Here is a 56949-nt window from a genome sequence, read left to right as displayed (position 1 = left end):
GTACTGCTGGAACGCATCGCGGGCACGGGCGTTGAACAGGGCCGACTTGGCCCAGCCTTCACCGGCACCCAGCACGTCGCCGTAGCTGAAGCCACCGCAAGCCACCAGGCCCTTGAACTCGTTCAGGTCGACGCGGCCGGCGAGGATATCGCTCATGTGCACGTCGATGGCGTTGAAGCCGGCGCGGTCGAAGGCTGCCGCCATTTCCACCTGGCCGTTGACGCCCTGCTCACGCAGCACAGCCACTTGAGGGCGAACACCGGTCTTGATGTACGGGGCGCTGATGTTGTCGTTGACGTCGAAGCCCAGCTTGACGCTAAGGCCCGGGTTGTCTTCTTCCAGCAGGGTATCGAACTCCTGATCGGCGCATTCGGCGTTGTCGCGCAGGCGCTGGATCTGGTAGCTGGTTTCAGCCCACTGGCGTTGCATCAAGCGGCGATCGCCTTCGAACAGCAGCTCGCCGTTGAAGCTGATGTTCACGTGGCCATTGTTGACCGGCTGGCCGATCACGGCCACACAGTCACCCAGGCCGGCGGCGCTGAATTGGGCGAGGATGTCGGCGGTGGCGTCCTGGCGAATCTGGATCACGGCGCCCAGCTCTTCGTTGAAGAGAATGGCGTTGATCTCGTCCTGGCTGTGGGCCAGGGTATCCAATTGCAGGTCCAGACCGCAGTGGCCGGCAAAGGCCATTTCCACTACGCTGGCCAGCAGGCCGCCGTCGGAACGGTCATGGTAGGCCAGCAGGTGGCCGTCGGCGTTCAGCCCCTGGATCACGGCGAAGAAAGCTTTCAGGTCTTCGGCATCGTCCACGTCCGGCGCGGCCTTGGCCAGCTTGGCGTGCGCCTGGGCCAGGATGGAGGCGCCCATGCGATTCTGGCCACGGCCCAGGTCGATCAGCACCAGGTCGGTAAGGCCCTTGTCCATGCGCAGTTGCGGGGTCAGGGTCTTGCGGATGTCCAGCACCGGGGCGAAGCCGGTGATGATCAGCGACATCGGCGAGGTCACGCTCTTCTCGGCGCCCTCGTCGCTCCAGCGGGTTTTCATGGACATGGAGTCCTTGCCCACCGGAATGGTGATGCCCAGCTCAGGGCACAGTTCCATGCCCACGGCTTTCACCGCGTCGTACAGACGTGCGTCTTCGCCTGGGTGGCCGGCAGCGGACATCCAGTTGGCCGACAGCTTGATGTCGGACATTTTGCCGATGGACGAAGCGGCGATGTTGGTCAGGGTCTCGCCCACTGCCATGCGCGCCGATGCCGGGGCATCGAGCAGGGCCAGCGGTGTGCGTTCGCCCATGGCCATGGCTTCACCGGTGTACACATCGAAGCTGGTGGCGGTGACGGCTACGTCGGCCACCGGTACCTGCCACGGGCCTACCATCTGGTCACGGTTGACTAGGCCAGTGATGGTGCGGTCGCCGATGGTGATCAGGAAACTCTTGCTGGCCACCGCTGGGTGGTGCAGCACGCGCTCGATGGAGTCGGCCAGGTCCAGCTGGGCCGGGTCGAAATCATCACCCAGTTCGCTTTCGCGCACAGCCGAGCGGTGCATGCGCGGGGCCTTGCCCAGCAGTACTTCCAGCGGCATGTCGACGGCGTTGTTGCCGAAGTGGCTGTCGGTCACGGTCAGTTGTGGCTCGGCAGTCGCCTCGCCTACGACCGCGAACGGGCAGCGCTCGCGCTCGCAGATGGCCTGGAAACGCTCGAAGTCGGCAGCGTCCACTGCCAGCACGTAGCGTTCCTGGGATTCGTTGCTCCAGATTTCCAGCGGGGCCATGCCCGGCTCGTCGTTGGGCACGTTGCGCAGCTCGAAACGGCCGCCGCGGCCACCGTCGTTCACCAGTTCCGGGAAGGCGTTGGACAAGCCGCCCGCACCCACGTCGTGGATGAAGCTGATCGGGTTCTTGTCCCCCAACTGCCAGCAGCGGTCGATGACTTCCTGGCAGCGGCGTTCCATTTCCGGGTTTTCGCGCTGTACCGAGGCAAAGTCCAAGTCAGCCGAGCTGGTGCCGGTGGCCATGGAGGAAGCCGCGCCGCCGCCCAGGCCGATGAGCATGGCCGGGCCGCCGAGCACGATCAGCTTGGAGCCAACGGTGATCTCGCCTTTCTGCACGTGTTCGGCACGGATGTTGCCCATGCCGCCCGCCAGCATGATCGGCTTGTGGTAACCACGTACTTCTTCACCGTGCAGGGTATCGATGGCCTGCTCAAAGGTGCGGAAGTAGCCGGTCAGTGCCGGGCGACCGAATTCGTTGTTGAACGCGGCGCCGCCCAGCGGGCCGTCGATCATGATGTCCAGCGCAGTGACGATGCGCTCGGGCTTGCCGTAGGGCTTTTCCCAAGGCTGTCCGAAGCCCGGGATGTTCAGGTTCGACACGGTGAAACCGGTCAGGCCCGCTTTCGGCTTGGCGCCACGGCCGGTAGCGCCTTCGTCGCGGATCTCGCCACCGGAGCCGGTGGAGGCGCCCGGGAATGGTGCGATGGCGGTCGGGTGGTTGTGGGTTTCCACCTTCATCAAGATGTGCACCGGCTCCTGCACCGCGCCGTATTGGCGGGTTTCAGGGTTCGGGAAGAAACGCCCGGCCACGCTGCCGACGATCACCGAGGCGTTGTCCTTGTAAGCGGACAACACGCCTTCGCTGTGCATCTGGTAGGTGTTCTTGATCATGCCGAACAGGCTTTTTTCCTGGCTCTGGCCGTCAATGTCCCAACTGGCGTTGAAGATCTTGTGGCGGCAGTGCTCGGAGTTGGCCTGGGCAAACATCATCAGTTCGATGTCGTGGGGGTTGCGCCCCAGGCCTTCGAAACTGGTCACCAGGTAGTCGATTTCGTCTTCGGCCAGGGCCAGGCCCAGCTCGACGTTGGCTTTTTCCAGCGCGCCACGGCCGCCGCCCAGCACGTCGATGGCGGTCAGCGGTTTGGGCTCGGCATGGCTGAACAGGCCGGCGGCCTCTTCCAGCTTGCTCAGCACCACCTGGGTCATGCGGTCGTGCAGCAGGCCGGCAACGACCTGCGCCTGGGCTTCGCTCAACTCGCCGGTAACATAGAAGGCAATGCCGCGTTCCAGGCGCTGGACGTTGCCCAGGCCACAGTTATGGGCAATATCGCTGGCCTTGCTCGACCATGGCGAAATGGTGCCGAAGCGCGGCATGACCAGGAACAGGCGGCCCGCAGGCTCCTGCACTGGCACGCTCGGGCCGTACTTGAGAAGACGAGCAAGGACTTGCTGCTCATCGGCGGTCAGTTCGCCAGCGACTTCGGCGAAGTGGGCAAATTCAGCGTACAAGCCACTTACAGCGGGGACTTTCTGGCTCAGTTGCTCGAGTAATTTACCGTGGCGAAAGGCAGAAAGGGCAGGAGCGCCGCGCAGGATCAACATCTTCGGGACAGCCTCAGAAAGGGGTGTGCTTAGAGGCCGTGCATTCTAGCCTAAACCGCCGCCGCAGGCACCCAAAACGGAACTGATGGCGCTGGGCGGCCACCAAAAGGCATATCCTGTCTTTTGAGTCAAATATTTCCATGTGGGCACTGGCTTGCCCGCGAGCTTTTTCGCGCCTCCAAAAGCGCGCTGGCAAGCCAGCTCGCACATCGCCCCCATCGCCTAGCAGACTCGCGCGATGCTGTCGAGATATGGCGCCCACCCGGCTTTGCGTATACTGCGCGGATGCATTCAAAGATTGCTTCACGCCCGCGATTCGCCAAATGGTTGATCGCTACCGGTCTCCTCCTGATGCTCAGCGGCTGCGTCGACAAACCCAGCACGCTTGAGAAAATCAAGGAGGATGGCGTGTTGCGCGTGATTACCCGCAACAGCCCGGCCACCTACTTCCAAGATCGCAACGGCGAAACCGGTTTCGAGTACGAATTGGTCAAGCGTTTCGCCGACGATCTCGGCGTAGAGCTCAAGATCGAGACTGCCGACAACCTCGACGATCTGTTCAACCAGGTGGGCAAACCCAACGGCCCGGTACTGGCCGCCGCCGGCCTGGTCAGCAACGATCAGCGCAAGAACCAGGTGCGTTTTTCCCATCAGTACCTGGAGGTGACCCCGCAGGTCATCTACCGCAACGGCCAATCGCGCCCCACCGACGCCGCCGATCTGGTGGGCAAAAAGATCATGGTGCTCAAGGGCAGCAGCCATGCGGCGCAACTGGCCGAGCTTAAAAAGCAGTATCCCGGCATTCAATACGAAGAATCCGACGCCGTGGAGGTTGTTGACCTACTGCGTATGGTGGACGAAGGTCAGATCGATCTGACACTGGTGGACTCCAACGAAGTCGCCATGAACCAGGTTTATTTTCCAAATGTAAGGGTGGCCTTCGACCTTGGCGATGCCCAGCAGCAACGTTGGGCCGTAGCGGCCGGCGAAGACAACAGCCTGCTCAACGAGATCAACAGCTTCCTCGACAAGGTGCAGAAGAACGGCACTCTGCAGCGCCTGAAAGACCGTTACTACGGCCATGTGGACGTGCTCGGCTATGTGGGCGCCTATACCTTTGCCCAGCACCTGCAGCAACGCCTGCCGCATTTCGAGAAACACTTCCACGCAGCGTCCAAGGACGAACAGGTGGACTGGCGCCTGCTGGCGGCCATCGGTTATCAGGAGTCCATGTGGCAGGCCGACGTGACCAGCAAGACCGGCGTGCGCGGCCTGATGATGCTGACCCAGAACACGGCCCAGGCCATGGGTGTGTCCAACCGCCTGGACCCCAAGCAGAGCATCGAGGGCGGCGCCAAGTACTTCGCCTACGTGCGCGACCAACTCGACGACAAGATCACCGAGCCGGACCGCACCTGGTTCGCCCTGGCGGCCTACAACGTGGGCAGCGGCCATCTGGAAGACGCCCGCACACTGGCCAGGAACGAGGGGCTGGACCCCAACAAATGGCTGGACGTGAAGAAAATGCTGCCGCGCCTGGCGCAGAAGCAGTGGTACAGCAAGACTCGCTACGGCTATGCGCGCGGTGGTGAGCCGGTGCATTTCGTGGCCAACATCCGCCGTTACTACGACATCCTCACATGGGTGACGCAGCCGCAGATGGAAGGCGGCCAGGTGGCCGAGAGCAACCTGCATGTGCCAGGGGTCAACAAGGACAAGCCGGCGCAGGACAATCCTTCCCTCTGATTTGCCCGTGACGCAGTTGGCGCCGCTGCTGCAACGTCACGCACTTGTGTAGCAGCGGCCGTCAGGACGCGTCAGGCGGCCAACGCAATCTGCCATCAGCCCTTGGCGCGGCGGCCCTTGAAGAACTCGCTCAATATCGCCCCGCACTCCTCGGCCAGCACTCCGCCCTCGATCAACACCCGATGGTTGAGAAAGCCTTGGGCAAAGAACTGCCCCTGGCTTTGCGCCACGCCCGCCTTGGGCTCCAGCGCCCCGAACACCACGCGATTGATACGCGAATGCACGATAAGCCCTGCGCACATACTGCACGGCTCAAGCGTCACATAGAGCGTGCTGCCCGGCAGCCGGTAATTGCTGACCGCCTGGGCCGCATGACGGATAGCGACCATTTCCGCATGGGCGCTGGGGTCGCTGCCGCTGATAGGGCAGTTGAAACCACGGCCGACGATCTCGCCGCCCTGCACCAGCACCGCGCCCACCGGCACCTCGCCCAATGCCGCACCTTGGGCCGCCAAGGCCAGGGCCTCGCGCATGAAGTACTGGTCGCGGCTGCGATCAATAATCTGTGGCTGACGCATTCACACCACCTCGATCGCGGCCATCAGGCCGGTTTCCATGTGGTCCACCACATGGCAATGAAACATCCACACCCCCGGATTGTCGGCCACCAGCGCCACCCGGGCACGCTCGTGCTTGCCCAGCAGGTAGGTGTCGGTGAAATACGGCTCAAGGGTATGACGGCTCGAAGCAATCACCTTGAAGGTCATGCCGTGCAGGTGAATCGGATGCTGGTACTGGGTCATGTTCTTCAATTCGAAAATATAGCTTTTGCCCCGGGCCAGCCGGGCGATGGGTCGGTCGGCGCAAGTCTTGTCGTTGATGTCCCAGGCCTTGCCGTTGATCTGCCACAGGCTGGGTGGCTGGCCATTATCGCCGCCAACCGACGTGGAGCCTACCCATTCGACATTGAAGGTGAGTTTTTCTGCGTTGCCCAGGTTCGGTTCGGCCACCGGGTTGGCAGGTAAACCAGGCGGCCAGTCGCCGGCCATGCCTTCTCCGGCTACCGCACGCAAGGTACCCAGGCGCACCGAACCATCGCGCAACGCCACTTCCTCGCCGGCCGCCGGCATGCGTACCGCCAGGCACATGCGCATGCCCGGCCCCAGCCAGTACTCCTTGCCCAGCGGGCGCGGCTGAATGGGGTTACCGTCCAGCGCATAAATTCGCGAATCATCGGCGCCCCGAAGGTTGAGGCGGTAGGTCACGGTATTGTCGACATTGAGCAGGCGCACCCGCACCACCTGCCCGGCCGGCGCCTCGATCACCGCCTGGGGCACGCCATTGACGGTGGATAAACGCCCCGCCGTGCCCACCCGCGCCGCTTCTCGCGCCACGCTGAACGGCAGGAAGCCCCCCTGCTCGTCCACATGCCAGGTCTTCAGGCTCAGCGTCCGCTCATGGGCGAAACCGGTAGGCTCGCGCTCCTCGACGATCAGCGGCCCCACCAGGCCCCTGCCCAACTGCTCGGCACTGGCGACATGGGGGTGGTACCAGAAGCTGCCGGCGTCGGGCACGCGAAAGCGATAATCGAAATACTCGCCCGGCAACACCGGCAGTTGCGAGACATAGGGCACGCCGTCCATTTCCAGCGGCAGGCGAATGCCGTGCCAGTGAAGGGTGGTGGGCACGGGCAAATGGTTGATGAAACGCACGCGCAGCCAATCACCCTGCCGCGCGCGCAGCTCCATGCCTGGCACTGAGCCACCGAAGGCCCAGGCAGGCGTGGTTCGATCGCTGACCAGCTCCACGTCCAGCGGCGCGGCGATCAATTGGTAATCGTGCCCTTTGCCGGCCTGGCTGCGCCCCAGCCAATAGCGAGCAGCGCCTGCGCCACCGGCTCCCACCATTGCCAGGCCGGCCAGGCCAACAAAAATTTGCCGACGGGTGAAGGACATGGTCGCGGGCACCTTAGGGGGTCTTGAGTAAAAGGCCCGCCACCATACACCCGCAACCGGGGGAATTTGCCCTGCGAAACATTTTGCCAAACAGTTGCAATGCCTTCTCAAGCCTGGTGCCCTTGGGGTGGTGCATTTCCATGACTCGTCGCACCAGCACTGGCCCACACCTCACGTTCTTGCACGGCAAGGAAGCCCACCATGCCCCCCCACAGACCATCAGACGCTAATCCACATCGCCCGCGAACTGATCACACGCCCTCGCCAGCGCAAGCGCCTCAAGCGTTCACCACCGCATACATTTACGTCCACACCAGGAATATTTCCATGAAGCCATAAAAAAATGGTCCAGCCCCGTCGCGCTAACTATGCACCGCACGCCGAACAGGATCCGACCCACACTGGCTGCCCACGCTCAGACAAGGACGTCAGCCATGACCCAAGACACACCACAACCCACCGCCGCCGACCGCCAGCACCTGATTGACATCGCTGCACGCCTGGCCAACAACCTGCCCGATATGCGCCAGAAGGCCAGGGACACCGCCAACCTGATCCTCAAACGCCACACCGGCGCCTACGGCGAGCCCGACCACATCTGGTGGCATCGCTGGGATTCGGCCAATAGCACGCCACGTTCCTTCACCGGCTGGGAGCACTGGGGCAAGCCCATCGAGTCCATGACGTTTCCGCAACTGGTGATGGCCCGCTTCAAGGCTACCGACCAAGACAATGCCGACCTGCTGCACCAAATGGGCGGGTTCTATACCCGGGGCCCCAATGAGCGGGTGTACAACGAAAAAAACGAAGTGCGGCTTGAGCCTCAGGACGTGCTCAATGACTTCTGGGGGCTGAACTTTGCCTCTGAGTTTTCCGATGAGATGGTCCGGTTCTGGACCACCCACCGTGATGATTTCCGCATCATGGCCAAGGCCAATTTCATTTCAAAAGCCCTGGAGGACCGCGAAGCCAGGCGCATTTCCGACCGCCAGTTCAAGATACTGCTCAAGGCGGTGGCCGGCGACGTGCCCTGGCCCATTAGCCTGAGGTCCTTGCGCAATCAAATCCGTCCCTCCCCACACCTGAAGGTGTACCCCTTCGCAGTGGGCGGCTGCGTGGCCACCGACATCCTGCGCATCGTCGACCTGGATGGCTGGCAATACCTGTACATGCCCGGTGCGGTCAATACCTTCCACGCCTTTGAAACCCGGGAGGACCTGTACTGGTGGGTAATGCAGGAAACCAACATGGCCGCAAATCGTGCTCGTTTCATGAGCCATTGGCCCGTGATCGACAACGACAACAATGCCCTGCATGACAAGTTCGACCAACTGTTCCACAACTGGGGGCGCGACACCTCGACGCTGATAGACCCCCACCAGCAGCCCCTGCAGCAAGACCCCTTCGCCTTCCTGGCCGATTCTGCCGAACGGCGCATGCACGCGGACCTGGCCTTGCTGGGGCACACCAATGACGAACTGCGCAAGCAGATGTGGGTGGGCTACCTGCGCGCCTTCGGCCAGACCTTTGGCGGCATGGCGGCGCTGGATTGGCCCATAGCCTTGGCCGTGATCGGCGCCGGCATCGCAGAACTGGGCTTGCACATCGACGAAGCCATCAACGGCCACACCACCGCCAAGCGCAAGGAAGCGGTGATTGCCGCGATCGGTAGCGCGGTCGACGTGCTGTTCAACGCCACATTTTTTTGGCCAAGCCTGGACGAAGGCCTGGGTAGCGAGTTTCACGTGGCCCAGACACGCTTCACGGTGGACGACATTCAGCCACACTTGCCCGCTCCCTTGGCACCGAGGGAAACCGCCCAGTGGCTGGCACGACTGGAAACCAATGAAGTGTTGGACGGTTTCGCCGCCGGCAAGGTGGGCAAGATGCGCGGAGTCCATCTGAATGAAGCAGGCCAGCCGCACATCGACTTGGAGGGAATCGCCTATCAGGTCGGTTGGGTCAAGGATCAAAACCACTGGGCCATTGTCGACCCGGCCAACCCGTATTCCTTCTATGGCAGCGTGCCGGTGCGCCTCAATGCCGATGAACTGTGGGAGCCGGTTGGCAGCATTGGCCTCAAGGGCGGTGGCAAATTCTTCGGTAGTAAGCCCTGGGGTAACCCGGTGGCAGGCCCCAGCACCGCCCTGACTCCCACGTTCCGCTACGACCTGCCGCCGGCGCTCAGGGAGGGCTTGCAGGATGCGGCCATGGGCCACGAAGACAAGCTGCTCAGTGGCGAACGTGACAACATTTTCAAACCGGGGCAAACCAGCGACAAATACATGGAGTTTCGCGCACTGCGTGAGCGCCTTCGCGCCGATGCAGAGGATTTCATTGCCAACCCCGCCCTACCCGCACGCCCGCAGCTCCCGCAACTTGCGCCGCACGCTCGACAACCGGCGATAATCACAGGTATCTACGCCCAGACCGATGGCATGGTGATCGGTGAAGCCCACTCCAGCGTCGCCAGCAAGAAATTCCTCATCGACAACATGGAGCTGCTGGCCAGGCAAAAGGTGCGCACGCTGTTCCTGGAACACTTGCTCACCGATTTTCATCAGGTTCACCTGGACGCGTTCGCCCGCACCGGCAAGATGCCCGCTGAGCTGGAGCTGTATCTGGACAGCCTGGACAAGGGGTTCCACACCGACTTCCAAGGGCGCTACACCTTCATGGAACTGGTGAAGACCGCCCACAACAACCACATCCGCGTGCAAGCGCTGGACTGCATGGTCAGCTACCGACAAGCAGGCCTGCATGACGCCAACCATAACCTGCGACAAAAAATGATGAACTACTTCGCCCACACAGTGATTGCGTCCGACCTCAACATCCGTGGCAAGGCCAGGTGGGTAGCACTGGTAGGCAACACGCACGCCAATACATACAACGGGGTAGCAGGCATGGCCGAGCTGGAGGGCGCGATAGGCCTGCGTATCGATGACGTGCGCATGCCTAGCCAACACGGCCTTGAGGTGGACCCGGGCGCGCACCTGCCCGGCGCACCGGGTCAGCCCGACGGTTTTGTCAAAAGCGACCTGCACTACGCGCTGTCCACGCTTTACAAGGCCAACGACCTGGAACAGGAGCTACCGCGCCCCGGCATGTTCACCCTTGACCATGTCAGTACCAAGAAAGTGCTGGTGCACCGCGCAGGGAATGGTGAGCTGGTGTACACGCCGATCAGGAAGGACGGCAATTTCATCTACATCGAGCGCCCGAAATGGACCACCGTACACAACCGGCGCTTCGACAATACCCGTGAGTTGATTACCGCGCTGAGCCTGATGGGCATGAAGAACGTCGGGTGAGCACCCGAAGCGCTTGTTCAAAGCCTCGATGCGGTCTTTGGTAAGGTTGCGGCCGCGACCGCTCAGAATCTCGAAACCAGCGATTTACGCGCGACCTCCGGCAGGCCCGGCACCCCGAGATGAGGCTGTTCGATGACCCACCCTTTGTCCCGATAGAAGAAACTGTCCAGCGGCTGTTGCTGTCAGCGTTTGATCGTGGCCCCGTTAAGCGCCAGCGCCGAGTGGAGGCACGCCGGAGGGCGGCCTGATATTGGCAATGGGTGGTGCCCATAAAAAACCGCCTGGAACCGAAGTGCCAGGCGGTCTTTTTATTCAGCCAATCGACCGTGACGGCGAAGCATCATTCCCACTCTATTATCGATAGAATATTAAATCACAATTAGATTAACTACTTATAAATAAATCAATTCAGACACCAGGAAATATACCATTCAGTGTATGAATGATGCTCGCATGTCTGCAAATCACAAACGCCGGTCGATTGGCAAGGCTCATGATCACCCTTCAACGTCCGATAGCCCAAGCACATGTCGGGCTGGCAATTCGAGCTGAAATTCAGTTAGTGTTCTGACCTGAATTTTTGAAAAGCAGGGAGCTAAGCATGTCATTTGATGCATTTATGAAGGTTGATGAGGTTGAGGGTGAGTCGCTGGACGATGATCACAAAGGTTGGATTGAGCTGCTTTCCTATCACTACGACGCCATGCAGTCCATCAATCAGACAGCCAGTTCCAGTGGTGGCGCTTCCGCTGGAGGTGTTTCCCTCGGGGATTTTCAGATCAGCAAGTACATTGATCGCGCCACCCCTAAGCTATTTGAGCTTTGCTGCAGAGGCTCGCATATCAAAACCGTGACGATTCGAGTCCATCGTGCGGGAACTGAAAAATTCAAGTATTTGGACATCGTGCTTGAAGAGGTGCTGATCGCATTGGTCAGCGGACAGGGTGCAGAACAATCCGGCTTCCCTGTCGAAGTTGTAACGCTGAATTACGGGCGCATTAAATTCGAATACACGCAGCAAAGACGTTCAGATGGCGGCAGTGCCGGTATCGTCTCGGGCGGTTGGGACCGGACCGCTAAAAAGCCTTTTGCGTAAGGAAACGCGTCATGTCTGACTTTGAGGATGGAGATTTTCGCGTTGCCCTCAGCTTCGCACAACTAGCTGCTATCTTAACGCAAGAGTCGCTTACGCCTGCGGAGATAAGGTCAAATCGTATATTTGGAAGCCTTCGGCTGGTCGGCGGAATCATTGAGCTTGCTGGTTCTGGCGTATTATGTGCATTACCTGAGCCAACGATGATTTCAAAAGTCGGGTGCGTGGCCATGGGCGTTCATGCATCTGACCAGCTTTCGGCAGCTACCACGCAAATCGTTACGGGCAGGCAAACCGATTCATATGCATTCAAAGCCGGGGCAACTGTTGCAGAGGTATTGGGGGCTTCAAGAACAACTGGTCAGGTAATTGGCTTGGCCACCGAATTTGCGGTTCCTCTTACCACTGCTTCGCTTTATAACGCTTTTCGAGCTTCATCAGTAAGAGCAGGACGCATATCCGTTATTACCAGTGAAAAACCACTTCAAGCGCCTAAAAAACTGGGCGGCGGGCATACAATTTTAAAGCACGTCGATAAAAATATAGAAAATTTGAAAACACGATTTGCATCAAAAAAAGTTCAAGTCTCATCTACATTTTATGATCTAGAAACGGCAGAATGGGCGGTAAGCCAAGTCCTACAAAGAAACAGACTTAAAATATTAATGCAATCTAAAGCCAGGCTTATCCTTAAAGAAAAGCGAATTGAGCTTTCGACAACTTTGGAAAAACCAATTGGCTGGGGTATAAAAAGAGAAGCGCCCAACACTACAATAAACATGTCAAAAGTAACAGTAGTGATTAAATTTGTTGAGTACAACCATATGCCATACTTCATAGTAACTGCCTTTCCATCAATATGAGACTAGAGTTATGGCATACGGGTTAATAATTGACTTCATTTATGATGTGGGTGAGGGTGTCGGGGAGTTCCTACCAGATGATGAGAAGGCGCAGTTTACGCCTTTGAGCCTGGACCAAATAGTTAAGAGCTACATTGATGAACGCAACCTGCTTAATGTCTTCTTCCTAAAGAGACAAATCAAAAGATATATCAAAAATCACATGACCTCGGAAGGTTTGGAATATGTAGACCCCCCGTTCGGGCAAGAAACATCTTTCGTTGAAGATTATTTTGATGGAGATCTGCATGTATTTTTAACGAATGTTGTAAGTTTGCTTGATAAAGAATACGAAGTCCGCGTACAAAACTTTTTATCAAAATTTACAAGGGAGGGTTGAGAAAGTGTTCCATACCGGCAATTCAGCTCCTGACCACATCTGCAAAATTAACACTCCATACCATGCCGGCATTACTAATTCCGAACATGGTATCGAGGCACTTCTCTGCTGATACCAACCATGCGCACCATGAAAAACGACATTGATGACCTAGTAAGCATCACTATCTAGTTTTATTTTTCACAAAAAATCAAATAGATGACAATAATCCCTACTCCACTCTATTATCAATCAACCGTATCAACCCAATAGAATAACGGCGAAAATGCCATGCCCCTGACCAATACCATGAAATATACCATTCTAAATTATTTAGATGATGGATTACCCTTTGCGTTGGTGAGGCTTTTAACCCCGACCTGACGGGAATTCTTAGCCAACTGCCTCAGTAGGATGGCCAGCTCGGCTGGGTCATTACTAAGCCGTACCTCAGCCAGTAGCTCGGCCGCATAGTCCGGATCGAGCTGAAACTGCTCGGCCGTGGCCTCGTCGTGGGAACGATCTTTCATCTGTCATCATCCTTTCGGGTCAGCAGGGAATGGCCGAAGAGGGGTGCTTCGAATGGGCAGGAGTGGAACGCTAATGTAATCTCTTCAACAACCAAAATAGTTATGATTTTGTAATGGCTATGCGCATGCTGGACGGTTCGTGATTTTGAGCCTGTTGCTCCTCCATTGATCAGGGTATGGAATTGAATAGAAACTCCCAGAAAACGCCAGCGTGGGGAAGGTATAAAAAGCGAATTTCCTGGGCTGCAGTCCTCGTCTTTACCGTCATCGTGGCGTGGTAGCCATAGCGGGCTTACAAAATCGTGGCATGCATGTTGAGGCAGAATCAAACCACATCAGTGTCACACTTGAACCGACTAAGCAGTCTACGCCACCTCTCTCCACCTACAGCGAGTCCTCACCCATTGTGATCGCGCCCGACGCGCGTGTCTCAACCAGTGTGAAGGGGCCAGCGAAACCAACTCACTCGGAACCCCCTCTCATGTCTGGAATGTCCACCAGAGGATCGGCTTCTCCAATCGTTACCGGACAAGGCGCGGTAGTGACATCAACAGTAGATAATCGACCATGATGGGGGATCGCATACGAGGGACGATGATAGGTTTTTCATTGCTATTCTTTTCCCCAATAACCCATGCCCAATCCACGAGTATGCAAACGATGGATCAGTGCTCGTCCATCGTCACGGGCGCAGGGGCATCAGTGAATAGTTACTGCATAGGGATTCGCTGAAATTGATTTCGTTCCAGGTAGCGTTGGTCAATTCACTTTTACGAACCATGGTCAGCAACAACAGCTTAGCGGCGACTCTCACGGATGAGGCGGTGCCGATGCGGTCCAGGTATTGATACATCAACGCGATTTCGTCAGGTCCTAAAGCGCGGTCACGTGGCTCGAATTTAGCGATGCTTGCAGGACGTACCAGATCCGCCGGGTTCTCGACCTTCTGGCCACGCTCTATCGCCCATCGGAACACCTGCATCACAATCTCGCGGGAGTGCACAGCCGTGGCTGGAGCTCCACGCTCCACAATTGCATCAGTTAGCGTTCGCAGATCCTCATGATTGATTTCCACCAGTTTCTGATTACCGAAGTGCGGCTTTAGCTCGCGCTCGTAAACCGACCGGCGCATGTCACGCGTCGAGTCAGCCATCTGATACCCACGCAGCCATTTCTCAGCCCACGCATCAAATGTCTCTGCCCCTTTGGTGCGTGCCTTGGCACGGGCTTTCTCTTTGGCAGGTGACTTACCCGCCGAAACCATCTTTTTAGCCTCGCCCAGGCGCTCTCTGGCTTCCGCAAGTGTGATGCCACCCACGCCATAACGACCGAACGTGATGGTCTCCTGACGGCCATTGATTGAGTAGTTGTAACGAAATGAGATGGAACCGGCAGCAGTGACGGCCACGTACAGCCCGTCGCGGTCGTTCACCTTGTAGAGTTTTTCTTGCGGTTTGAGGTTACGCAGCTTGGTATCGGTCAGCATGGCAGTTACGGATCCCATGGAAAAAATACCATGCTCAGAAAAACACTCATGCACCAGGATAAAACCCAATGAAACCGGGCTGATGATGAGATTTGATACCATGCCCTTCCCTACTAGGGCGACATGATATCGAGCACCGAACATGGCATTTGGCTCAGTCAATGCCCTGTACCATGCCATACAAACACGGTGCTTGGCGATGCACAAAGCTGCCAGAATTTGCCAGACCCAAAAAGCCAAAAGCCCGCAGTTACGCGGGCTCCAGGGCATTTCTTGCTAGTTGGTGCCGGACAATGCCGGACGTCCCATCATTCCCACTCGATAGTCGCAGGCGGCTTGCTCGACACGTCATAAGTGACGCGCGAAATGCCTTCGATCTCGTTGATGATGCGGCCGCTGACGGTTTCCAGCAGTTCGTAAGGCAGGTGAGCCCAACGCGCTGTCATGAAGTCGACAGTCTCCACCGCACGCAGGGCAACGACCCAGGCGTAGCGACGGCCATCACCTACGACGCCTACCGATTTCACCGGCTGGAACACCACGAACGCCTGGCTGACCTTGTGGTACCAGTCGGCCTTGCGCAGTTCTTCGATGAAGATGTGGTCGGCACGACGCAGCAGGTCGGCGTATTCCTTCTTCACTTCACCCAGGATGCGCACGCCCAGGCCTGGGCCTGGGAACGGGTGGCGGTAGACCATGTCGTACGGCAGGCCCAGTTCCAGGCCAAGACGACGTACTTCGTCCTTGAACAGCTCACGCAGCGGCTCGACCAGCTTGAGGTTCATTTCCTCAGGCAGGCCACCCACGTTGTGGTGGGACTTGATCACGTGGGCTTTGCCGCTTTTGGCGCCAGCCGACTCGATCACGTCAGGGTAGATGGTGCCCTGGGCCAGGTACTTGATGTTGTCCAGCTTGCAGGACTCGGCATCGAACACGTCGATGAAGGTACGGCCGATGATCTTGCGCTTCTTCTCCGGGTCGGATTCGCCGGCCAGGTTGTTCAGGAACTGGTCTTCGGCGTTGGCGCGGATCACCTTGACGCCCATGTTCTCGGCGAACATGGCCATCACTTGCTCGCCTTCGTGCAGGCGCAGCAGGCCGTTGTCGACGAACACGCAAGTCAGTTGGTCGCCGATAGCCTTGTGCAGCAGGGCCGCAACCACGGACGAGTCGACGCCGCCGGACAGGCCCAGCAGCACGTTGTCGGTACCCACCTGGGCGCGAATGGTGGCGATGGCGTCTTCAGCGATCTTCGACGGCGTCCACAAAGCTTCGCAGCCGCAGATGTCGAGGATGAAGCGCGACAGGATGCGGCCACCCTGCTTGGTGTGGGTCACTTCCGGGTGGAACTGCACGCCGTAGTAGCCACGGGCGTCGTCGACCATGCCGGCGATCGGGCAGCTCGGGGTGCTGGCCAATACGTGGAAGCCTTCAGGGATCTTGGTGACCTTGTCACCGTGGCTCATCCACACGTCCAGGCCGAACACGCCGTCGGCGTCGACGTGGTCTTCGATGCCGTCGAGGATGCGGCTCTTGCCAACCACGTCAACGCGGGCATAGCCGAATTCACGCAGTTGGGAACCTTCAACCTTGCCGCCCAGTTGCTCGGCCATGGTCTGCATGCCGTAGCAGATGCCGAACACTGGCACGCCCAGGTCCCACACCGCTTGCGGTGCACGCGGGCTGTTGGCTTCGTGCACGGATTCCGGGCCGCCGGCCAGGATGATGCCGCGCGGGGCGAATTCGCGGATCGCTTCGTCGTCCATGTCGAAGGGGTGCAGCTCGCAGTACACGCCAATTTCGCGAACGCGACGGGCGATCAGCTGGGTGTACTGGGAACCGAAGTCCAGAATCAGGATTCGGTGGGCGTGAATGTCGAGGGCCATGACTAGTTCTCGTCAGTGGTAATCGGAAACAACACGGGGCTGCAATGAACAGCCCCGCCTTTAAATTCAGCAAGCGCCCGGGCCAGCGGCCACGGGCGCCTGGGGTCAACCTACGCGATAGTTCGGCGCTTCCTTGGTGATCTGCACGTCGTGGACGTGAGATTCGGCCATGCCGGCACCGGTGATACGCACGAATTCAGGCTTGGTGCGCATTTCTTCGATGTTGGCGCTGCCGGTGTAACCCATGGAGGAACGCAGGCCACCCATCAGTTGGTGGATGATGGCGGTCAGGCTGCCCTTGTACGGCACGCGGCCTTCGATGCCTTCGGGTACCAGCTTCTCGGCGCCAGCGGCCGAATCCTGGAAGTAACGGTCGGACGAGCCCTGGGCCTGGGACATGGCGCCCAGCGACCCCATGCCGCGGTAAGCCTTGTACGAACGGCCCTGGAACAGTTCGATCTCGCCCGGTGCCTCTTCGGTACCGGCGAACATCGAACCCATCATCACGCAGGAAGCACCGGCGACGATGGCCTTGGACAGGTCACCGGAGAAGCGGATGCCACCGTCGGCGATCAATGGCACGCCCGAGCCTTCGAGGGCTGCGGCAACGTTGGCGATGGCGCTGATTTGCGGCACGCCCACACCGGCGACGATACGGGTGGTGCAGATGGAGCCAGGGCCGATACCGACCTTGACGGCGTCGGCGCCCGCTTCAACCAGGGCCTTGGCCGCAGCGCCAGTGGCGATGTTGCCACCAATGACCTGGACGTGCGGGTAGTTGTCCTTGACCCAGCGAACGCGATCGATCACGCCCTTGGAGTGGCCGTGGGCAGTGTCCACCACGACAACGTCGACACCGGCGGCTACCAGGGCGGCAACGCGCTCGCCGGTGTCCTTGCCGGTACCGACCGCAGCACCGACGCGCAGGCGGGCCTGGTCGTCCTTGCTGGCCAGTGGGTAGGCCTTGGCCTTCTCGATGTCCTTGACGGTCATCATGCCCTTGAGCTGGAACTTGTCGTCCACGATCAGGACTTTTTCCAGGCGATGCTTGTGCAGCAGTTCGCGCACTTCGTTCTTGTCGGCGCCTTCGCGCACGGTGACCAGGCGCTCTTTGGGCGTCATCACTTCGCGAACGGTGGCTTCCAGGCGTGTTTCGAAACGCACGTCACGGGAAGTGACGATACCGACCAGGTCGCCATCATGCAGCACCGGCACGCCGGAGATGTTGTGCAGGCGGGTCAGCTCGAACAGGTCGCGAACGGTAGCGCCGGCCTCGATGGTGATCGGGTCCTTGACTACGCCGGCCTCGAACTTCTTGACCTTGCGCACTTCGGCAGCCTGCTGCTCGATGGTCATGTTCTTGTGGATGATGCCGATGCCGCCTTCCTGGGCCATGGCAATGGCCAGACGGGCTTCGGTCACGGTATCCATGGCGGCGGAAACCAGGGGAATATTCAGCTCGATGCCACGGGTCAAACGAGTCTTGAGGCTGACTTCGTTGGGCAGTACTTCGGAATAACCGGGTACGAGGAGAATGTCGTCGAAGGTCAGTGCTTCTTGGCTGATACGCAGCATCGCGGGGGCTCCCGAGCGGGAAAATTGGAAGCGCGCCATTATACCCATACATGCCCCGATGCTCAATGTAAACATCTGGGCAATTGCATCGCACCCTACAGGTCGACTCGCACCAGGCGCACCTTGCGTTCCAGACGCTCGCCAAACTCGAACAGGAATTCGCGCTTGAACTGCGCGTCGGCCCAACCGTTGAAGATGAAACCCAGGTTGGAGAACGCGCACGGCTGCAGAAACAGGAAGCCGTTTATATCGTCTTCATGCCGGCATTCCGGGCACATGAAGTTGTCGGTGTGGCCTGGCATCCAGTCTTCCAGGCTGTCGAACAGCGCCTCGCCGATTTCCTGGCGGCACTCGGGGCAGCCGGCTTCTTCCTTGAAACCCTGGGTGGGGGTGAAGATGCAGCGCTTGGTCACCAACTCCAGACCGTTTATCGGCTGGCCATAGGGAAGACGCTCGGGGTGCTCCACCACCGCACGCGCGCCAGGGCCAATGGCGTAGCCCATGCCATTGCCGGTACGACCGCAGGTGGTCAGTTCTTCCTCGATGATGTTCTTCTGCCAAAGCCAGCGCAGCACGCGCCGGGCCTTGCCTTCGCGCCCGGGGAAACTGGAGATCAACGGGACAATGATGCTTTGCGAACTCATGGCAAGGGACCTGCGTGGGCGTGTAAATGCGCGCAGCATAATCGCGTGAGCGCACAGGTCAAGCACCCAGGTAGCGACCAATCAGCGCGACACCGCTGGCCAGTACCAGCCAGTTCACCAAGCGCACGAACTGCTCGCGGGACATGTTCAGGGTCAGGCGCCGGCCCGCCAACAGGCCCACGGCCATGGCCGGCAACAGTGTCGCCGCCAGTAACAGCAGGTGGCCGTCGGCATAGACGCCGGCAATGATGAACAGGCTCAGGCGCACCACGGTGCTGCAACTGATCAACGCGCTCTGGGTGGCGCGGGCCGGCTCCTTGTCCAGCCGCGCATTCAGGTAGATGGCATATAGAAAGCCGCCGCTGCCAAACAGCGCGCCAAACAATCCGCCGGTCACCCCCATAGGCAACGCCCACAAGGCCCGCAAGCTACCGGGCCTGATTTTCACCAGCAAGCTGTAGAGCGCATAGGCGCTGATGAACAGCCCCATCAGCAACAGCAACAATTGCGAATGCACGTTGAGCAGGAACATCACCCCCAGGGTGCAGCCCACCGCCATGCACGGCAGCAGCCGCTTGAGTTCAGGCCCCGACACCGCCTTGCGCGAGGGCAGCAGGTTGCCAAACGCGGCGATGAAGTCGAGCACCACCAGCAAGGGGATGATGCGCGCCAAGGGCATGAAACAGATCAGCGCAGGCCCTGCGACCAGCGCCGTGCCGAAACCGGCGATGCCGAACACCACGTAGGCGGCGGCGACGCACAGCACCATGCAGGTCCAGCCCAGGGCAGTGAAGTGCAAGGCATTGAGCAGGTCCATCAGCGCATCCTCCAGGGCAAGTGCAGCCACTATAGCCACGCCGCGCCCATGCCGACTAATATGCAATTAGCCCACCAGCCATCTCGAAACGGCATACCATGATCTCCACCCGACAATTGCATTATTTCGTGGAAATCGCCGACAGCGGCAGTTTCAGCGCCGCGTCCGAGCGCCTGTTCATTGCCCAATCGGCGCTGAGCCGCCAGGTAAAGGAATTGGAGGGCGCACTGGGCACCCTGTTGTTCGAGCGCACGGCGCGCCAGCCACGCTTGACGGCTGCCGGTACCGCGTTCCTACCGCGCGCCAGGGCCATGCTGGCCGAACTGGACAAAGCCAGCACCGCAGCCCGCGAGATTGGCCGGGGCCAGCGTGGACTCATGCGCTTGAGCCACTCCAGCACCGTGCCGCTGAGCGGTTCGCTGCTGGCCACCATCAAGGCTTACCTGGGCGAGCATCCCGGGGTCAGCCTGGACATTGCCCAGCAATCGTCCGAAGCCCAGTTGCAGGACATTCATGAACAGCGCCTGGACGTCGGCCTGTTACGCCTGCCGGTGCTGCGCCAACGCGACGGCATTGTGCTGCGGCCATTGTTAACCGAAGCATTGAAACTGGCAGTGGCAGCCGAACACCGGCTGGCCGGGCGCGAACGGGTCAGCCTTACGCAATTGCGCGACGAACCGTTCATCTCCATTCCCCATCGCCAGCGCGGCGGCTTGAGCTATCTGTCTGCCGAGCTTTGCATGACGGCGGGTTTCTTCCCGAAAGCGGCCCAGGTGGTGTCGCGCAAAACCACGCAGTTGCAGTTGATTCAGGCAGGGTTCGGCGTGGCGTTGTTGCCGGTGAGCATGGCGGCGCTGGCCCCGGAGGGCGTCCGGCTGATTGAGCTGGAGGAGAACTGCCAAAGCACCGTGGCATTGGCGTACCGCAAGGATGACTCCCCCCTTATCAGCGAGTTCTGCAACGCATTTCCCCGCCTCGCATAACCATCGCAGCCTGGGCGGCAGCGGTTACACGGTGCAGCAGTGATTGGCTGAGGATGGGTGGCCGCATGGGCGTATTCCCCTTATGATGCGCCCCATGAACAAAGACCCCTTTGCCGTACTCGGCCTGGACCGCGAAGTCCTCACCGTCAGCCAGCTCAACGGCCGCGCCCGCGTGCTGCTCGAAGACGTCTTCAGCAATATCTGGGTGGAAGGCGAAATCTCCAACCTCGCCCGCCCGGCGTCCGGCCACGTGTACTTCACCCTCAAGGACAGCGGCGCCCAAGTGCGGTGCGCGCTGTTTCGGCAGAACGCCCAGCGCGTGCGCCAGGCGCTACGCGATGGCTTGGCGGTAAAAGTACGCGGCAAGGTCTCACTGTTCGAAGGCCGCGGCGACTACCAGTTGATCCTCGACACCGTGGAACCGGCCGGTGACGGGGCCCTGCGCCTGGCGTTCGACGCGCTGAAGGAAAAGCTCAGCGCCGAAGGCCTGTTCAGCACCGAACGCAAAGTAGCCCTGCCCGCCCACCCGCAGCGCATCGGCATTGTCAGCTCACCCACGGGCGCGGTGATCCGCGACATCATCAGCGTGTTCCGCCGCCGCGCGCCGCAGGTTGAACTGACCCTGATCCCCACCGCCGTGCAGGGTCGCGAGGCCATCAACCAGATCGTGCGCGGCATCAAGCTGGCCGACGCCGGTGGTTTCGACGCCATCATCCTGGCCCGTGGCGGCGGCTCGCTGGAAGACCTGTGGTGCTTCAACGAGGAGGCCGTGGCCCGCGCCGTGGCCGCCTGCGTAACGCCGATCGTCAGCGCCGTGGGCCATGAAACCGACGTATCGATCAGCGATTTCGTCGCCGACGTGCGCGCGCCCACGCCGTCCGCTGCCGCCGAACTGCTGGCGCCCGACGCCAGCGAACTGCAACGGCGCCTGGAAACCCTGCAACGGCGCCTGCTGATGCGCATGCAGAACCGCCTGGCCCACGACCGCCTGCGCCTGGAAGGCCTGACCAAACGCCTGCGCCACCCCGGCGAGCGCTTGCGCCAGCAGGCCCAGCGCCTGGACGACCTGGACATGCGCCTGCGCCGCGCCTTCGAGCAGCGCCTGAACCTGCGCAAGCACCGCCTGGCACAGCTGGAAACGCGCCTGGCCGGCCAGCACCCGGGGCGCACCCTGGCCATGCTGCGCCAGCGGGTCGAGGGCCTGGCCGAACGCCTGCCCCGCGCCATGCGCGAAGGGCTGAAAGCGCGCCGGGTGCAGTTGACCAACCAGATGCAGACCCTGCACATCGTCAGCCCCCTGGCGACCCTGAGCCGCGGCTACAGCATCCTGCTGGACGAACGTGGCCAGGCCATCCGCAGCGCCGAGCAGACCCGCACCGGCCAGCGCCTGACCGCCAAACTGGGCGAAGGCGAGCTGCAAGTGCGGGTGGAAGACAACCACCTGACTCCGGTCACCCTCTCGCTACTGGACTGACCCCATGCCGCGCCTGCTGCCCGCCCTGCTTGTGTTGTGCCTGGCCTTCAACGCCCAGGCCGACAGCTACATCACCCGCCTGCTGAACAAACCGGTACCCGGCGGCGTGGCCGTGATCGACCTGGGCACCGGCGCCCAGCCGCCCAAGGTGTTCTTCGACGGCAAGCCGGTGCTGGTGGTGCGCGAACAGGACACCTGGCGCGCCATCGTCGGCCTGCCCCTGACGCAGAAGCCGGGCGCGGCGCAGATCACCACGGCCGACAAACGCAGCCTGGGTTTTGTGGTGGGCAGCAAGCATTACCCGCAACAGCACATCACCCTGAAGAACAACCGCCAGGTCAATCCTGACCCCGCAGACCTGAAACGCTTTGAAGTGGAACTGGCCGAACAGTTGAAGGCCTACCGAAGCTTCAGCCCGGGCACGCCCAGCAACCTGCTGCTGGACAAACCGGTCAACGGCCCGCTGTCGAGCCGCTTCGGCGTGCGCCGGTTCTTCAATGGCGAAGAGCGCAACCCGCACGCTGGCCTGGACTTCGCCGTGCCGGCGGGTACGCCCATCAAGACCCCGGCAGCCGGCAAGGTCATCCTGATCGGCAACTACTTCTTCAACGGCAACACCGTGTTCGTCGACCATGGCCAGGGCTTTATCAGCATGTTCTGCCACCTGTCGAAGATCGACGTGAAAGTAGGCCAGGACCTTGCGCGCGGCGCGGTTGTAGGACGCGTAGGAATGACGGGCCGAGCGACGGGGCCGCACATGCACTGGAACGTCAGCCTCAACGATGCCCGCGTGGACCCCGCCATCTTCATCGGCGCATTCCAACCCTGACGGCGCAGTATAGGCGGGAGCGGGTGGTACCCGCGAAGAGAGCTACGCGGTGTTTCAGATTCTCTGTGGTGTCCTTTTCGCGGGTAGAACCCGCCCCCACAAAGACGGCACCAGCGAATTGCGCTACAGCACAGCACCAAACAATAAAAACTTGAAAAACTACCAACATGAGAAATAAAACCTCAAAAAACAATCAAGACAAAGAACTTATCTCAAAGTTTTACAGATGCTTGCCATCCCCTGCCGCAATGGTTAGGGTTGAGGCATGAAAACTCTTCACACCCTCATCCTCCTTCGTCAACACCGCTGCCTAAGCCTGGTCAGTGCACGACTGCCAAGCTGAATCGCGTCGCCTCGCCCTTCTCTTTCTGTTTTAGCCGGCAGGCCCTTTTCAAGGCCGCACATCAAGGATTGCCCATCATGACCATGCTCAAAGACCCGTCGTCCAAATACCGCGCCTTCGCCCAGGTGAACCTGCCTGACCGCACCTGGCCGAACCAGACCATCACCACTGCGCCTATCTGGTGCAGCTCCGACCTGCGGGACGGCAACCAGTCGCTGATCGAGCCCATGGATGCGGTGAAGAAGCTGCGTTTCTGGAAGACCCTGGTCAGCGTGGGCGTGAAAGAGATCGAGGCCTCGTTCCCGTCGGCTTCGCAAACCGACTTCGACTTCGTTCGCACCCTGATCGAAGACAATCACATCCCGGAAGACACCACCATCCAGGTGCTGACCCAGGCCCGTGAAGACCTGATCGCGCGTACTTTCGAATCGCTGAAAGGCGCCAAGAAGGCCATCGTGCACCTGTACAACGCCACCTCGCCATCCTTCCGCAAGATTGTCTTCAACCAGGACAAGCAAGGCGTGAAAGACATCGCGGTCAACGCTGCCAAGCTGTTCGTCAAATACGCCGCCCAGCAGCCGGAAACCCAGTGGACCTTCCAGTACTCGCCGGAAACCTTCAGCGCCACCGAACTTGAGTTCGCCAAGGAAGTCTGCGACGCGGTGATCGAGGTATGGAACCCGACGCCTGAGCACAAGATCATCCTCAACCTGCCGGCCACGGTGGAAGTCAGCACCCCGAACATCTATGCCGACCAGATCGAGTGGTTCGGCCGCAACGTATCGCGCCGTGACAGCGTGATCATCAGCCTGCACACCCACAACGACCGTGGCACTGGCGTTGCCGCCACCGAGCTGGGCCTGATGGCCGGCGCCGATCGCGTGGAAGGCTGCCTGTTCGGCAACGGCGAGCGCACCGGCAACGTAGACCTGGTGACCCTGGCCCTGAACCTGTACACCCAGGGCGTGAACCCCGAGCTGGACTTCTCCGACATCGACGGCGTGCGCAAAGTCGTCGAAGAGTGCAACCAGATCCCGGTTCACCCACGCCACCCGTATGTGGGCGACCTGGTTCACACCGCGTTCTCCGGCTCGCACCAGGACGCTATCCGCAAGGGCTTCACCCAGCAGAAAGACGACACCCTGTGGGAAGTGCCTTACCTGCCGATCGACCCGGCCGACATCGGCCGTAGCTACGAAGCGGTCATCCGCGTCAACAGCCAGTCGGGCAAGGGTGGCATCACCTACCTGCTGGAACAGGAATACGGCATCAGCCTGCCGCGCCGCATGCAGATCGAGTTCAGCCAGGTGGTACAGGGTGAAACCGACCGCCTGGGCCTGGAAATGACCGCCCAGCAGATTTACGCGCTGCTGCACAAGGAATACCTGCAAGCCAACACTCCGTACGCGCTGGTCAGCCACCGCCTGCAGGAAGAGAACGGCAACAGCAAGGTCGATGTGGAAGTGCACAGCGACGGCGAAACCGTGCACTGGCGCGGCAAGGGCAACGGCGCCTTGGAAGCCCTGGCCTCGGCCATGCCGGTACCGGTGGAAATCATGGACTACAACGAACACGCCATTGGCGCGGGCACCCATGCCAAGGCAGCCGCCTACATTGAACTGCGCGTAGCTGGCGGCCGTGCCGTACACGGCGTGGGTGTGGACGAGAACATCACCACCGCCAGCTTCAAAGCCCTGTTCAGCGCCCTGAACCGCTCGCTGAGCCAGCAGGAAGCCAAGGCGGCGTAAGCCTTCGCAACCCACAAAAAAACCGGCCCACGTGGCCGGTTTTTTATGCAAGCACCCCGCACAGCCTCGTAACCTGGCGGCAGCGGCTACAGCGGGTCAGTGGAGCTCGAAGGTGTCGGCATCCAAATGCGCCGGGAAGCGCGTGCGGTACGCGGCCAGTTCGGCGGCGCTGAGGGAAACGTGGAATACGCCATCCGCCTCCCCTGCGCTCAACAGGCTCTCGCCCTGAAAATCCAGCACCTGGCTGTCGCCGGTGTAGGCAAAGCCTTTGCCATCGGTGCCCACACGGTTCACCGCCGCGACATAGCAGAGGTTTTCGATGGCCCGCGCCGGCAGCAGGCGGTTCCAGTGCAACCGGCGCGCACCGGGCCAGTTGGCGGTGTACAGCAGCAGGTCGGTGTCACTCGCGTCACGGCTCCACACCGGGAAACGCAGGTCGTAGCAGATCAGCGGGCGCACTCGCCAGCCATTGACCTCGAACTGCACCTGACGCTCGCCCGGGGTGTAGTGCTCGTGCTCGCCGGCCATGCGGAACAGGTGGCGCTTGTCATAGTGCAGCAGTTCACCATCCGGGCGCGCCCACAGCAGGCGGTTGCGGTGGCTGCCATCGGCGGCCTGGATAATCACGCTACCGGTAACCACCGCGTTCAAGCGCGCGGCCTGGGCACGCAGCCACTTGCTGGCAGGGCCGTTCTCAGGCTCGCACAGGGTGGCCGAGTCCATGGAGAAGCCGGTGGTGAACATCTCCGGCAGGATAATCAGGTCCGCACCCCGGGCCTGCTCCAGCAGGGCCTCGAAGTGTTCAAAATTGGCCGTGCGGTCATGCCAGGCCAGGGTGGTTTGCACCAGGGCCAGGTTCAGGTTCGCCAGCGTACTCAAATCACGCATAGTTTCTTCGCCGCTTCCCGCAGCGTCTCCTCGCGTTTGGCGAAGCACAGGCGTATCAGGCGCTGTTCCGGAATGGGTGTCTGGTAGAACACCGACACCGGAATGGTCGCCACGCCGTGCTCGCGGGTCATCCACAGAGCCATGTCGACGTCGTTGAGGTCGGGGCGGATCTGCGAGTAATCCACCAGCTGGAAATAAGTGCCTGCTACCCGGCTGAAACTGAACCGCGACGGCGTCAGCAAATCGCAGAACAGGTCACGCTTGGCCTGGTAAAAGCCCGGCAGTTGCTCAACGTGTTCGGGACAGGCCGCCATGTAGTCCGCCAGCGCCCACTGCAGCGGCGTGACACCGCAGAAATTGACGTACTGGTGAACCTTGCGCAGTTCCGCGCTCAAGGCCGGTGGAGCAATCACGTAACCGGTTTTCCAGCCGGTGACATGGTAGGTCTTGCCAAACGAGCTGACCACGAAAGCCTTGGAGTAGAGTGCTTCGTTGGCCAGCACACTGGCATGTCTGACCCCATCGTAGACCAGGTGTTCATACACTTCATCACTGATCAGGTAGATATCGCGACCTTCGATCAGTTGTGCCAGTTGCTCAAGGTCTGCCGAGCTGATCAGAGCGCCGCTGGGGTTGTGCGGGCTGTTGAGAATGATCATGCGCGTGCGCGGGGTCAGGGCGTCGGCCAGCTTTTGCCAATCGATGGAAAAGTTGCGGGCATCAAGCTGCACATGCACACAACGACCGCCGGCCAGCTCTACAGACGGCTCATAGCTGTCGTAGCTGGGGTCGAACACGATGACCTCGTCACCGGTGCGCACCACGGCCTGCACGGCGCAGAAAATGGCTTCAGTGGCGCCTGGCGTGATGGTCACTTCACTGTTGGCATCCACGCGGGCGCCGTATTGCCGTGCCACCTTGGCCGCCACCTGTTCGCGCAACGCCGGCAAGCCGGTCATGGGGGCGTACTGGTTGTGGCCGCTGTTGATATGGCGCACCACGGCGTCGCGCAAGCCTTGGGGGCCGTCGAAGTCGGGGAAGCCTTGGGAGAGGTTGAGCGCACCTGTCTCGGCAGCGAGCTGGGACATGGTGGTGAAGATGGTCGTGCCGACATTCGGCAGCTTGCTGGTGATCATCGGGCCTATCCCTGACAGCTGGGGAGCTCAGCAGAATAGCCCAAGGAACCGAGGGAAAACCAGTGCACATCAAACCTGTGGGGGCGGGCTCCGCCCGCGAAGGGCGCACCGCGTAAATCCAGCGATTACGCGGTGAACTCTTCGCAGGCAGAGCCCGCTCCTACAGAAGGCAACTGCACCCACAGGGTATTGCAGCAGCCGGGGATCAGCGCTTGTCGCGGCGCTTCTTGTCGGCCTTCTTGTGGTGCGACATCAATCGACGCTTCTTGTTGACCTGGCGGTCGGTCAGCGTGTTCTTGTTGCCTTCATACGGGTTCTCGCCACCCTTGAACTCGATGCGGATCGGCGTACCGACCAGCTTGAGCACACGGCGGTAGGTGTTTTCCAGGTAGCGAACGTAGGAGTTCGGCACCTTTTCCACCTGGTTGCCGTGGATCACGATCAGCGGCGGGTTGGCACCACCCAGGTGGGCATAGCGCAGCTTGATGCGGCGGCTGTTGACCATCGGCGGCTGGTGCTCTTGCACCGCGTCTTCGAGGATCTGGGTGAGGCGGCTGGTTGGCCAGCGCGTGATCGCCGACTTGAACGAAGCCTGCACCGAACCGTACAGGTTGCCCACGCCGGTGCCGTGCAGCGCCGAGATGAAGTGGATGTCGGCGAAGTCGACGAAGAACAGCCGGCGTTCCAGCTCGGTCTTCACGTAGTCGCGCTCGCTCGGCTGCATGCCGTCCCACTTGTTCAGGGCAATGACGATGGCACGACCGGATTCCAGGGCGAAGCCCAGCAGGTTCAGGTCATGGTCCACCACGCCTTCACGGGCGTCCATGACGAAGATCACGACGTTGGCGTCCTTGATGGCCTGCAGCGTCTTGACCACCGAGAACTTCTCCACTTCCTCGTGGATCTTGCCGCGCTTGCGCACGCCGGCGGTGTCGATGAAGGTGTACTTCTCGTCATTGCGCTCGAACGGGATGTAGATACTGTCGCGGGTGGTGCCCGGCTCATCATAGACGATGACGCGGTCTTCACCGAGCATGCGGTTGACCAGGGTCGACTTGCCCACGTTCGGGCGGCCGATGATGGCGATCTTGATGCCATCCTTCTCGCTCGGGCCCGGGATACGTACCTGCTCTTCGCCTTCGGCAACGCCTGCGGCCAGGTCTTCCTCTTCCACATCACGCGGGAATTCGCCCAGGGCGGCTTCCAGCAAGGTGTTCACGCCACGGCCTTGTGCACCGGCAACGCCAATGGCGTGGCCCATGCCCAATGGGGCGAATTCGGCGCGGGCCATTTCCGGATCGATGTTGTCGATCTTGTTGGCCACCAGGATAGAGCGCTTGTTGCGCTTGCGCAGGTGCTCGGCAATCATCTGGTCGGCGGCGGTAAAACCGGCACGGGCATCGACCAGGAACAGCACGACATCGGCTTCTTCAATGGCCAGCAGCGACTGCTCGGCCATTTTTTCGTCCATGCCGTGTTCGTCACCGGAAATACCACCGGTGTCGACCAAAATGTAGGAACGCCCTTGCCAGCGCGCCTCTCCGTATTGGCGATCACGGGTAAGACCAGACAGGTCGCCAACGATGGCGTCGCGGCTTTTGGTCAGGCGGTTGAACATGGTGGACTTGCCGACGTTCGGTCGGCCCACCAGGGCGATTACGGGAACCATTAGGCTCTCCACTGCGTTATTTCAGAAAATACAAAGGCCGCTGCAGGCAGCGGCCGGAGTTCGTGGCGGCATTGTACACATGCCGCAGGCCCAAGCAGTGCCGGGCCGCCGGAGGGCATCGCTGCCCTCCAGCATAGTCAAAGCCTTACTTGATGGTGAGGGCTTCGAGCTTGCCGCTGTTGCCGAACACGTAAATCATGTTCCCGGCCACCAGCGGACGGGCGCGCAGGCCGTCGCCGTCGATTTTCTCGCGGCCAACGAAACGACCGTCGACCTGGCTCAGCAGGTGCAGGTAACCGGCGTAGTCACCCACGGCCACGTAGCTGGAGAACACTTCCGGTGCCGACAGCTGGCGACGTGCCAGTTTGTCGTTGCTCCACAGTGCGGTAGTGGTGCGCTCGTCCACGCCTTCCACGGTACCGTTGGCCAGCGCTACATAAACGCTGCCAAAGCCCTGGGCCACACCTGCGTAGCTGGAAGCATCACGCTGCCACAGCACGCGACCGCTTTCCAGGTCCAGGCCCGCCATGCGGCCCTGATAGCTGGAGACGTACAGGGTACCACCGGACAGCAGCAGGCCGCCGTCGATGTCGACCACACGCTCAAGCTCGGAGCGACCTTGCGGCACGGCAACGCGCTGTTCCCACACCGGTACACCATTGCTGATGTCCACGGCCACAACCTTGCCGGTCGACAGGCCGGCCACGGCCAGGTGGTTGGTGACCAGCGGGGCGCCGGTGCCACGCAGGGTGAGCACCGCCGGGGTGCTGTCATACACCCAGCGCTGGTTGCCGGTAGCGGCGTCCAGGCCTACCAGACGGTCGTCCTGGGTTTGCACGACCACAACGTCACCGTTGTTGGCCGGCGGTGCCAGCACTTCGCTGTTGACCTTGGCGCGCCATTTCACTTCACCGTTGGTGGAGTCCAGGGCAATGACTTCGCCGCTGATGGTACCCAGCATCACCAGGCCGTAACCCACACCCACCGCGCCGGAAACCGATGCGTTGAGGTCTTTCTTCCAGATCACGTCGCCGTTCAGGCGATTGAGATCCATGACCACGCCGGTTACGTCAGCGGCGTAGATGCTGTCGTTCTCGATCGCTGGAACAAGCATGTTGTAGGTCTCGCCCTGACCGTCACCGATCGAGCGACTCCATTCCTTGTGCAACACGACTTCTTCTTTGAAGTCGGTCAGCTCGGCCGGAGGCAATTCCTTCTTGCTGTTGCTGCTGCAACCCGCGGCCAAAATGGCCAGAGCCAGCAATGCTGCATGTTTCCAACGGATCACATCACGCATCTTTTTTCGCCAGGTCGTCGAGTTTGATTTGCAAGCCGCCTACCGCTGCCTCGTCGGACAGCGATGCCTTGGCCTTCTGGTAAGCCGCGTACGCATCATCGGTACGACCCAGCTGCACCAGCAGGTCGCCCTTGAGTTCTTCACGGCTGGCCAGGAATGCCTTGTCGGCATCGCCTTCCAGCAGTTTCAGCGCGTCTTCGGCCTTGTTCTGTGCGGCCAGGACCTGCGCCAGGCGCTGACGGGCGATTTCACCCAGCATGGCGTCCTTGGGCTTGTCGACCACCGGCTTGAGCTCGGCGGCGGCGTCGTCCAGCTTGCCGCTGTCTACGGCCACCTTGGCCACAAACAGGCTGCCGTACTGCGCGTACTCGCTGTTGCCGTACTCGGTCTTGAGCTTGTTGGCCAGGTCGGCGACCTGCGCGGTGTCCGGCTTGCCGGTTGGGTTCAGCGCGGTTTCCAGCAGTTGCTGGTACAGGCTGGACGCGCCTTGCGACTGGTTGGCCTGATAGCGATGCCAGGCTTGCCAGCCGAACACTACCACCAGGGCCAGCAGCACGCCGGTGACCAGAGGCTTGCCGTTACGCTGCCAAAAGTCCTTCAACTCGGCGAGTTGTTCATCTTCGGTACTCGACACCCCAATACTCCTATTTCGCAAATTCGGCCTTGAAGCCTGCCTCAACCCTGCACGACGCAAGTCGCCAGATGCTCACCCAGAGCATCCCAGGCAATGTTTTGTTGCTCGCCCTGGCCACGCAGGGGTTTGAAACCTACCACTTGTTGCGCCAGTTCGTCGTCCCCCAGGATCAAGGCGTAGAGCGCACCGCTCTTGTCCGCCTTCTTGAACTGGCTCTTGAAGCTGCCGGCACCGGCATTGACCAGCACGCGCAGCCCAGGCACCTGGTCGCGCAGGCGCTCGGTCAGGGCCAGGCCAGCCAGTTCGGCTTGCTCGCCAAAGGCGCACAGGTAAACGTCTACGGTACGAGCAATGGATTCAGGCACCTGGCCAAGGGTTTCGAGCAGCAAAATCAGGCGCTCGATGCCCATGGCAAAACCAACGCCGGGGGTCGGCTTGCCGCCCATCTGCTCGACCAGGCCGTCGTAGCGGCCGCCAGCGCACACGGTGCCCTGGGCGCCGAGCTTGTCGGTGACCCACTCGAACACGGTCTTGCTGTAGTAGTCCAGGCCACGCACCAGCTTGGGGTTGATCACGTAGGGAATGCCCACGGCGTCCAGGCGGGCCTTGAGGCCTTCGAAATGCACGCGCGACTCTTCGTCCAGGTAATCGGCCAGCTTCGGCGCGTTGACCAATACCGCCTGGGTTTCCGGGTGCTTGGTGTCCAGCACGCGCAGCGGGTTGGTTTTCAGGCGACGCTGGCTGTCTTCGTCGATCTGGTCCAGGTGCTGGGTAAGGAACGCCACCAGCGCTTCGCGGTAGCGAGCACGAGCTTCGCTGGTGCCCAGGCTGTTCAGTTCCAGGGTCACTGCGTCGCGGATGCCCAGGGCCTTCCACAGGCGCCAGGTCAGCACGATCAGTTCGGCGTCGATGTCCGGGCCGTCCAGGTTGAACACTTCCAGGCCTATCTGGTGGAACTGGCGATAACGGCCTTTCTGCGGACGTTCGTGACGGAACATCGGGCCCATGTACCAGAGCTTCTGCACCTGGCCACCACCGATGATGCCGTGCTCCAGCACCGCACGCACGCAGGCCGCCGTGCCTTCGGGGCGCAGGGTCAGCGAGTCGCCGTTACGGTCCTCGAAGGTGTACATCTCTTTCTCGACGATGTCGGTCACTTCACCGATCGAGCGCTTGAACAGGTCGGTGAACTCGACGATCGGCATGCGTATCTGCCGATAGCCGTAGCCATCCAGCAGGCCTGCCACGGTGCCTTCGAAGTAGCGCCACAGGGGCGTCTGGTCGGGCAGGATGTCGTTCATGCCACGGATGGCTTGCAGCGTCTTACTCACGAGAAATCCTTAGTGTTCTTTTTATCAGCCGCGGGCGATCAGCGCCGCGTCGGCTTCGACTTTTTCGGCCGCCTTTTGGCGAATCAGCTTCTCGAGCTCTTCCACCAGGTTGTCGTTGGTGAGCTTCTGCGCCGGCTTGCCGTCGATGTAGATCAGGTTCGGCGTGCCACCGGTGAGGCCCACATGGGCTTCCTTGGCTTCGCCAGGACCGTTCACCACACAACCGATCACCGCAACGTCCAGCGGCACCAGCAGGTCTTCCAGACGCCCTTCCAGCTCGTTCATGGTCTTGACCACATCGAAGTTCTGCCGCGAGCAGCTCGGGCAGGCGATGAAGTTGATGCCACGCGAGCGCAGGCGCAGGGACTTGAGGATGTCGTAACCGACCTTGACCTCTTCGACCGGGTCGGCCGCCAGCGAAATGCGGATGGTGTCGCCGATGCCATCGGCCAGCAGCATACCTAGGCCCACGGCGGATTTCACCGTGCCCGAGCGCAAACCGCCGGCTTCGGTGATGCCCAGGTGCAGCGGCTGCACGATCTGGGTGGCCAGCAGGCGGTAGGCTTCGACGGCCATGAACACGTCGGAGGCCTTCACACTGACCTTGAAGTCCTTGAAATTCAAGCGTTCCAGGTGCTCCACGTGGCGCAGCGCCGACTCTACCAGCGCAGCCGGGGTGGGTTCGCCGTACTTTTTTTGCAGGTCCTTTTCCAGGGAACCGGCGTTCACGCCGATACGGATCGGGATACCACGGTCACGGGCGGCATCGACCACGGCGCGCACACGGTCTTCGCGACCGATGTTGCCCGGGTTGATGCGCAGGCAGTCCACACCCAGTTCGGCCACGCGCAGGGCGATCTTGTAGTCGAAGTGAATGTCGGCCACCAGCGGCACGCGGACCTGCTGCTTGATCTTGCCGAAGGCTTCGGCGGCGTCCATGTCGGGTACCGAGACCCGCACGATGTCGGCGCCGGCGTCTTCCAGGCGACGGATCTGCGCCACGGTGGCGGCCACGTCGTTGGTGTCGGTGTTGGTCATGCTCTGCACCGCGATGGGGGCATCGCCGCCCACCGGTACATTGCCGACCCAGATTTTACGGGATTCGCGACGTTTGATCGGGGATTCGCCGTGCATCGTTATTGTCCCACTTTCATGCGAGCAGTCTCGCCGGAGGTGAAAGGCGCCACGTCCACGGGCTGGCCGTTGTAGGCCACTTGCGCACCACGGGCATAGCCCAGGCGCACCGCGAACGGCGGCTTGCCGTTCAGGTCAATGGTGTCACCCTTGCGCTTGAGGCCGCTGAGCAGCACCTTGCCGTTGCCGTCGGTCACCTGGGTCCAGCAGTCGGCAGTGAACTGCACGTGCAACTGGCCGGCGCCGGCCACGGCTTCCTGGGCCACTGGCGCTGCCGGGGCAACGGGGGCCGCAGGGGCGACTGGCGCAGCAGACTGATGAGCGACAACCGGCACGCTCGGCGCAACCGGGGCTGGCGCAGTGACTGCAGGCGTTGGGGCAACGGTAGGCGCGGCGGCCTGAACGCCGGCTGTCGCCGGTGCGGCTGGGGCAACGGTGGCAGGGTCGGCAGGAGCCACTTGAGCCTCGGCCGGTTTCTGCGCTTCGGTCACGGCCTGGTCTTCAGGCTCGTCGATGGGGTGGATCTGGGTGGTGCCGTCGGCGCTTTCGACTTCGACGTGCTCCATGGCCAGGCCCGACTGGTCCTTGCCACGCTGACCGGTCTGGTCCTGCCACCAGAAGAAGCCACCACCGATCACCGCCACCAACAACAGCAGGCTCACGCCACGCAGGATGTTGTGGGACAGGCGTACCGGTTCTTCGATGCGACCCAGCGCATGCACTTCGCTGCCCTGGGCGTGGCTGCCGGTAGCCTGGTCGAAGGCCTGCACCAGCGGGGCCTGGTCCATGCCCAGCAGCTTGGCGTAGGCACGGATATAACCGCGGGCAAAAGTATGCCCCGGCAACTTGTCGAAGGCGCCGGCTTCCAGGTTGCCCAGAGAAGTGGTGGTCAGGTTGAGCTTGACCGCTACATCGGACAGCGACCAGCCTTTGCTCTCGCGGGCCTGGCGCAGGGTCTCACCAGGGTTCACGCGAGTCGCTGCTACAACTTCGGGATGCGCCGCTTTCATCATTGCTCCGACAGGTATTGCTGATATTCCGGCGTACCGGGATAGAGTCTTCTAAGTTGCAGGCCGTAACTGGCGGCCCTGTTCTTGTCCTGGAAAATCCGTGCCAGGCGCGTTCCCAGCAACAGGCTGCGCGCATTCTGCTCGCTCAGCTTGCTGAAGCGGTCGTAATAGTCGCGCGACGGCACATAATGCCTGTCTTCGTAAGACAACTCAGCCATTTCCAGCAATGCCTGCGGCTGATCGGCGCGAAGACGCAGCGCCCTGTCGAACAATTGCACCGCCAGGGGCTTGTTGCCCATGGCGCGCGCGGTCAGGCCCATGTTTTCGAACACCCGCGAGCGCTCAGGATACAGGGGATCGTCGGCAGCTTTCTGAAACGTTTCGTAAGCTTCCGGATACCGCTTTTGCTCGTACAGGAAACCGCCGTAATTGTTGAGGGTACGCGCGTCTTTCGGGCTGCTGGACAAGGCTTTCTTGAAATACTGTTCGGCAAGCTTGGGCTCAAGCTCAGCCTGGAACACCAGGCCAAGGGCACCGTTGGCATCGGGGTCGGAGCTGTCCAGGTCCAGGGCTTGCTTGAGCGGGATCTTGGCCTGCTCGGCCTGGCCGGTCTGCAGGTAGCCGATACCCAGCTGAACAAGCGCCTTGCGCGCGTCGTCGCGCCCCTTGCTGGTGTCCATCGGGTTGACTTTACCCGTGGAGACGCAGCCAACCAACAGGTTGAAACACAAAAGCAGGAGCGCGGCGCGCACGGTCATGGAGATCCTCTCTCAGGGCCGGGTGTCGGCGTTGAGCGGCATATCGGCGTCGGTAGCCAGCTGGCGTACGGCGATATAGCGTTCGCTACGGCGGGTGCGGTCCATCACCTGCCCAACCAATTGACCACAGGCGGCGTCGATGTCTTCGCCACGGGTGGTGCGCACCGTGACATTGAAACCGGCCTGGTGCAAATGATCCTGGAAACGACGGATGGCATTGTTGCTCGGCCGCTCGTAACCGGAGTGAGGAAACGGGTTGAACGGGATCAGGTTGACCTTGCACGGTACGTTCTTGAGCAGTTCAACCATTTCCACCGCGTGCTCGAGCTTGTCGTTGACGTCCTTGAGCAGGGTGTACTCGATGGTCAGCACGCGCTTTTCGCCCAGCTGGGACATATAGCGCTGGCACGACTCGAGAAGCATCTTGAGCGGGTACTTCTTGTTGATCGGTACCAGCTGGTTGCGCAGCGCATCGTTGGGCGCGTGCAGCGACAGGGCCAGGGACACGTCGATGTGATCGGCGAGCACGTCGATCATCGGTACCACGCCCGAGGTAGACAGGGTGACCCGGCGTTTGGAGATGCCATAGCCCAGGTCATCCATCATCAGCCGCATGGCGGCGATGACGTTGTCGAAGTTCAGCAGTGGCTCGCCCATGCCCATCATCACCACGTTGGTGATGGCGCGGTCGATGGTAGCCGGGACACTGCCGAAGGATTTGTTGGCAATCCACACCTGGCCGATGACTTCGGCGGCGGTGAGGTTGCTGTTGAAGCCTTGCTTGCCGGTGGAGCAGAAACTGCAGTCCAGGGCACAGCCCGCCTGGGACGAAACGCACAAGGTGCCACGTTTGCCCTGGGGAATGTAAACGGTCTCGACGCAGCTGCCGGACGCCACGCGCACCACCCATTTACGGGTGCCGTCGGTGGAGATGTCCTCGCTGACCACTTCCGGACCACGAATTTCGGCACAGGCCTTGAGCTTTTCGCGCAAGGCCTTGCCGACGTTCGTCATGGCGTCGAAATCATCGACGCCAAAATGGTGAATCCACTTCATGACCTGACCGGCACGAAAGCGCTTCTCCCCGATCGAGTCGAAGAACTGTTCCATCTCCGGTTGGGTCAAGCCCAGGAGGTTTGTCTTGCCAGTCATTACGGTCATGGTTTCACCTTCACTCGTTGGCCGTGGCTTAGCGAGTGGTTACTTCGGTAGCAGCGAAGAAGTACGAGATTTCACGGGCAGCAGCGGCTTCGGAATCCGAACCGTGTACGGCGTTGGCGTCGATGGAGTCAGCGAAGTCAGCGCGGATGGTGCCGGCAGCAGCTTCTTTAGGGTTGGTGGCACCCATCAGCTCGCGGTTCAGGGCGATGGCGTTTTCGCCTTCCAGAACCTGGACAACCACTGGACCGGAGATCATGAAGGCAACCAGTTCACCGAAGAAACCACGGGCGCTGTGCTCAGCGTAGAAACCTTCAGCTTCGGCCTTGGACAGTTGCTTCAGCTTCGAGGCAACGACGCGCAGACCGGCTTTTTCGAAACGAGTGGTGATCTCGCCGATTACGTTTTTAGCAACGGCGTCAGGCTTGATGATGGAGAAAGTACGTTGAACAGCCATGGTGAAACTCCAGAAACGGTGATTGTTGCGAAAAATTAAACCCGCGAATTATACGCGGGTTCTGGGGTATTGCCTAACCTGCAAAGATGATCAGTCTATTTCGTCGGCCCAAAGGGTCTGTACCGCTTCCAGCACCTTCTCGCCTACTCGGCCAGAAGCGGGGTCGAAACCAGGCAGTTCCTTGATCCATTGCTGCAGATCGACGAAGTTGACCGAATAAGGGTTAACCCCCGGCTTGGCCTCGGCCAACTCTTCTGCAATACGCTGTACATCATTCCAGCCGTAAGTCATGACAGTCTCTCGATCAGTGCGGCGCTTCGGCGGCATGGTTGAGCGAATATTTCGGAATCTCGACCGTCAGGTCCTCGGTGCCCACCAGCGCCTGGCATGCCAGACGCGACTGCGGCTCCAGGCCCCAGGCCTTGTCCAGGTAATCCTCTTCCAGTTCGTCGGCTTCTTCCAGTGAATTGAAGCCTTCACGGATGATGCAGTGACAGGTGGTGCAGGCGCACACACCGCCGCAGGCGCTTTCGATCTCGATGTGATGATCGTGAGCCAGCTCAAGAATCGACGTGCCGGTCGCGGCTTCGACTACCAGGCCCTCGGGGCAAAACTTCTCGTGGGGCAGAAAAATGACCTGCGGCATCGTTATTCCTCAATCTCATTCAGGTTGCGCCCGGCCAACGCGGCTTTCACCGTCGAGTCGAGGCGGCGGGCCGCGAAAGCGTCGGTGACCTGCGACAGACGCTTGGTCTGTTGCTCGATGGCCGCGCCGTCGGTACCGCTCATCAGTTCACGCAGTTCAGTCACCTGCAGCTCGATCACCCTGCGCTCTTCGGCGTCCAGCAGGCGATCCCCATCGGCCTCGATTGCAGCCTGCACGGCTTCGATCAGGCGCTCGGCGTCAACCTGGTGCTCGCGCAACTGGCGCGCCACCTTGTCGTCGCCGGCGTACTGGAACGAGTCCTTGAGCATGCGGGCGATCTCGCCGTCGGTCAGGCCGTAGGACGGCTTGACCTGGATGCTGGCTTCAACGCCCGAACCCTGCTCGCGCGCCGAAACGCTGAGCAGGCCGTCGGCATCGACTTGGAAGGTGACGCGAATCTTCGCGGCACCGGCGACCATGGCCGGAATGCCACGCAACTCGAAACGCGCCAGGGAACGGCAATCACTAATCAATTCACGCTCGCCTTGCAGGACGTGAATCATCATGGCCGACTGACCGTCTTTATAAGTGGTGAAATCCTGGGCACGAGCAACGGGGATGGTGGTGTTGCGCGCAATCACCTTCTCCATAAGCCCGCCCATGGTTTCCAGGCCCAGGGACAACGGGATCACGTCCAGCAGCAACAATTCGCCGCCGTCACGCTTGTTGCCGGCCAGGGTGTCGGCCTGGATGGCGGCACCAATGGCCACCACCTGATCCGGGTCGATTTCGGTCAGCGGCTGGCGGCCGAACAGCTCGCCAACAGCCTCGCGCACACGCGGCACCCGAGTGGACCCGCCGACCATGACCACTGCGGCCACTTCGTCCATTTCCACACCCGAGTCACGCACGGCACGCCGGCAAGCCTTCAGGCTGCGGGCGACCATGGGCTCGACCAGGGCATTGAAGGCGTCGCGGCTCAACGGCGCCGTCCAGTCGCCGTACGCCACTTCCACCGACTCGGCGTCGGTCAGGGCTTCCTTGGCGGCACAGGCGGTTTGCAACAGTTGACGTTGGGCACCCGGCGCCAGGTCGGCGGAAATACCAGCCTGCCGCACGATCCAGTTGGCAATGGCGTGGTCGAAGTCATCGCCGCCCAGGGCGCTGTCGCCACCGGTGGCCAGCACTTCGAATACACCGCCAGTCAGGCGCAGGATGGAAATATCGAAGGTACCGCCACCCAGGTCATAGATGGCCACCAGGCCTTCGGCATGTTGATCCAGGCCATAGGCCACGGCTGCCGCAGTAGGCTCGTTGAGCAGACGCAGCACGTTCAGGCCGGCCAACTTGGCGGCATCCTTGGTGGCCTGGCGCTGGGCGTCGTCGAAGTAGGCCGGCACGGTAATCACCGCCCCTACCAACTCGCCACCCAAAGTGGCCTCGGCGCGCAAGCGCAACACCCTGAGGATGTCGGCGGACACTTCCACCGGGCTCTTGGCGCCCTGCACGGTGTCGATGAACGGCATGTGCGACTCGCCACCGACAAAGCGGTAGGGCAATTGCTCGCCCAACTGCTTGACGTCAGCAAGACCACGCCCCATCAGGCGCTTGACCGACACGATAGTGTTGAACGGATCAGTGGCAGCGGCTGCCTTGGCAGCAGCACCCACTTCGACGCGATCGGCATGGTAGCGAACGGCAGACGGCAGAATGACCTGCCCCTGCTCGTCGGCCAGCGGTTCGGACAGACCACTGCGCAAGGCAGCGACCAGCGAATTGGTAGTGCCAAGGTCGATACCCACAGCCAGGCGACGCTGGTGCGGTTGAGGACTCTGGCCGGGTTCGGCGATCTGCAGTAGGGCCATGCTTATCTGAATATCAGGCGTGCAGCCGTAGCAACACTGGGTTAATCGTCGAGGCGCTCTTCTAGCTGGCGCACTTCGTAGGAGAGCTTGTCGAGGAACTGCATGCGCCGCATCAGGCGTTCGGCCTGTTCGCGTTGCGCTGCATCATCCCAACAGCTGGCGAAGCTTTCGTTCAGTTGCTCCTGCGCTACCTTTACCTGCCGCTTGAAGCGCGCTACACCGTCAAGATCGGCACTGTCGTGCAGGTCTTCGAGGTCTTCGCGCAGCTGCATCTGCTGCATCAGGAACTCTGGGTCATGGACCGTGACTTCCTGGGGCACTTCATGGCCACCAATGGCCAACAGGTAACGAGCCCGCTTGGGCGCGCTCTTGAGCGTCTGGTAGGCCTCGTTGAGGCCAGCGGACTGCTCCAGTGCCAGGCGCTGCTGACGCTCGGAAGCATCGGCAAAGCGGTCCGGGTGCACGGCGCGCGCCAATTCACGGTAGCGCGCCGCCAACTGATCGAGGTCCAGCCGAAAGCTTGGCTGCAGGTCGAACAAGGCAAAATGACAAGGAGTACCCACGGATAGCCTCAAACGTTGAAGCTTTCGCCGCAGCCACATTCACCGCGTACGTTGGGGTTGTTGAACTTGAAGCCTTCGTTCAACCCTTCCTTGACGAAATCCAGCTCGGTGCCGTCAAGGTACGCCAGGCTCTTGGGGTCGATGATCACTTTCTCGCCGTGACTCTCGAACACCTGGTCGTCTTCGCCCGTGGCGTCCACGAACTCCAGCACATAGGCCAGGCCCGAACAGCCAGTGGTACGAACACCCAGGCGGATACCCTCGCCCTTGCCACGACCGTCCAGCGAACGGCGGATATGCTTGGCGGCGGCTTCTGTCATGCTGATAGCCATCGAGACTCCTTACATCGTGCGATGTGTACTGTTAGAGCAGACCTTTCTTCTGCTTGTAGTCCTGAACGGCAGCCTTGATGGCGTCTTCAGCGAGTACGGAGCAGTGAATTTTCACCGGCGGCAACGCCAGCTCTTCAGCCAGCTGGGTGTTGCTGATGGTGACGGCTTCGTCCAGCGACTTGCCCTTCATCCACTCGGTGGCCAGGGAGCTGGAAGCGATGGCAGAGCCACAGCCGTAGGTCTTGAACTTGGCGTCTTCGATGATGCCCTGCTCGTTGACCTTGATTTGCAGGCGCATGACGTCGCCGCACGCCGGGGCGCCGACCATGCCAGTGCCGACATCCGGGTCTTCGGCATCCATCTTGCCGACGTTGCGCGGGTTTTCGTAGTGGTCGATGACCTTTTCGCTGTAAGCCATGATTCTCAATCCTCACTCATCAGGGCCGCTCTGAAGGCCCTGCAGATACGCCAGCGTTTCATCGCCACGTCTCTACAGGATCTGGATGGTGGCGGCTTCTTTGTTTAGTGTGCCGCCCACTCGATCTTCGAGATGTCGACGCCGTCTTTGTACATGTCCCACAGCGGCGACAGTGCGCGCAGCTTGGTGACGGCCTCGCAGACTTTCTGCGCGGCGTAGTCGATTTCTTCTTCGGTGCTGAAGCGGCCAAAGGTGAAACGAATCGAGCTGTGAGCCAGCTCGTCGTTGCGGCCCAGGGCGCGCAGCACGTAGGACGGCTCCAGTGAGGCCGAGGTGCAGGCCGAACCGGACGAAACGGCCAGGTCCTTGAGCGCCATGATCAGCGACTCGCCTTCGACGTAGTTGAAGCTCAGGTTCAGGTTGTGCGGAACGCGGGCGGTCATGCTGCCGTTCACGTACAACTCTTCCAGGTGCTCGACCTGCTTGAAGAAGCGGTCGCTCAGGGCCTTGATGCGCACGTTCTCGCTGGCCATTTCCTGCTTGGCAATGGCGAAGGCTTCGCCCATGCCGACGATCTGGTGGGTAGCCAGGGTACCCGAACGCATGCCGCGCTCATGACCGCCGCCGTGCATGGTGGCTTCCAGGCGCACGCGAGGCTTGCGGCTGACGTACAGCGCGCCGATACCTTTGGGGCCGTAGGTCTTGTGCGCCGAGAACGACATCAGGTCGACCTTAAGCTTGGTCACGTCGATCTCGACCTTGCCGGTGGACTGGGCCGCGTCGACGTGGAACATCACACCGCGCGAGCGGGTCAGCTCGCCAATGGCGGCGATGTCGTTGACGGTGCCGATTTCGTTGTTCACGTGCATCACCGACACCAGAATGGTGTCGTCGCGCAGTGCCGCTTCGATCATGGCCGGAGTGATCAGGCCGTCTTCCTGAGGGTCGAGGTAGGTCACCTCGAAGCCTTCACGCTCCAGTTGGCGCATGGTGTCCAGGACCGCCTTGTGCTCGATCTTGGAGGTGATCAGGTGCTTGCCCTTGGTGTGGTAGAAGTGCGCGACACCCTTGATGGCCAGGTTGTCGGACTCGGTGGCACCGCTGGTCCAGACGATTTCACGCGGGTCGGCGCTGACCAGGTCAGCCACCTGGCGACGAGCATTCTCAACCGCTTCTTCGGCCTTCCAGCCAAAGACGTGGGAGCGGGACGCCGGGTTGCCGAAGTTTCCGTCAACCAGCAGGCAGTCGCTCATCTTTTGCGCTACACGCGGGTCGACCGGCGTGGTGGCGGAGTAATCGAGGTAAATCGGCAACTTCATTGAAATTCTCCTATCAGGCGGGCTAGCCATAGTCCCGACGTCATTCGACGAAGGACGTTTCGATCTTGTCCAGGCGCTGGCTCTTGGTGGTGTTGCAACGGCGCAGGTCCTGGCGCTGGGCGACCTCTTGCACTTCACGGCGAGTGACAAGGTCAGCCAGACTGATACCGCTCAAAAACTCATGGATTTGCTGGCTCAGGTCGCACCACAGGTGGTGGGTGAGACAAGTGTCGCCAGCATGGCAATCGCCCAGTCCCTGGCAACGTGTTGCGTCGACCGATTCGTTGACCGCATCAATGACCTGGGCCACCTGAATGCCTTCCATCTCGCGAGACAGCTGATAGCCACCGCCTGGCCCGCGCACGCTGGACACCAGGTTGCTGCGACGCAGCTTGGCGAACAGTTGCTCCAGGTACGACAGGGAGATGCCTTGGCGCTCGGAGATATCGGCCAATGAGACCGGCCCATGCTGCGCATGCAACGCCAGGTCAAGCATGGCGGTCACGGCGTATCGGCCTTTAGTTGTCAGTCGCATGGCGAGTACCACGAAAAAAGGGAGTAGCGGATTGCTTGCAAGTATGCAATTCCCGAGTATTTAAGTCAACTATAAGACCTACCACTTTAGTCGGGAATAGAGGTAAATCGGGCGGCGCACTATAGCACGGCTTTGATACCACGGCGCACCCTGCAGGAGCGGACCGTGTCCGCGAACGGAGCGACGCGCAATGCCCAAGGCTGCGCAGCGCCTGGTTCGCGGGCACGGCCCGCTCCTGCAGGATTGCGTTAGCGAGCTTCCACGGCAGGCCGTTCGACGTCACCCTTCACGCACTTGAAGTCTTCGTCATTGAGCTGCGGCAAGTCCTTGGCGCAGTAGTCACTGCCCATCCGCGTCATCGCCCCACACATATCCTCCAACCGCCCATCAACGGCGTGCAAATGGTCGAGCAACTGCCCGATGGCGCGAGCTACCGGGTCGGGCATGTCTTCGGTGACGCCGTAGGCATCAAAACCGATCTTCTCGGCCATGGCCTTGCGCTTGGCGTCCACGGCGTCATCGCTCTTGACGATGATGCGCCCTGGAATGCCCACCGCCGTGGCGCCGGCCGGCACCGCCTTGGTGACCACGGCATTGGAGCCGATCTTGGCACCGGCGCCCACGGTGAACGGCCCCAGCACCTTGGCGCCCGCCCCCACCACCACGCCGTCTTCCAGCGTGGGGTGGCGCTTACCCTTGTTCCAACTGGTGCCGCCCAGCGTCACGCCCTGGTAGAGGGTGACGTCGTTGCCGATCTCGGCGGTTTCGCCAATGACGATGCCCATGCCGTGATCGATGAAGAAACGTCGACCGATCTTGGCGCCTGGGTGAATCTCGATGCCGGTCATCCAGCGGCCGAAGTTCGACACCATGCGTGCCAGCCACTTGAAATCAGCCTTCCACAGCTTGTGCGCACCGCGGTGCAGCCAGATGGCGTGCATGCCCGGGTAGCTGGTCAGCACCTCGAAGGCATTGCGCGCCGCAGGGTCGCGATGGAATACGCTTTGAATATCTTCACGCAGACGTTCGAACATGGTCAGTCCTTCCGCTTATGCAGCTCACCACGGGCCGACTTTTGGGTTTCCGTGAGGATGCCGCGCAATATGTTCATTTCCGCCCGGTTGACCGAGCTGCGACCGTACAGGCGACGCAAGCGCGCCATCAGGTGCCGGGGGCTTTGCGGGTCGAGGAAGCCGATGTCCACCAGGGTGTGCTCCAAGTGTTCATAAAACCGCTCCATCTCGTCGCTGGTCGAGAGCTCTGCGCTCTTGACCGACGCCACTTCGACCTTTTCGGTCTTGGACGCCTGCCCTTCGGCTGCCAGCCAGGCCATACGCACTTCGTAAGCCAGCACCTGCACTGCCGCGCCCAGGTTCAGCGAACTGAAATCGGGGTTCGACGGGATATGCACGTGGAAATGACATCGCTGCAGCTCTTCGTTGGTCAGCCCTGCATGCTCGCGACCAAACACCAGGGCTATCTCGCCACCCTGGGCGGCTTCTTCAGTGCTTTTGGCGCCGCATTCGCGCGGATCCAGCAGCGGCCAGGGAATGCGCCGGTCGCGGGCACTGGTGCCCAGCACCATGGTGGTACCCACAAGAGCCTCTTCCAGGGTGGCGACTACCTGGGCGTTGGCCAGCACGTCATCGGCGCCCGAGGCACGGGCACTGGCCTCGTGAGAGGGGAAATCCAGCGGATCGACCAGCACCAGGCGCGACAAGCCCATGTTCTTCATGGCGCGCGCAGCCCCGCCGATGTTGCCGGGGTGGCTGGTGTTGACCAGGACGACACGAATATTTTGCAGCAAGGCGAGCGCTCACAGACACGGGGAAAGAAATGAAATCTTACCGAACCGCTACCGCTTACGCTACGAATGCTGACTACCCTCTTCTGCAAACCTACTTTTCTGCTAGAATGTTCGGCTTTCTTTAACGACCTAGGTGAAACGTCCATGCAGCCCATGCTGAATATCGCGCTGCGCGCCGCCCGCAGCGCCAGTGAATTGATTTTCCGCTCCATCGAGCGCCTGGATACCATCAAGGTTGATGAAAAAGACGCGAAGGATTACGTCTCTGAAGTCGATCGTGCGGCCGAGCAGAAAATCATCGACGCCCTGCGCAAGGCGTACCCTACCCACACCATCCGCGGTGAAGAAACCGGCCTGCACGCTGGCAGCGGCGAAGGCGCCGAGTACGAGTGGATCATCGACCCACTGGATGGCACCACCAACTTCCTGCGCGGTGTTCCGCACTTTGCCGTCAGCATCGCCTGCAAATACCGCGGCCGCCTGGAACACGCCGTGGTCCTGGACCCAGTGCGCCAGGAAGAATTCACCGCCAGCCGTGGCCGTGGCGCCCAACTGAACGGCCGTCGCCTGCGCGTCAGCAGCCGCAGCAGCCTGGAAGGCGCCCTGCTGGGTACCGGCTTCCCGTTCCGTGACAATCAGATGGCCGACCTGGACAACTACCTGGGCATGTTCCGCAGCCTGGTAGGCCAGACCGCCGGCATCCGCCGCGCTGGCGCTGCCAGCCTGGACCTGGCCTACGTGGCCGCCGGCCGCTTCGACGCTTTCTGGGAGTCGGGCCTGAGCGACTGGGACATGGCCGCTGGCGCCCTGCTGATTCAAGAAGCAGGCGGCCTGGTGAGCGACTTCACCGGTGGTCACGACTTCCTGGAGAAGGGCCACATCGTTGCCGGCAACATCAAGTGCTTCAAGGCAGTACTGACGGCCATCCAGCCGCACCTGCCGGCCTCGTTGAAGCGCTAAGCGTTCATCGGGCACAAAAAAAGCATCCTTCGGGATGCTTTTTTTATGCCTTTTTTCTGACCATTGTGGAAACAGGCCCTTGTGGGAGCGGGCTCTGCCCGCGAAAACCCCACCGCAGAACACCTGAAACACCGCGCTAGGTTCTTCGCGGGCAGAGCCCGTTCCCACGCAGGATCGGACCAAGGTTACTGCTGGGTCAGCACCAGTTGGCCATCCTTGTTCACCGGGATCTTGGACCCAGGATCACGATCCATCTTCACCTGCCCAACCTGGCCGTTCAGCTGGTACTTCACGTTGTAGCCCATGACCTGGTTACTGATGTCATTGACCGTGTTGCAACGGCTTTCCGTGGTGGTGTAGGTGTCACCGTTCTGCATGTGCTCTTGCACCTTGTTGCCCGCGTAACCACCACCTACGGCGCCTGCAACGGTCGCCAGGGTCTTGCCCTTGCCGCCGCCCACCAGATGGCCCAGCAAGCCACCACCGACCGCACCGATCACCGTACCGGCCACCTGGTGCTGGTCCTGCACCGGCTTGCGGTGCGTGACCGCCACGTCATGGCACTCTTTGCGCGGCGTCTTGATCTCTTGATTAATGGGGTCTACAGCCAGTACTTCAGCATACTCTGGGCCACTTTTCACGAGGCTGTAGGTCGCGACAGCACCACCGGCAGTCACACCGACAGCACCCAACACTGCACCAACCAGCAACGATTTGTTCACTTGAACCTCCTGACCTTCTTATACGGAACAAAGTCCGCGCTTCTCCCAGCCTTGGAGCACAAAAAAAGGCGCGAGTTCAAAACTCGCGCCTTTTCAGGGGATTAACGGTAAGCAGATCACATTATGGGCGATCGTCAACCTTATCCTTGGTGACCGGAGCCATCAGGTCTTCGCTGTTCAGGTTCAGCCAGATCAGCACCACGTTGGCGATGTAGATCGAGGAATAGGTACCTGCCAGCACGCCGATGAACAGCGAGATGGAGAAACCGAACAGGTTGTCACCGCCAAAGAACAGCAGCGCGGCAATGGCCAGCAGCGTCGAGATGGACGTGGCCATGGTTCGCAGCAGGGTCTGGGTGGTGGAGACGTTGATGTTCTCGATCAGCGACGCCTTGCGCAGTACCCGGAAGTTCTCGCGAACCCGGTCGAATACCACGATGGTGTCGTTGAGCGAGTAGCCAATGATCGCCAGCACCGCCGCCAGCACCGTCAGGTCGAAGGTGATCTGGAAGAACGACAGGATACCCATGGTCACGACCACGTCGTGCACCAGGGAGGCAATGGCACCTACCGCGAATTTCCACTGGAAGCGGAACGCCAGGTAGATCAATACGCCGCCCAGGGCCATGAGCATGCCCAGGCCGCCCTGGTCACGCAGCTCTTCACCCACCTGCGGGCCGACGAACTCGGTACGGGTGACCTTGGCCGGGTTGTCGCCACCCACCTTGTGCAGGGCGTCAGCAACTTGCGCGCCCAGCTTGGGGTCATCGCCAGGCATGCGCACCAGCAGGTCGGTGGTGTCACCGAAGCTCTGCACGATGGCTTCATGGTAGCCGGCTGCGAACAGCTCGCTACGCACCTGGGTGAGGTCGGCCGGCTTCTCGTAGTTGAGCTCGATCAGCGTACCGCCGGTGAAGTCCAGGCCCAGGTTGAGGCCCTTGTGGAACCAGCTGAACAACGCCAGCGCCGTGAGGAACAGTGTGAAGGCGAACGCAATGTTGCGAACGCCCATGAAGTTGATGGTACGTTTCATGGCAGCCCCTTAAATCCACAACTTCTTGAAGTCACGACCGCCGTAGATCAGGTTGACCATTGCGCGGGTCACCATGATGGCTGTGAACATCGAGGTAAAGATACCCAGGGACATGGTCACGGCGAAGCCCTTCACCGGGCCGGTGCCCATGGCGAAAAGAATGCCGCCTACCAGCAACGTGGTCAGGTTGGCGTCGACGATCGCAGTGAACGCGCGGCCGAAACCTTCGTTGATCGCACGCTGCACGGTCATGCCGGCGGCTATTTCCTCGCGAATACGCGAGAAGATCAGCACGTTGGCGTCCACCGCCATACCCATGGTCAAGACGATACCGGCAATGCCCGGCAGGGTCAGGGTTGCACCCAGCACCGACATCAGGGCCAGCAGCACCACCATGTTCAAGGCCAGCGCCACGGTGGCGATCAGGCCGAAGAAGCGGTAGATGGCCATGATGAACAGCGACACGAACAGCATGCCCCACAGGGATGCATGGATACCCTTGGTGATGTTGTCAGCACCCAGGCTTGGGCCGATTGTGCGCTCTTCGGCAAAGTACATCGGCGCAGCCAGACCACCGGCGCGCAACAGCAGGGCCAGTTCCGACGACTCACCCTGGCCATTCAGGCCGGTGATGCGGAATTGGCTGCCCAGCGGCGACTGGATAGTTGCCAGGCTGATGATTTTCTTCTCTTCGGCAAAGTCCTGTACGGCCACGTCTTTCTCGACGCCGTCGACCGTCTGCTTCTCGTAACGAGTGAACGGCTTCTGCTCGATGAAGATCACCGCCATGCTGCGACCGACGTTGCTGCGCGTGGCGCGACTCATCAGGTCTCCGCCGTGGCCATCAAGCTTGATGTTCACCTGTGGCTGGCCGTGCTCGTCGAAGCTGGCCGAAGCGTCGGTTACCTGGTCACCGGTGATGATCAGGCCGCGCTCAACGGCGGCTGGCGGACGGCTGCCATCGCGAAACTCGAAGGTTTCGGTGGTAGCGCGGGAATCATCCGGGCCTGCGCCCAGGCGGAACTCCAGGCTGGCGGTCTTGCCCAGGATGCGCTTGGCTTCGGCAGTGTCCTGCACGCCTGGCAGTTCAACCACGATGCGGTTGGCGCCCTGACGCTGCACCAGCGGCTCGGCCACGCCCAATTCGTTGACGCGGTTGCGTACCGTGGTCAAGTTCTGCTTGATCGAGTATTCACGGATCTCGGCCAGCTTGGCCGGCGTCAGCGCCAGCGACAGCACCTGCAGCTCACCCCGGGTGGAGGTGGTCAGGTCGAAATCGGTATAAGTCTTGCGGATCACAGCCTGAGCCTGGGCCAGGGTGTCGGCATCGGCGAAGCCCAACTGAATGGCGCCAGCCTGCTGAGGCATGCTGCGGTAGCGGATCTTTTCCTTGCGCAGCTCGGTCTTGACGTCGCCTTCGTAGATTTTCAGGCGCGCATCAATGGCCTTGTCCATGTCCACGGCAAGCAGGAAGTGCACACCACCGGACAAGTCCAGGCCCAGCTTCATCGGGTGCGCGCCAATGTTGCGCAGCCACTGGGGCGTGGTGGCCGCCAGGTTCAGCGCCACGACGTAGTCGTCACCCAGGGTTTTGCGCACAACGTCCTTGGCAGGCAGTTGGTCGTCACGCTTGGCCAGACGCAGCAAACCGCCCTTGCCATTCTCGGCCAGCGTTGCCGCCTTGACCTCGATACCGGCATCGGTCAGCGCCTTGGCGCTGCGGTCCAGATCAGCCTGAGTGACCGCCAGCGCAGAGCTTGCGCCCGACACCTGGATGGCCGCGTCGTCAGGGTAGAGATTGGGTGCGGAATAAATAAAACCGACCGCCAGCACCGCCAGGATCAGTAGGTATTTCCACAGAGGGTATTTGTTCAGCATCACGCCGCCCGTTCAAGACGCGGGGCGCCTTGCGCGCCCCGTCGATTGGTAAAAGTCTGAAACTTAGATCGCTTTGAGCGTGCCTTTCGGCAGGGTCGCGGCAATGGCGCCCTTCTGGATTTTCAGCTCTACGGTGTCCGACACTTCAATCACCACGAAGTCGTCGGTAACCTTGTTGATCTTGCCGGCGATACCGCCAGTGGTCACAACTTCGTCACCTTTTTGCAGGTTGCCCAGCAGGTTTTTCTGCTCTTTGGCGCGTTTGGCCTGTGGACGCCAGATCATCAGGTAGAAGATGACCAGGAAGCCGACCAGGAAAATCCACTCGAAGCCGCCGCCCATTGGGCCTGCCGCTGCCGGTGCACCAGCATCGGCCAAAGCATCAGAGATAAAAAAGCTCATTTAGCACTCCAGTTGCAAAATTGTTGACTCAAAGGGTCACGAAATCAGTCCAAAGGCGGCGTGACAAGCCCGCGTTTGGCGTAGAAGGCATCGACAAAGGCGGCCAATGTACCTTGTTGAATAGCCTCGCGCAAACCAGCCATCAGCACCTGGTAATGACGCAAATTGTGGATCGTATTCAACATGCTCCCCAGCATTTCACCGCACTTGTCCAAATGATGGAGGTAGGCGCGGGAGAAGTTCTGGCAGGTATAGCAGTCGCAGGTCGGGTCCAGCGGCGAATCATCATGGCGATGGAACGCGTTGCGGATCTTCAGCACGCCGGTGTCGATGAACAGATGCCCATTGCGGGCATTGCGGGTTGGCATCACGCAATCGAACATGTCCACACCGCGGCGCACACCCTCAACCAGATCTTCCGGCTTGCCAACACCCATAAGGTAACGAGGTTTGTCAGCAGGCATCTGGCCTGGCAGGTAATCCAGCACCTTGATCATTTCATGCTTGGGCTCGCCTACCGACAGGCCACCAATGGCCAGGCCGTCGAAGCCGATCTTGTCCAGCCCTTCCAGCGAACGCATGCGCAGGTTTTCATGCATGCCGCCCTGGACGATGCCGAACAGCGCCGCGGTGTTGTCGCCGTGGGCGTTCTTGGAGCGCTGGGCCCAACGCAGGGACAGCTCCATGGACACACGCGCCACGTCTTCGTCAGCCGGGTACGGGGTGCATTCATCGAAAATCATCACCACGTCGGAGCCCAGGTCGCGCTGGACCTGCATGGACTCTTCGGGGCCCATGAACACCTTGGCGCCGTCCACCGGGGAGGCGAAGGTCACGCCCTCCTCCTTGATCTTGCGCATGGCGCCCAGGCTGAACACCTGGAAACCGCCTGAGTCGGTGAGGATCGGGCCTTGCCACTTCATGAAGTCGTGCAGGTCGCCGTGGGCCTTGATCACTTCCGTGCCCGGGCGCAGCCACAGGTGGAAGGTGTTGCCCAGGATCATCTGCGCGCCGATGGCCTCGATGTCGCGTGGCAGCATGCCCTTGACCGTGCCATAGGTGCCCACCGGCATGAACGCCGGGGTTTCCACCACGCCACGCGGAAAGGTCAGGCGGCCGCGACGGGCCTTGCCGTCGGTAGCCAACAGTTCGAACGACATACGACAGGTGCGACTCATGCGTGATCCCCTGGCGCTGCATCGCTAGGACCGCGCGGCGCCAAATTGCGGGTGATGAACATGGCATCACCGTAACTGAAGAAGCGGTAACCGTTGTCCACCGCCGCCTGATAGGCAGCCATGGTCTCGGGATAACCGGCGAAGGCCGACACCAGCATCAACAGCGTGGATTCCGGCAAATGGAAATTGGTGACCAGGCAATCGACCACATGGAACGGCCGGCCCGGGAAAATAAAGATATCGGTGTCGCCACTGAACGGCTTCAACACACCATCGCGCGCGGCGCTTTCCAGCGAGCGCACGCTGGTGGTGCCCACGGCCACCACACGGCCACCACGGGCCTTGCAGGCATTTACCGCGTCCACCACGTCCTGGCTCACTTCCAGCCACTCTTTATGCATGTGGTGGTCTTCAAGCTTCTCCACGCGCACCGGCTGGAAGGTACCGGCGCCCACGTGCAGGGTCACGAACGCGGACTCCACGCCCTTGGCCTTGATCTGCGCCAGCAGGCCTTCATCAAAGTGCAGGCCGGCCGTAGGCGCCGCCACCGCGCCAGCACGCTCGGCGTACACCGTCTGATAGCGCTCGCGGTCGGCGCCTTCATCGGGGCGGTCTATATAAGGCGGCAACGGCATGTGGCCAACGCGGTCCAGCAACGGCAGCACTTCTTCATTGAAGCGCAACTCGAACAGCGCATCGTGGCGGGCCACCATCTGGGCCTCACCCCCGCCGTCGATGAGAATCATCGACCCCGGCTTGGGCGACTTGCTGGAACGCACGTGGGCCAACACCGAATGGGTGTCCAGCACGCGCTCCACCAGAATCTCCAGCTTGCCGCCGCTGGCCTTCTGGCCAAACACGCGGGCAGGAATGACCCGGGTGTTATTGAACACCATCAGGTCGCCGGGGCGCAGGTGCTCCAGCAAATCAGTGAACTGACGATGGGCCAGCGCACCGCTGGGCCCGTCCAGGGTCAACAAACGACTGCCATGACGCTCGGCCAACGGGTGGCGTGCAATCAGGGAATCGGGAAGCTCGAAGGAAAAATCGGCGACGCGCATGATGGTGTTCGGTTTGACAGGGCCGCGAAGTTTAGCTCAAAACACACAAATTGACCACGCAAGAGAGTTGACCAACGGTCGAGGCCTCTCTATACTCCGCGGCCATTGAGCCCTGATGGCGGAATTGGTAGACGCGGCGGATTCAAAATCCGTTTTCGAAAGGAGTGGGAGTTCGAGTCTCCCTCGGGGCACCAAGATTCAAATCCCTTCTACCGGGGATTGCAGCAAAAAAACCGACCTTGAGTCGGTTTTTTTGTGTCTGGGCTTTGGTTGGAGCCGCCATTCCCCGCCACCTCATGCCGAACCCACAAGGCTGGCAACGCCTATCCATCAGGCCATGGCACGTTGCAACCAACTGTAGGAGCCGACCTTGGTCGCGATGCGCCGCGCGGGCGGCGCTCGATCTCAAGAACGCCATAAAAGCCCAAGGCATGCACCCGGTCCCACACAGTATGGGGCGGTGAGCCTTCAGGTGGATGTCTTGGGATTTTCTGCGCTCTTGAGATCGAGCGCCGCCCGCGCGACGCAACGCAGCCTTCGACAGCTACAAGACGGCGCCGTCTGCATCGCCGCCAAGGCCGGCTCCCACCACGGACGGCGTAGGAGCCGACTTTAGTCGCGATGCAGGCAACACGGTTTCAAGACAGTTACTGCGACAGACAGTTGCTACTACATTTGAGCGAAAGCCTCCTCAAGATTCCGCAACGCCTCATCGATCTTATATTGAAGCATCAGGGCTGCGGAAAGCCGAACCATTGCTTCAAAGACAATATGTCCTGAAGGAATTTCACATTGCGAGACACATCGTCCGCAAAAACTGCCGGCCCCGTATGCGTAGAGCCTATAGAAAACGCCTCGATCCTCACGATTCAAACCAACTGTGAAGTGAGTCACCTCTTGACCAGGAGCAGCGATGTCAGGCAGCGAAAATTCCAGGACGTCATCAAATGGAACAAACATAGCCGATGCCGGCATAACAAACAAACTGGAAATATCCAGCGCTTCTTTTACAAAATCCAATTTCGGAGTTGAGTATTCATGCTCGATAATATTCCGCACACCCACAACTTTGCGCAGAAGACTAGGCGTCAACAGACCAAGCGCCTTCAATTGATCAAGCTTTTTGGGAACGGCCCACCTAAGCGACCGATACCCAAACGAAATCAGCAATTGGTCAACCTGACAGACTATTGCCCGCTTCGCATTGGTAGTTGCGTTGACAAGCGCCGACAGACCACCTCTTTCGAAGTCTTCCTCTGCCAGCATCAAGAATTCTATCGGAGACGTTCCAAGCTTCGTCATTGTGAATCCGCCACCCCCCAAGGCGACTCCAAACTTTCGAACATCTATTTCATGACTATCACAAAGCTCTTTAATATCCATATCAACACCTGATGAAAATCTGAATTAACGTAACCGCCTGACCAACGTAGCAGGCACGACGATATGTAGCCGGAGCCACGCTTGCACGGAACCCTCATGACCGTCACTCCAACCGCCGCCTACCCACCGCAACCTAATATCTAGCCATTGAAGTAGACCCACGGCCCCAAAAATCTGTACCATCCACGCTGGGACAATCTCCCAAGCGGGCTTGGCGGCCCCAAACGATATAGGCGCAACGAGCCGAAACCTAGCTCCCTGGCCCAGCTCAGGAGCAACGCTATGGCGAATTGCGCAGGGACCCCTCACGGGGTGCCGGTTCCTATATCGCCGGTCCGCCAACCTTGTGCAATTTGCCACCCTAAACCTGCTTGGCGGCAGGCGGCGTGGCTTCACCGATATAGGGAAATAGCTATGACCGATCCAACCCCGCTCCAAACCCAAGGCCAAACCACCTTTGCCCCTTGCGGCCCCACCGCTTCCCCACTGTTCACCGTCAACCCCGACATCCCGCTCGTGGACGCGCTGGCCCACAGCTCCAACCTGCAACTCATCGCCAACCAACTGATGACAGACGCCGCCATGGGCGACGACGGTCCTCATCTGGCGTGGGCAGCGGCTTACCTGGGGGAGATGGCACAGGCGATCGTGCATGATCTGACGATACCGGTGGCACACAACAGCGCAGTTTGATCGCGTTGTGACGCTGGGCTGGATTAGCGGCTGGTTTGGCGTTTTGGATTGATTGGGGATTGGCCGGGTTCGGCTGTAGGGCCAGCGCAGCCTGGCGGCAGCGGCTACAGATGCCAGTCAGCCATAGTGATACCGGCAGAAAATGCGCGTGTCTGCGTGCCCTTTACCCGTGAATCGCAGGTGCCGCAGGAAAGCGGCAATCGACCATGATTTGAGAAACAAAAAAAGGACCCTTGAGAGTCCCTTTTTGTTTCGCCGTAGCGCTCATCAGAAAGCTGCAGCGCGATATTTGAAGCTGGAAACGAGACTCGAAACAGTCCGCGAAACACAGAGAAACAAGACCAGAGAGAAGCAGCGCGACCGAAGCCGGTAAGATTTCCCCCGCTCAGATACGAAAATGGCCCCGCAGAGCGGGGCCATAAATACTTACCTAGTGTCATCACCAGCATGAGCCATAAGGACTTCTGGGAGAGGACGGGCTAGGGCTGCAGCACTAATATAATCGGTCACGCCAGGATGCGCAAATTTGAGCAACGCGATAGCAGAATCAGTCCTTGAAAGCCTTTTCTCCAAGCCCAGGATCGCCCGCTATGCAGTGAATCCTCGTGGGGCTGCTGCTTCGGTTGCTTACCTGTACAACCTGCAGTTGGCAGAGTCGATCATGCCCTGCCTGCACATTTTAGAGGTAGCCCTGCGCAATGCGATCGACAGGCAGCTGAAAGCCAGATACGGCAGGACAGACTGGTGGAGCATTGCACCAACCCTTACCCCGAAAGAAATCGAAGTAATTTCCAGCGCCCAGCGGAACATTCAGATGAAGCGCCATGCGGCCACGCCTGACCGGATCGTGTCCGAGCTGAGCTTTGGGTTTTGGGTGGCTCTTTTCAACCTTCGCCACGAGTCAGAGCTGTGGAAGGAACTGCGACTGGCCTTTCCTCGCTGCCCCAAGAACAAACGAAAGCGGACTGAAATCAGCAAGGCTCTCAACATGGCGAGAGACCTCCGAAACCGCGTCGCTCACCATGATGCTCTGCTCTGGTTGCAGCCGGATATGCAGCATGGCTATCAGGTTTGCCTTGAGGTGATCGGATGGCTTGATCCGCAATTAAAGGCTTGGCTACGGACCGTTTGCAGATTCCCGGTGTTGTGGGGAAACTGGATGAACTGCCCACTGCCAAGGAGCGAATGACCGCAATTGTCCGAGCCAGCCGCCGACAAACCGAGGGGCCAACTGCCGCCAGAACCAAGCTATCACGCCTGCCACTGAAACATGTCCCGTGTCGCTTGGACCGGCTCGTTCCCTGAATTGATCTTTCTCACCACTCCCGGTAGCCTTGAACGGTTGCCCAATGGCGACCGAGCTTGGCGGCTCGACCAGCAATAAGGCGCAACAACGCCGCACCTCACCATCGCAAGCACCCCTCCGTGCCCGCGATGCTGTGTTATGGCGGGTTGCGCAGGGACTTCCTCGGAAGTGCCGGTTTGCCTATTGCCCGGTCCGCCAACCTTGTGTAACCCGTCACCCTTCTCCTGCTTGGCGGCAGGTTGGGTGATGATCCATCTTGCGATAGGAGATTCACCGATGACCAATCCAACCCCGCACCAAACCCAAGGCCAAACCACTTTTGCCCCTTGCGGCCCCCACCGCCACCCCACTGTTCACCGTCAACCCCGACATCCCGCTCGTGGATGCCCTGGCCCACAGCTCCAACCTGCAACTCGTCGCCAACCAACAGATGACAGACGCCGCCATGGGCGACGACGGTCCTCATCTGGCGTGGGCAGCGGCTTACCTGGGGGAGATGGCACAGGCGATCGTGCATGATTTGACGATACCGGTGGCACACAACAACGTAGCTTGATCGCGTTGTGACGCTGGGCTGGATTAGCGGCTGGTTCGGCGTTCTGAACAGGCGGAGCGACCTCACCACCGGCGCTTGGACAACTGCGCCCCTGCGTCACCTGGTCCTGCAAAACCGACCCCGATTGCCTTCCACCAGCTTCAATCCTGAACGGGATATTTCGCACGTGCCCACAGTAATCAGTGCGCCGACCACAACCGCAAACCGCATTCCATTCACCGGTGCAAGCCCAGGCGCCACAGCCTCGATCAGTCGTTTGGAGTAATGTCATAAGGTGCATTGGCAACAAAAAGATTAAGCCAAGTGCCCTGCCACTCCGGAACTCCCAGAGAAAACGATTTGCGCGCCTTATGAAACGTGACCCAGGTAATGGACAATTCACCCTCCGTTTCAAACGGCGAACGCATATCCAAGAGCGAGGCCGCAAAAAGGGGAGTGCGGTAAGCTTCACCCGGGCGCGTGGCATCCACCACCCTCAGGAAGACCTTGTCATGAAAAGGGAACAATATCCCGCCAAGGGTGACACTTTCGATCAGGTAGTCGCCTTTGGGGCTGCGCAGTGTAAAATCCGCCTCTTTATTCAATTGCCTGAAAAACTCACCCCCTGCCGCGACAACAACCACCACGATGGCAAGAGAAAAAACCTTAACCCTTTTGAAGATAGTCATTTGATCGCAATGACCATAGGTGCAGTTAGTTTATTATATAAGATGTCAGAGTAAACCGTAAAGTCCCCGCCAGCTTTATGCCGATCTCTATATTTCTGAAAGCTACTATTTTGTATAAGATAATACCTGCCCTCTTCAAATTGCCTGAACGTCTGGCTTGACGTTGCGTCATCCTGAAACAGGGATTGATAGCCGACTAGCCTCTCTTGCTGCGTAATCATGTCATTCTTTGAAAGCGCTTCGCCGGCACTGAGGGCAATACCGTCAAAATTCCAGAAGCCCAGCGGCTGGCTGATCAGTGTATTGTCCTCGAAATCGTAGCTGTCTTCGGCATAAAACCCGATGGTGTCAGCTACCAAGCTTACGCCCTGAGCGTCAATCACCACGTCCCCTTCGGCGACGACGCGCATATTGAAGTTGGCCAAGGCACCACGCAAGTCATTCAAGTCGTCATCGCCCTCCTGATTGAATTCCACGACTCGGCTATTGGAATAACCAAACGCCTCTGCCTTGGAGGCAACTCCACTGAACCGAAGTGGGTAGCAGCCTGGCGCCTTGCCTGCAGAGAATGCTGCAACATGCCGTTTAATCTCAACCTGAGCGCTGGAGTTGTTCCAATTCGCCTCGAGCACCTTGATGACTTCCTGGCCGCGGGGGTAAGTGACCACCCAGTTCATTTTTACGATCGTTTCCTCAACATACTGAGCAGGAGGTGGCAGTTGATGCGTTTTCACTTCCCGCGTCATGCCACCGTTGGGCGTATTCCAAGGCTTGCCTGCAAACCAATGCCTCATTAGCGCAGCCGAGACCGGCCAGCCAATTTTGTCCATCGCGGCGGGAATATCAGTGATCTTGAATTGCCGCGATTGCACCTCCGTACCTTGAGTATTACTGCTAGGGCTCAACGTCGATTTAGCTGTCTCATTTGCCATAGCCTTTCCTCAAGCAATCACTACTTCAGTTTGGGGTTCATATTCCAGATGCACGCTTTCTGCCTGCGCAGCGGCGATTGATTGGGTCTTCCCCTGACTATCAGTGATACCTTTGAGAACTTTTCCGGAAGCGGTCGTCAGCTGGTAACGGCGCCCTGCAAGCGGCTCGCCTGACTCATTCTTGAGCACGAAGTGCTC

The 56949-nt window shown here is 60.4% G+C and carries 52 protein-coding genes, 1 tRNA gene and 1 pseudogene (2 of these 54 cut by a window edge); 14 read left to right on the top strand and 40 right to left on the bottom strand.

The annotated features are described in order from the left end of the window. On the bottom strand, positions 1–3378 hold the 5' portion of the coding sequence (gene purL / locus PMM47T1_RS04410) for a phosphoribosylformylglycinamidine synthase (RefSeq protein WP_008366165.1). Its footprint begins 519 nt before the window's first position; only the first 3378 of its 3897 coding nucleotides appear in the window; its start codon is at positions 3376–3378; the stop codon falls past the left edge of the window. Positions 3379–3663: 285 nt separating this feature from the next. Here purL and mltF point away from each other — a divergent pair, with 285 nt between their 5' ends. Next, positions 3664–5124, top strand: coding sequence for a membrane-bound lytic murein transglycosylase MltF (mltF, locus tag PMM47T1_RS04405; RefSeq protein WP_008366164.1), 1461 nt, complete (start codon positions 3664–3666; stop codon positions 5122–5124). A 95-nt stretch (positions 5125–5219) separates the two neighbouring features. Here mltF and tadA read toward each other — a convergent pair whose 3' ends face one another. Then, the gene (gene tadA / locus PMM47T1_RS04400; protein ID WP_008366163.1) at positions 5220–5702 is read right to left on the bottom strand and encodes a tRNA adenosine(34) deaminase TadA; all 483 of its coding nucleotides are present in this window, start codon (positions 5700–5702) and stop codon (positions 5220–5222) included. Further along, positions 5703–7079 carry a multicopper oxidase family protein gene (locus PMM47T1_RS04395; protein ID WP_008366162.1) on the bottom strand — a complete coding sequence of 459 codons (1377 nt, stop codon included), beginning with the start codon at positions 7077–7079 and terminating at the stop codon, positions 5703–5705. 434 nt (positions 7080–7513) lie between these two features. Between PMM47T1_RS04395 and PMM47T1_RS04390 the strand changes: the two genes are divergently transcribed. The 4 genes from PMM47T1_RS04390 to PMM47T1_RS04380 all read left to right on the top strand — a co-directional run bounded on the left by PMM47T1_RS04390 (position 7514) and on the right by PMM47T1_RS04380 (position 12728). Then, positions 7514–10393, top strand: coding sequence for a membrane-targeted effector domain-containing toxin (locus tag PMM47T1_RS04390; RefSeq protein WP_008366161.1), 2880 nt, complete (start codon positions 7514–7516; stop codon positions 10391–10393). A gap of 601 nt (positions 10394–10994) precedes the next feature. Continuing rightward, on the top strand, positions 10995–11489 hold the full coding sequence (locus tag PMM47T1_RS04385; protein WP_008366160.1) for an Hcp family type VI secretion system effector: 495 nt from the start codon (positions 10995–10997) through the stop codon (positions 11487–11489). Positions 11490–11500: 11 nt separating this feature from the next. After that, positions 11501–12349 carry an RNase A-like domain-containing protein gene (locus PMM47T1_RS28855; RefSeq protein ID WP_081492614.1) on the top strand — a complete coding sequence of 283 codons (849 nt, stop codon included), beginning with the start codon at positions 11501–11503 and terminating at the stop codon, positions 12347–12349. 10 nt (positions 12350–12359) lie between these two features. Next, complete coding sequence (locus tag PMM47T1_RS04380) at positions 12360–12728, top strand: hypothetical protein (protein WP_008366159.1); 369 nt, start codon at positions 12360–12362, stop codon at positions 12726–12728. A 308-nt stretch (positions 12729–13036) separates the two neighbouring features. On the opposite strand, the gene PMM47T1_RS04375 is transcribed toward PMM47T1_RS04380, so the two are convergent. From PMM47T1_RS04375 to PMM47T1_RS04350, 6 genes and pseudogenes are all read right to left on the bottom strand, one after another. Continuing rightward, a complete protein-coding gene (locus PMM47T1_RS04375; RefSeq protein ID WP_008366158.1) occupies positions 13037–13237 on the bottom strand; it encodes a hypothetical protein in 201 nt (66 codons plus the stop codon). Positions 13238–13955: 718 nt separating this feature from the next. Further along, positions 13956–14723: pseudogene (locus PMM47T1_RS04370) on the bottom strand (tyrosine-type recombinase/integrase); the annotation flags it as partial. 308 nt (positions 14724–15031) lie between these two features. Next, entirely contained in the window at positions 15032–16609 is a 1578-nt protein-coding gene (gene guaA, locus PMM47T1_RS04365; RefSeq protein WP_008366156.1) for a glutamine-hydrolyzing GMP synthase, read from the bottom strand. A 105-nt stretch (positions 16610–16714) separates the two neighbouring features. Next, positions 16715–18184: an IMP dehydrogenase gene (gene guaB / locus PMM47T1_RS04360; RefSeq protein WP_008366155.1), complete on the bottom strand. Its 1470-nt coding sequence runs from the start codon at positions 18182–18184 to the stop codon at positions 16715–16717. A 95-nt stretch (positions 18185–18279) separates the two neighbouring features. Then, on the bottom strand, positions 18280–18828 hold the full coding sequence (locus PMM47T1_RS04355; RefSeq protein WP_008366154.1) for a hypothetical protein: 549 nt from the start codon (positions 18826–18828) through the stop codon (positions 18280–18282). A gap of 58 nt (positions 18829–18886) precedes the next feature. Beyond that, positions 18887–19645, bottom strand: coding sequence for a sulfite exporter TauE/SafE family protein (locus PMM47T1_RS04350; RefSeq protein WP_008366153.1), 759 nt, complete (start codon positions 19643–19645; stop codon positions 18887–18889). Between the two features lie 98 nt (positions 19646–19743). Between PMM47T1_RS04350 and PMM47T1_RS04345 the strand changes: the two genes are divergently transcribed. The 4 genes from PMM47T1_RS04345 to leuA all read left to right on the top strand — a co-directional run bounded on the left by PMM47T1_RS04345 (position 19744) and on the right by leuA (position 25022). Next, positions 19744–20628 (top strand): LysR substrate-binding domain-containing protein, encoded by an 885-nt coding sequence (locus PMM47T1_RS04345; protein WP_008366152.1) that lies wholly within the window; start codon positions 19744–19746, stop codon positions 20626–20628. Between the two features lie 94 nt (positions 20629–20722). Then, positions 20723–22102 (top strand): exodeoxyribonuclease VII large subunit, encoded by a 1380-nt coding sequence (xseA, locus tag PMM47T1_RS04340; RefSeq protein ID WP_008366151.1) that lies wholly within the window; start codon positions 20723–20725, stop codon positions 22100–22102. 4 nt (positions 22103–22106) lie between these two features. Continuing rightward, on the top strand, positions 22107–22931 hold the full coding sequence (locus PMM47T1_RS04335; protein ID WP_008366150.1) for a M23 family metallopeptidase: 825 nt from the start codon (positions 22107–22109) through the stop codon (positions 22929–22931). A 420-nt stretch (positions 22932–23351) separates the two neighbouring features. Continuing rightward, on the top strand, positions 23352–25022 hold the full coding sequence (gene leuA / locus PMM47T1_RS04330; RefSeq protein ID WP_008366149.1) for a 2-isopropylmalate synthase: 1671 nt from the start codon (positions 23352–23354) through the stop codon (positions 25020–25022). A gap of 96 nt (positions 25023–25118) precedes the next feature. On the opposite strand, the gene PMM47T1_RS04325 is transcribed toward leuA, so the two are convergent. From PMM47T1_RS04325 to trmJ, 21 genes are all read right to left on the bottom strand, one after another. After that, positions 25119–25910: an amidohydrolase gene (locus PMM47T1_RS04325; protein WP_008366148.1), complete on the bottom strand. Its 792-nt coding sequence runs from the start codon at positions 25908–25910 to the stop codon at positions 25119–25121. Then, on the bottom strand, positions 25898–27046 hold the full coding sequence (locus PMM47T1_RS04320; RefSeq protein ID WP_008366147.1) for a pyridoxal phosphate-dependent aminotransferase: 1149 nt from the start codon (positions 27044–27046) through the stop codon (positions 25898–25900). The genes PMM47T1_RS04325 and PMM47T1_RS04320 overlap by 13 nt, the downstream gene beginning before the upstream one ends. A 205-nt stretch (positions 27047–27251) precedes the next feature. After that, positions 27252–28715 (bottom strand): ribosome biogenesis GTPase Der, encoded by a 1464-nt coding sequence (gene der, locus PMM47T1_RS04315; protein ID WP_008366146.1) that lies wholly within the window; start codon positions 28713–28715, stop codon positions 27252–27254. A gap of 145 nt (positions 28716–28860) precedes the next feature. Continuing rightward, positions 28861–30012, bottom strand: coding sequence for an outer membrane protein assembly factor BamB (gene bamB, locus PMM47T1_RS04310; RefSeq protein WP_043300720.1), 1152 nt, complete (start codon positions 30010–30012; stop codon positions 28861–28863). Next, the gene (locus PMM47T1_RS04305; protein WP_008366144.1) at positions 30005–30646 is read right to left on the bottom strand and encodes a YfgM family protein; all 642 of its coding nucleotides are present in this window, start codon (positions 30644–30646) and stop codon (positions 30005–30007) included. Before PMM47T1_RS04305 ends, bamB begins: the two co-directional genes overlap by 8 nt. Positions 30647–30687: 41 nt before the next feature. After that, positions 30688–31977, bottom strand: a complete 1290-nt coding sequence (hisS, locus tag PMM47T1_RS04300) for a histidine--tRNA ligase (protein ID WP_008366143.1) — start codon at positions 31975–31977, stop codon at positions 30688–30690. A 24-nt stretch (positions 31978–32001) separates the two neighbouring features. Continuing rightward, the gene (gene ispG, locus PMM47T1_RS04295) at positions 32002–33111 is read right to left on the bottom strand and encodes a flavodoxin-dependent (E)-4-hydroxy-3-methylbut-2-enyl-diphosphate synthase (protein WP_008366142.1); all 1110 of its coding nucleotides are present in this window, start codon (positions 33109–33111) and stop codon (positions 32002–32004) included. Positions 33112–33113: 2 nt separating this feature from the next. Then, the gene (locus tag PMM47T1_RS04290) at positions 33114–34121 is read right to left on the bottom strand and encodes a RodZ domain-containing protein (protein WP_043300719.1); all 1008 of its coding nucleotides are present in this window, start codon (positions 34119–34121) and stop codon (positions 33114–33116) included. Then, a complete protein-coding gene (gene pilW / locus PMM47T1_RS04285) occupies positions 34121–34879 on the bottom strand; it encodes a type IV pilus biogenesis/stability protein PilW (RefSeq protein WP_008366140.1) in 759 nt (252 codons plus the stop codon). The genes PMM47T1_RS04290 and pilW overlap by 1 nt, the downstream gene beginning before the upstream one ends. Positions 34880–34891: 12 nt before the next feature. Continuing rightward, positions 34892–36040 (bottom strand): 23S rRNA (adenine(2503)-C(2))-methyltransferase RlmN, encoded by a 1149-nt coding sequence (gene rlmN / locus PMM47T1_RS04280; protein WP_043300718.1) that lies wholly within the window; start codon positions 36038–36040, stop codon positions 34892–34894. A gap of 28 nt (positions 36041–36068) precedes the next feature. Continuing rightward, complete coding sequence (ndk, locus tag PMM47T1_RS04275; RefSeq protein ID WP_008366138.1) at positions 36069–36494, bottom strand: nucleoside-diphosphate kinase; 426 nt, start codon at positions 36492–36494, stop codon at positions 36069–36071. A gap of 90 nt (positions 36495–36584) precedes the next feature. Continuing rightward, a complete protein-coding gene (gene iscX, locus PMM47T1_RS04270) occupies positions 36585–36785 on the bottom strand; it encodes a Fe-S cluster assembly protein IscX (RefSeq protein ID WP_008366136.1) in 201 nt (66 codons plus the stop codon). 13 nt (positions 36786–36798) lie between these two features. Next, entirely contained in the window at positions 36799–37140 is a 342-nt protein-coding gene (fdx, locus tag PMM47T1_RS04265) for an ISC system 2Fe-2S type ferredoxin (RefSeq protein WP_008366134.1), read from the bottom strand. Between the two features lie 2 nt (positions 37141–37142). Next, positions 37143–39005 carry a Fe-S protein assembly chaperone HscA gene (gene hscA / locus PMM47T1_RS04260; RefSeq protein WP_008366133.1) on the bottom strand — a complete coding sequence of 621 codons (1863 nt, stop codon included), beginning with the start codon at positions 39003–39005 and terminating at the stop codon, positions 37143–37145. A 41-nt stretch (positions 39006–39046) separates the two neighbouring features. Beyond that, positions 39047–39568, bottom strand: coding sequence for a co-chaperone HscB (hscB, locus tag PMM47T1_RS04255; RefSeq protein ID WP_008366132.1), 522 nt, complete (start codon positions 39566–39568; stop codon positions 39047–39049). An 8-nt stretch (positions 39569–39576) separates the two neighbouring features. Further along, positions 39577–39900 carry an iron-sulfur cluster assembly protein IscA gene (gene iscA / locus PMM47T1_RS04250; RefSeq protein ID WP_008366130.1) on the bottom strand — a complete coding sequence of 108 codons (324 nt, stop codon included), beginning with the start codon at positions 39898–39900 and terminating at the stop codon, positions 39577–39579. Between the two features lie 31 nt (positions 39901–39931). Continuing rightward, entirely contained in the window at positions 39932–40318 is a 387-nt protein-coding gene (gene iscU, locus PMM47T1_RS04245; protein ID WP_008366128.1) for a Fe-S cluster assembly scaffold IscU, read from the bottom strand. Between the two features lie 104 nt (positions 40319–40422). Further along, complete coding sequence (locus tag PMM47T1_RS04240; RefSeq protein ID WP_008366127.1) at positions 40423–41637, bottom strand: IscS subfamily cysteine desulfurase; 1215 nt, start codon at positions 41635–41637, stop codon at positions 40423–40425. 40 nt (positions 41638–41677) lie between these two features. Next, positions 41678–42172, bottom strand: coding sequence for a Fe-S cluster assembly transcriptional regulator IscR (iscR, locus tag PMM47T1_RS04235; protein WP_008366125.1), 495 nt, complete (start codon positions 42170–42172; stop codon positions 41678–41680). Positions 42173–42420: 248 nt separating this feature from the next. After that, positions 42421–43206 carry a serine O-acetyltransferase gene (gene cysE / locus PMM47T1_RS04230; RefSeq protein ID WP_008366123.1) on the bottom strand — a complete coding sequence of 262 codons (786 nt, stop codon included), beginning with the start codon at positions 43204–43206 and terminating at the stop codon, positions 42421–42423. Positions 43207–43208: 2 nt separating this feature from the next. Continuing rightward, positions 43209–43979, bottom strand: a complete 771-nt coding sequence (gene trmJ / locus PMM47T1_RS04225; protein ID WP_008366121.1) for a tRNA (cytosine(32)/uridine(32)-2'-O)-methyltransferase TrmJ — start codon at positions 43977–43979, stop codon at positions 43209–43211. Between the two features lie 144 nt (positions 43980–44123). Here trmJ and suhB point away from each other — a divergent pair, with 144 nt between their 5' ends. Beyond that, a complete protein-coding gene (gene suhB / locus PMM47T1_RS04220) occupies positions 44124–44939 on the top strand; it encodes a type III secretion system regulator SuhB (RefSeq protein ID WP_008366119.1) in 816 nt (271 codons plus the stop codon). A 185-nt stretch (positions 44940–45124) separates the two neighbouring features. Here suhB and PMM47T1_RS04215 read toward each other — a convergent pair whose 3' ends face one another. The 6 genes from PMM47T1_RS04215 to queA form a co-directional block, all read right to left on the bottom strand. After that, entirely contained in the window at positions 45125–45661 is a 537-nt protein-coding gene (locus PMM47T1_RS04215; RefSeq protein WP_008366118.1) for a glycine zipper 2TM domain-containing protein, read from the bottom strand. Positions 45662–45782: 121 nt separating this feature from the next. Then, the gene (gene secF / locus PMM47T1_RS04210) at positions 45783–46694 is read right to left on the bottom strand and encodes a protein translocase subunit SecF (RefSeq protein ID WP_008366116.1); all 912 of its coding nucleotides are present in this window, start codon (positions 46692–46694) and stop codon (positions 45783–45785) included. A gap of 9 nt (positions 46695–46703) precedes the next feature. Continuing rightward, the gene (gene secD / locus PMM47T1_RS04205) at positions 46704–48572 is read right to left on the bottom strand and encodes a protein translocase subunit SecD (RefSeq protein WP_008366115.1); all 1869 of its coding nucleotides are present in this window, start codon (positions 48570–48572) and stop codon (positions 46704–46706) included. Positions 48573–48635: 63 nt separating this feature from the next. Further along, the gene (gene yajC, locus PMM47T1_RS04200) at positions 48636–48974 is read right to left on the bottom strand and encodes a preprotein translocase subunit YajC (protein WP_008366112.1); all 339 of its coding nucleotides are present in this window, start codon (positions 48972–48974) and stop codon (positions 48636–48638) included. 44 nt (positions 48975–49018) lie between these two features. Next, positions 49019–50134 (bottom strand): tRNA guanosine(34) transglycosylase Tgt, encoded by a 1116-nt coding sequence (gene tgt, locus PMM47T1_RS04195; RefSeq protein WP_008366111.1) that lies wholly within the window; start codon positions 50132–50134, stop codon positions 49019–49021. Between the two features lie 14 nt (positions 50135–50148). Next, positions 50149–51213: a tRNA preQ1(34) S-adenosylmethionine ribosyltransferase-isomerase QueA gene (gene queA / locus PMM47T1_RS04190; RefSeq protein ID WP_008366109.1), complete on the bottom strand. Its 1065-nt coding sequence runs from the start codon at positions 51211–51213 to the stop codon at positions 50149–50151. Positions 51214–51322: 109 nt separating this feature from the next. Here queA and PMM47T1_RS04185 point away from each other — a divergent pair. Beyond that, positions 51323–51407: transfer RNA gene (locus tag PMM47T1_RS04185), tRNA-Leu, on the top strand. Positions 51408–51882: 475 nt separating this feature from the next. On the opposite strand, the gene PMM47T1_RS04180 is transcribed toward PMM47T1_RS04185, so the two are convergent. After that, positions 51883–52596, bottom strand: coding sequence for a hypothetical protein (locus tag PMM47T1_RS04180; RefSeq protein ID WP_008366108.1), 714 nt, complete (start codon positions 52594–52596; stop codon positions 51883–51885). Positions 52597–53010: 414 nt separating this feature from the next. Between PMM47T1_RS04180 and PMM47T1_RS04175 the strand changes: the two genes are divergently transcribed. The 3 genes from PMM47T1_RS04175 to PMM47T1_RS04165 all read left to right on the top strand — a co-directional run bounded on the left by PMM47T1_RS04175 (position 53011) and on the right by PMM47T1_RS04165 (position 55151). Beyond that, complete coding sequence (locus PMM47T1_RS04175) at positions 53011–53289, top strand: DUF3077 domain-containing protein (RefSeq protein WP_008366105.1); 279 nt, start codon at positions 53011–53013, stop codon at positions 53287–53289. A gap of 526 nt (positions 53290–53815) precedes the next feature. Continuing rightward, positions 53816–54478: an Abi family protein gene (locus PMM47T1_RS04170; RefSeq protein ID WP_008366104.1), complete on the top strand. Its 663-nt coding sequence runs from the start codon at positions 53816–53818 to the stop codon at positions 54476–54478. A gap of 436 nt (positions 54479–54914) precedes the next feature. Then, complete coding sequence (locus PMM47T1_RS04165) at positions 54915–55151, top strand: DUF3077 domain-containing protein (RefSeq protein WP_008366101.1); 237 nt, start codon at positions 54915–54917, stop codon at positions 55149–55151. Between the two features lie 248 nt (positions 55152–55399). Here PMM47T1_RS04165 and PMM47T1_RS04160 read toward each other — a convergent pair whose 3' ends face one another. The 3 genes in view from PMM47T1_RS04160 to PMM47T1_RS04150 are tightly spaced (at most 9 nt apart) and all read right to left on the bottom strand, a layout consistent with a single transcriptional unit that may run on beyond the window. Continuing rightward, entirely contained in the window at positions 55400–55819 is a 420-nt protein-coding gene (locus PMM47T1_RS04160) for a hypothetical protein (RefSeq protein WP_008366099.1), read from the bottom strand. Further along, the gene (locus PMM47T1_RS04155; protein ID WP_008366096.1) at positions 55816–56751 is read right to left on the bottom strand and encodes a DUF6402 family protein; all 936 of its coding nucleotides are present in this window, start codon (positions 56749–56751) and stop codon (positions 55816–55818) included. The genes PMM47T1_RS04160 and PMM47T1_RS04155 overlap by 4 nt, the downstream gene beginning before the upstream one ends. A 9-nt stretch (positions 56752–56760) precedes the next feature. Beyond that, a protein-coding gene (locus tag PMM47T1_RS04150; protein ID WP_043300715.1) for a PAAR domain-containing protein crosses the window boundary here: on the bottom strand, positions 56761–56949 show its end. The gene runs 324 nt beyond the window's last position; only the last 189 of its 513 coding nucleotides appear in the window; the start codon falls outside the window, past its right edge — the gene reads right to left on this strand; it ends in the stop codon at positions 56761–56763.

The sequence above is a fragment of the Pseudomonas sp. M47T1 genome (genome assembly GCF_000263855.1).
GTDB lineage: Bacteria > Pseudomonadota > Gammaproteobacteria > Pseudomonadales > Pseudomonadaceae > Aquipseudomonas.
This window is presented reverse-complemented; position numbering and strand designations above follow the sequence as displayed.

What these genes read in the sequence shown, in the direction of transcription:
- PMM47T1_RS04350 (WP_008366153.1), bottom strand. Translation starts at nt 19,645, where the DNA reads ATGGACCTGCTCAATGCCTTGCACTTCACTGCCCTGGGCTGGACCTGC.
- fdx (WP_008366134.1), bottom strand. Translation starts at nt 37,140, where the DNA reads ATGCCGCAGGTCATTTTTCTGCCCCACGAGAAGTTTTGCCCCGAGGGC.
- guaA (WP_008366156.1), bottom strand. Translation starts at nt 16,609, where the DNA reads ATGGCCCTCGACATTCACGCCCACCGAATCCTGATTCTGGACTTCGGT.
- PMM47T1_RS04180 (WP_008366108.1), bottom strand. Translation starts at nt 52,596, where the DNA reads ATGGATATTAAAGAGCTTTGTGATAGTCATGAAATAGATGTTCGAAAG.
- der (WP_008366146.1), bottom strand. Translation starts at nt 28,715, where the DNA reads ATGGTTCCCGTAATCGCCCTGGTGGGCCGACCGAACGTCGGCAAGTCC.
- PMM47T1_RS04175 (WP_008366105.1), top strand. Translation starts at nt 53,011, where the DNA reads ATGACCGATCCAACCCCGCTCCAAACCCAAGGCCAAACCACCTTTGCC.
- tadA (WP_008366163.1), bottom strand. Translation starts at nt 5,702, where the DNA reads ATGCGTCAGCCACAGATTATTGATCGCAGCCGCGACCAGTACTTCATG.
- PMM47T1_RS04375 (WP_008366158.1), bottom strand. Translation starts at nt 13,237, where the DNA reads ATGAAAGATCGTTCCCACGACGAGGCCACGGCCGAGCAGTTTCAGCTC.
- PMM47T1_RS28855 (WP_081492614.1), top strand. Translation starts at nt 11,501, where the DNA reads ATGTCTGACTTTGAGGATGGAGATTTTCGCGTTGCCCTCAGCTTCGCA.
- PMM47T1_RS04385 (WP_008366160.1), top strand. Translation starts at nt 10,995, where the DNA reads ATGTCATTTGATGCATTTATGAAGGTTGATGAGGTTGAGGGTGAGTCG.
- PMM47T1_RS04320 (WP_008366147.1), bottom strand. Translation starts at nt 27,046, where the DNA reads ATGATCACCAGCAAGCTGCCGAATGTCGGCACGACCATCTTCACCACC.
- PMM47T1_RS04290 (WP_043300719.1), bottom strand. Translation starts at nt 34,121, where the DNA reads ATGAAAGCGGCGCATCCCGAAGTTGTAGCAGCGACTCGCGTGAACCCT.
- yajC (WP_008366112.1), bottom strand. Translation starts at nt 48,974, where the DNA reads ATGAGCTTTTTTATCTCTGATGCTTTGGCCGATGCTGGTGCACCGGCA.
- cysE (WP_008366123.1), bottom strand. Translation starts at nt 43,206, where the DNA reads ATGTTCGAACGTCTGCGTGAAGATATTCAAAGCGTATTCCATCGCGAC.
- PMM47T1_RS04390 (WP_008366161.1), top strand. Translation starts at nt 7,514, where the DNA reads ATGACCCAAGACACACCACAACCCACCGCCGCCGACCGCCAGCACCTG.
- leuA (WP_008366149.1), top strand. Translation starts at nt 23,352, where the DNA reads ATGACCATGCTCAAAGACCCGTCGTCCAAATACCGCGCCTTCGCCCAG.
- bamB (WP_043300720.1), bottom strand. Translation starts at nt 30,012, where the DNA reads ATGCGTGATGTGATCCGTTGGAAACATGCAGCATTGCTGGCTCTGGCC.
- PMM47T1_RS04355 (WP_008366154.1), bottom strand. Translation starts at nt 18,828, where the DNA reads ATGAGTTCGCAAAGCATCATTGTCCCGTTGATCTCCAGTTTCCCCGGG.
- PMM47T1_RS04325 (WP_008366148.1), bottom strand. Translation starts at nt 25,910, where the DNA reads ATGCGTGATTTGAGTACGCTGGCGAACCTGAACCTGGCCCTGGTGCAA.
- PMM47T1_RS04335 (WP_008366150.1), top strand. Translation starts at nt 22,107, where the DNA reads ATGCCGCGCCTGCTGCCCGCCCTGCTTGTGTTGTGCCTGGCCTTCAAC.
- PMM47T1_RS04155 (WP_008366096.1), bottom strand. Translation starts at nt 56,751, where the DNA reads ATGGCAAATGAGACAGCTAAATCGACGTTGAGCCCTAGCAGTAATACT.
- PMM47T1_RS04345 (WP_008366152.1), top strand. Translation starts at nt 19,744, where the DNA reads ATGATCTCCACCCGACAATTGCATTATTTCGTGGAAATCGCCGACAGC.
- secF (WP_008366116.1), bottom strand. Translation starts at nt 46,694, where the DNA reads ATGAAACGTACCATCAACTTCATGGGCGTTCGCAACATTGCGTTCGCC.
- ndk (WP_008366138.1), bottom strand. Translation starts at nt 36,494, where the DNA reads ATGGCTGTTCAACGTACTTTCTCCATCATCAAGCCTGACGCCGTTGCT.
- PMM47T1_RS04380 (WP_008366159.1), top strand. Translation starts at nt 12,360, where the DNA reads ATGGCATACGGGTTAATAATTGACTTCATTTATGATGTGGGTGAGGGT.
- queA (WP_008366109.1), bottom strand. Translation starts at nt 51,213, where the DNA reads ATGCGCGTCGCCGATTTTTCCTTCGAGCTTCCCGATTCCCTGATTGCA.
- pilW (WP_008366140.1), bottom strand. Translation starts at nt 34,879, where the DNA reads ATGACCGTGCGCGCCGCGCTCCTGCTTTTGTGTTTCAACCTGTTGGTT.
- iscU (WP_008366128.1), bottom strand. Translation starts at nt 40,318, where the DNA reads ATGGCTTACAGCGAAAAGGTCATCGACCACTACGAAAACCCGCGCAAC.
- iscX (WP_008366136.1), bottom strand. Translation starts at nt 36,785, where the DNA reads ATGACTTACGGCTGGAATGATGTACAGCGTATTGCAGAAGAGTTGGCC.
- iscR (WP_008366125.1), bottom strand. Translation starts at nt 42,172, where the DNA reads ATGCGACTGACAACTAAAGGCCGATACGCCGTGACCGCCATGCTTGAC.
- iscA (WP_008366130.1), bottom strand. Translation starts at nt 39,900, where the DNA reads ATGGCTATCAGCATGACAGAAGCCGCCGCCAAGCATATCCGCCGTTCG.
- xseA (WP_008366151.1), top strand. Translation starts at nt 20,723, where the DNA reads ATGAACAAAGACCCCTTTGCCGTACTCGGCCTGGACCGCGAAGTCCTC.
- ispG (WP_008366142.1), bottom strand. Translation starts at nt 33,111, where the DNA reads ATGCACGGCGAATCCCCGATCAAACGTCGCGAATCCCGTAAAATCTGG.
- PMM47T1_RS04160 (WP_008366099.1), bottom strand. Translation starts at nt 55,819, where the DNA reads ATGACTATCTTCAAAAGGGTTAAGGTTTTTTCTCTTGCCATCGTGGTG.
- hscA (WP_008366133.1), bottom strand. Translation starts at nt 39,005, where the DNA reads ATGGCCCTACTGCAGATCGCCGAACCCGGCCAGAGTCCTCAACCGCAC.
- PMM47T1_RS04395 (WP_008366162.1), bottom strand. Translation starts at nt 7,079, where the DNA reads ATGTCCTTCACCCGTCGGCAAATTTTTGTTGGCCTGGCCGGCCTGGCA.
- mltF (WP_008366164.1), top strand. Translation starts at nt 3,664, where the DNA reads ATGCATTCAAAGATTGCTTCACGCCCGCGATTCGCCAAATGGTTGATC.
- guaB (WP_008366155.1), bottom strand. Translation starts at nt 18,184, where the DNA reads ATGCTGCGTATCAGCCAAGAAGCACTGACCTTCGACGACATTCTCCTC.
- suhB (WP_008366119.1), top strand. Translation starts at nt 44,124, where the DNA reads ATGCAGCCCATGCTGAATATCGCGCTGCGCGCCGCCCGCAGCGCCAGT.
- PMM47T1_RS04240 (WP_008366127.1), bottom strand. Translation starts at nt 41,637, where the DNA reads ATGAAGTTGCCGATTTACCTCGATTACTCCGCCACCACGCCGGTCGAC.
- tgt (WP_008366111.1), bottom strand. Translation starts at nt 50,134, where the DNA reads ATGTCGTTCGAACTGTTGGCTACCGACGGCAAGGCCCGTCGCGGCCGC.
- rlmN (WP_043300718.1), bottom strand. Translation starts at nt 36,040, where the DNA reads ATGACCGTAATGACTGGCAAGACAAACCTCCTGGGCTTGACCCAACCG.
- secD (WP_008366115.1), bottom strand. Translation starts at nt 48,572, where the DNA reads ATGCTGAACAAATACCCTCTGTGGAAATACCTACTGATCCTGGCGGTG.